This window comes from Tenacibaculum halocynthiae, assembly GCF_964512825.1.
Classification (GTDB): Bacteria; Bacteroidota; Bacteroidia; order Flavobacteriales; family Flavobacteriaceae; genus Polaribacter; species Polaribacter halocynthiae.
In genome coordinates this window covers 115,344-173,014 of the sequence record NZ_CAZELG010000033.1, presented here as the reverse complement: position 1 = coordinate 173,014, position 57,671 = coordinate 115,344, and the positions used below count along the sequence as shown (strand labels likewise).

Here is a 57,671-nt window from a genome sequence, read left to right as displayed (position 1 = left end):
AATTTTTACAGTTTTCATAAGTTCTCTAAAATTTGTTTTAAAACTATTTGAGTAGCATAGGTTCTATTATTAGCTTGTTTAATTACGAGTGAATTGTCACTGTCTAAAACTTCATCTTCAGCAACTACATTTCTTCTAATTGGTAAGCAATGCATAAATTTTGCATTTCCTAAGTTCTTCTTAGTAATCATCCAATTAGAAAACTTGTTTGTTGTTTTTCCATAATCTAAATAAGAACTCCAATTTTTAGTGTAAATAAAATCTGCATTTTCAAAAGCTTTATGTTGATCATGTTCAATTAAAGTATCCTTTGTAATTGAAGTGTCTAATTCGTACCCTTTTGGATGGGTAATTGTAAAGTCTACTTCCATTTTATGCATTAAATGCACAAAAGCATTAGCCACTGAATGTGGTAAGGCTTTAGGATGTGGTGCCCATGATAGTACTACTTTAGGTTTTTTAACAGTTTTGAATTCTGTAATTGTTATAGCGTCAGCCAATGCCTGAAGAGGATGGTCTGTAGCACTTTCCATATTAACAATTGGTACTTCAGCATATTTTATAAAATTATTAATTACAAACTCAGAAGCGTCTTTTTCTTTGTTTTTTAAAGAAGGAAAAGCTCTAATAGCGATTATTTCGGCGTATTGAGAAATAACTTTAGCAGCTTCTTTTATATGCTCAGATGAAGTTAAATTCATCACTGTACCATCTTCAAATTCTAAACTCCATGCATTTGAAATATTTAAAACACTAACATGCATCCCCAGGTTTTTTGCAGCTTTTTCCGTGCTCAGTCTTGTTCGAAGGCTAGCGTTAAAAAATAACATTACCAATGTTTTATTTTTACCAATAGAAGAAAATTTAAAAGGATCTTTTTTTAATAGAATAGCCTTGTTAATTGTTTCTTGTAAGTTGTTTATGTCATTTAAACTGGTGTATTTTTTCATGATGAAAAAGTTTTAAGTTCTTCTTTTAACGTTTTTATAAAAACATCTATGTGCTTTTTTTGTATTGTTAAAGGAGGTAGTATTCTTAATAAATTTGGATTTTTAGAACTTCCTGTAAATATGAAATGTTTATAAATAAGTGTTTTTCTCATTTCTGAGACAGGAAAATTAAACTCTAAACCTAACATTAAGCCTCTCCCTTTAATTGAAGTTAAGTGTGGTAATGATTTTGCTTCTTTAATAAAATAATTAGATACTTCTTTAACATTTGATAATAGATTTTCATTTTCTATTACTGATAAAACAGCTAAAGAAGCACTACAAGCTAAATGATTACCGCCAAAAGTTGTTCCTAGCATTCCATATTTTGCTTGTATATTGGGGTGGATTAATATGCCTCCAATAGGAAAACCATTGCCCATACCTTTTGCCATTGAAATAATATCTGGTAAAACACCGTGTTTTTGAAAAGCAAAGAAATCACCAGTTCTACCAAAGCCAGATTGAATTTCATCAGCAATAAGAAGTGTATCATATTGATTACACAGTTTTTGTAAGCCTTTGTAAAATTTAGTAGTAACTTCATTTAAGCCTCCAATCCCTTGGATAGTTTCAATGATAACTGCACACACGTCATTATTTTTGAGTGTTTTTTCAACACCTTTTAAATCTTCAAAATCATGGAAAATAACTTCTTGTTGAGAATTAATTGGGGCAACTATTTTAGTGTTATCTGTGGTGGCAACTGCAGCAGAAGTTCTACCATGAAAAGAGTTTTTAAAAGAAATTACTTTTTTCTTATTGGTATGGAAAGAAGCTAGTTTTAAAGCATTTTCATTTGCTTCAGCACCTGAATTACATAAGAATAACTGATAGTTTTTACAATTAGATTTGTTTCCTAATTGTTTTGCTAATTCAACCTGTAAAGGGTTTTTTATAGCATTGCTATAAAAACCTAGCTTAGAAACTTGTTGATTTATATTTTTAATATAAGTAGGATGTGAGTGTCCAATTGATATTACAGCATGTCCGCCATATAAATCTAAATATTTGTTGTCATTATTATCATAAACGTAAACGCCTTCTGCTTTTACAGGAGTGACATTAAACAATGGGTATACATCAAATAAACTCATATTTGTTCTTGTTTAATAGTGTTAATTTTATTGTAAGAGGCTACCATGCCTTGTATTAAAGCAGCACTTAGCCCTTTGTGTTCCATTTCGTTTAAACCTTCAATAGTACATCCTTTTGGAGTGGTAACTTTATCTATTTCTTCTTCTGGGTGATTTCCAGTGGTTATTAATAAATTAGCGGCTCCTTCGCTAGTAAACATGGCTAATTTTTGAGCATCTTTTGCATCAAATCCTAATTGAATAGCTGCTTGAGTTGATGCACGTATTAAGCGCATCCAAAATGCAATTCCACTAGCACAAATTACTGTTGCAGCCTGCATTTGATTTTCAGGGATAACAATAGAGCTTCCTAATTGATTAAAAATGGTTTCAGCTAATTCTATTTTATTTTTTCCGTTTGAGTTAGAACTGATGCAAGTCATTGATTTTCCAACTGCAATAGCTGTATTTGGCATTGCTCTTATAATAGGCTTATTATTGCCTATTATAGATGCTATTTTATGAATGCTAAAACCAGTTATGGTTGATAACAGTGTATGTTTATCGGTTAAAAGTGGTGTGATGTTTTTTAAAATATTTTCAAAGTGTCTTGGCTGAACAGCAAAAATTAAAATATCAGAATTTGTTACAGCTTCTTTATTATCAGAAGTTATATTAATATTGGTGTTTTTTTCAAACTCCTTTAATTCTTTGATGTTTCTTTTGGTAATATATAAGCTCGTAGTAAGATTATTACTAATTAATCCTTTAGCAATAGATTTTCCAAGATTTCCTGTTCCTATGATTGCGATTTTCATGATTCTTAGATTTAAAAATAGTTAGCTTTTAATTGAAGACCTTCATTTTCTTGAAGCCCAAGCATTAAATTCATGTTTTGAATAGCCTGTCCTGAAGCTCCTTTTAGTAAATTGTCTATTGTGCTTGTTATTAGTAGTTTATTTTGATGCTTATGTAAGTGAATTAAGCATTTGTTAGTGTTTACAACCTGCTTTAAGTGTATGTTTTCTTCTGAAATAAAAGTAAAAGCAGCCTTTTTATAAAATGTTGTAAAAAGGGCATTGACTTCTTCTATTGTTCCTTCAAACTTGGTATAGGCAGTAGCAAAAATTCCTCTTGAAAAGTCACCTCTATTTGGCATAAAAATCACTTCAGAATTAAATTGTTCTTGGCAAGAGTTTAATGTTTGATTTATTTCCCCTAAATGCTGATGAGTAAAAGGTTTGTAGTAAGAAAAATTATTGTCTCTCCATGTAAAATGAGTTGTTTTTGATAAAGAAGTTCCGGCACCAGTAGCTCCAGTTACAGCGTTAACATGTACATCATTTTTAAGTAAATTAGATTTAGCTAAAGGTAATATTGCTAATTGAATAGCTGTAGCAAAACATCCTGGATTAGCAATGTGTGTTGCTTTTTGAATAGCTTCTTTATGTAGTTCTGGTAACCCATAGATAAATTGTTTTTTATGAAAATGATTATCTTTTTTTAACCTAAAATCATTTCCCAAATCAATTATTTTTGTGTCTTCAGAAAAAGTATAAGTTTCTAAAAATTTTCTAGAATTTCCATGCCCTAAACATAAAAAAAGGACATCTACGTTTGGGTTAATAGTGTTTGTGAATTTTAAGTTAGTACTACCTATTAAATCTTGGTGAATGTGTGATATCTTATTACCTGCATTTGATGTGCTATAAACAAAGTTAATAGACACTTTAGGGTGTTGTAGTAATAACCTAACTAACTCACCTGCGGTATATCCAGCTCCACCAATTATTCCTATTTGTATCATGATTTATTGATTAACTTGTTGGTATATTTTATTTTGATTACCAAATATTTTTATAAAACCTTTAGCTTCTTCTGCTGTCCAACCATTATTTATTTCTCCATAACTACCAAACTTGGCATTCATTAAATCATGAGGGGAAGAGATTCCGTCAAGAGTAAAGTGGTAAGGTTTCAGTGTAATATGAACAACACCCGATACTTTGTCTTGACTACTCTGTAAAAAAGCTTCCATATTTCTCATCACAGGGTCTAAATATTGTCCTTCGTGTAAGTGCATTCCATAAAAATTGGCTAAATATTCTTTATGTTGCAATTGCCATTTTGTTAGCGTATGTTTTTCAAGTAAATGATGAGCCTTGATAATTAATAAAGCTGCAGCAGCTTCAAAACCAACTCTTCCTTTAATTCCAACAATTGTATCACCAACATGTACGTCTCTACCAATTCCAAATTTTGATGCAATGGTATTTAAATATTCTATGTTCTTTACAGAGTTATTTTCAATGTTATTAACAGCAATAAGTTCACCTTTTTCAAAAGAGAGGGTTACTTTTTCAGAACTAGTGTTTTTTAATTGTGAAGGATAGGCGGTTTCAGGTAATGGGTTAATTGAAGTTAGTGTTTCTTCTCCTCCAACACTAGTTCCCCATAATCCTTTATTTATAGAATATTTTGCTTTTTCCCAAGAAGTATTAATTCCATTATCTTTTAAGTATTTAATTTCTTCTTGTCTAGATAAATTTTGATCTCTAATAGGAGTTATAATTTTAATTTCGGGTGCTATAATTTGAAAAATCATATCAAATCTTACCTGATCATTTCCTGCACCAGTACTACCATGCGCAATAAATTTAGCATCAATGCTTTTAGCATAGTTCACAATTTCTATGGCTTGTATAATTCTTTCAGCACTAACAGAAAGAGGGTAGGTGTTGTTTTTTAGTACATTACCAAAAATTAAATATTTAATTACTTTATTATAAAAAGTATGAATAGCATTAATGTTTTGATAAGTACTTACCCCCATCTTATAAGCATTCTCTTCAATTTTTTTTATTTCCTCCGAAGAAAAACCACCTGTGTTTACACTAACAGCATGTACATCGTACCCTTGTTTAGATAAGCTAACTGCGCAATACGAAGTGTCTAATCCACCGCTATAAGCGATTACTAATTTTTTCATTTGTTGTTCTTTTTTAAATAAATATTTTCCTTGATTTTTTTTAACCTTTGAAATACTTTCTTCTTTACTTTATTTTTTGAAGTTTTAGTACTAGGATCGTATAGCATTCCAGTGCATAAACACATTTTTTGCTGTGTTCTTTGAAGAATGTCGTAGTTTATACAAGTTTTACAGCCTTTCCAAAAAGATTGATCATCAGTTAATTCAGAAAAGGTAACAGGCTTATATCCTAAATTACTGTTCATGTTTATAACTGCTAAACCTGTGGTTATACTGAAAACTTTAGCATTAGGGAATTTGGATCTAGATAAATTAAAAATGGTTTCTTTAATTTTTTTTGCAAGCCCAATCCCCCTGTAGTTTGGATGAACAATTAAACCAGAATTAGCAACAAATTCGCCATGTTCCCAAAGCTCTATGTAGCAAAAACCAGCAAATTTATGCCCATCTAAAGCTATAACTGCATTTCCGTTTTCTAGTTTTGTAACTATGTATTCAGGTTTACGTTTAGCGATACCTGTACCTCTTATTTTTGCTGCATTATCAATTGTTTCACAAATGATTTCAGCGTATTTACTATGAGTTTGATTAGCAATAACAACTTTCATTGAAATTGATTTTTAATGAATACTTTTATTGAATAATGTTTTTAGAATAGAACCGGACTCACCTAAGTTCTGTAAATAAGTAATCACCCTTACGGGCGAGGTCGAGTATAAAAAAAGCGCACTGAAAAATTACTGTTATATACAGTAATAATGCTTAGTAATAAGATGTAAGTGTAGATTATGGAAATCAAAATATAAAAATAAAATTATACAATACTCAGTTTTAAAAATGAAGATTTAGTGCTGGTAAGAATTACCGCACTAATAAACTGGGTGTATTATTGTATGTTTTATTTATTTGCATAACGTTGCAAATCTATCAAAATTTAATTTTAATATCCTAATAAAAAGAGAAAAAATAATAAAAATATTTAAATATCAGTCATTTAAACAAATGGTTGATATTTGTTTAAAAATAATATTTTTTAAAATAAATTTGGAAAAGCAATAAATAATTTACAATATTTGTAACCAATATGAGTAAACAAGTATTAAATATTATTTCTATTATTATTGTCGTTGTGATTATTTCACAAGGATAGGGGAAGAATATTTAAAAAAATAAATAAAATTTTAAAAGGCTTCCTAAATATTTAGGAAGCCTTTTTTGTTAGAATAAAATGAATCAATTTTTAAACATAGTAGTAATTATCATTATTGTCATTATTAGCTCACCACCGAGTTGATGCAGATAGCTATTGTGTAAAAAGAAGCCTGTATCAATTTAATTGATGCAGGCTTTTTTTTGTTTAATGACTGTCATTTGAATATTTAGTTAATTTAGTAGTTATTAAGCACTTATGTTAATTTTGTAAGAAATGAGAATCATTATGTTATTAAAAATAGAGGAAAAACAATAAACCGATAAAATAATTTTGAAAAACAAAACAACTAGAAGATGTATTACAATGATGAAACTGTAATTTTTTACAACGGAAAATTTGTTAAAGCTAAAGAGGCTTCAGGTAATTTGTATGGGCAAACTTTACATTATGGAAATGGAGTTTTTGAAGGGATAAGAGCCTATGAAACTTCTGAAGGAACTAAGATATTTAAAGCTTTAGAGCATTATAAGCGTTTGCTATATGGGGTAGAAGTTATGGATATAGATTTTAATTATACTGAAGAAGAATTAACAAAAATAACGTATGAGTTGTTAGAAAGGAATAATTTAAAAGATGCTTACATCCGTCCACTTGTTGTGACTGGAGAGAATATGGGTGTCTTTTCAGCTAAAGGTTCTGATTTAATAATACAGTGTTGGAAGTGGGATAAGTTAATGGGAGATGAACTATTGCGTGTGAAAACTTCTAGATTTCAGAGACCTAATCCTAAATCATGTTTTGTTGAAGCCAAAATAACGGGGCACTATATTAATTCAATATTAGCAAGTAATGAGGTTAAAAAGGAAGGGTATGATGAATCATTATTATTAGATATGAATAATAATGTGGCAGAATGTTCAGGGGCTAATATTTTTATGGAAAAAGAAGGGGTTTTATATACGCCACCAAGAGGGCATATTATGGCAGGAATAACTAGATCTACTGTTATAGATTTATGTAAAGAAGTAGGAATTTCAGTTGTAGAGAAACATTTTACACTAAAAGAATTAAAAGAATCTGATAGTGCTTTTTTTACAGGAACCGCAGCTGAGGTTGTAGGATTGAAATCACTAGATGAGTATCAATTTCCTTTAGAATGGAAAAACTCTCAAGGAAATAAATTAATGAAATTATATAAAAATGAAGTTTTAGGACTTCGTAAAAAATGTTTAACAAATTAAGAAATGGAGTTAAATAAATTTAGTAAGCAAGTAACTCAAGATGATACACAGCCAGCGGCACAAGCAATGCTTCATGCTATTGGTTTGTCAAATGAAGATTTACAAAAGCCTCTAGTAGGTATTGCAAGTACAGGATACGAAGGAAATCCGTGTAATATGCATTTAAATGATTTAGCTAAATTAGTTAAAAAAGGAACTGAAAATAAAGATTTAATTGGTTTGATATTTAACACTATAGGTGTTTCTGATGGGATATCAATGGGAACGCCAGGAATGCGTTTCTCTTTACCATCACGTGATGTTATTGCCGATTCTATGGAAACAGTGGTACAAGCCATGTCTTATGATGGGTTAGTAACAGTTGTTGGGTGTGATAAAAATATGCCAGGTGCGTTAATGGCTATGTTGCGCTTAAACCGACCTTCTGTTTTAGTATATGGAGGTACAATTGCATCTGGGTGTCATGAAGGTAAGAAGTTAGATGTAGTTTCTGCTTTTGAAGCTTGGGGAGAAAAAGTAGCTGGTACTATTGATAATGAAGAGTATCAAAGTGTTATTGAGAAAGCATGTCCTGGAGCAGGTGCTTGCGGTGGAATGTATACAGCAAATACTATGGCGTCAGCTATTGAAGCTTTAGGAATGAGTTTACCATACAATTCATCAAATCCAGCAATTAGCCAAAATAAAGAAGATGAATGTGTGAAAGCAGGAGAAGCTTTGCGTGTGTTGTTAGAGAAAGATATAAAGCCTTCAGATATTGTTACTAAAAAATCACTTGAAAATGCCATTCGATTGGTTACAATAATGGGAGGGTCAACTAATGCAGTATTGCATTTCTTAGCGATAGCAAAAGCTGCTGATGTGAAATTTACTTTAAAGGATTTTCAACGTATTTCTGATGAGACTCCGTTTTTGGCAGATTTAAAACCAAGTGGTAAGTATTTAATGGAAGATGTTCATGCTGTGGGTGGTGTGCCAGCGGTTTTAAAATACTTATTAAAAGAAGGACTTTTGCATGGAGAATGCTTAACGGTTACTGGTAAAACATTAGCAGAAAATTTAGCAGATGTTCCTGGTTTAGTAGAAAATCAAGATGTAATTAAGCCAATAGAAAATCCAATAAAAACTACTGGTCATTTAAGAATGCTATATGGAAATTTAGCAGAAGAAGGTTCAGTAGCAAAAATTACCGGTAAAGAAGGATTATCATTTAGAGGTAGAGCTAAAGTTTTTGAAGGTGAATATGCTACTAATGATGGAATAAGAGAAGGAAAAGTAGAAAAAGGAGATGTAGTTGTTATACGTTATGAAGGACCAAAAGGTGGTCCAGGTATGCCTGAAATGTTAAAACCTACAGCTGCAATAATGGGAGCTGGCTTAGGTAAGGATGTAGCCTTAATAACCGATGGGCGTTTTTCAGGAGGAACTCATGGTTTTGTAGTTGGTCATATTACCCCAGAAGCACAGGATGGAGGAGCTATTGCTTTGGTTGAAGATGGAGATATGATTTCTTTGAATGCTGAAACAAACACAATTACATTAGAAGTTTCTGATGAAGAACTTAAAGAACGTAAAAATAAATGGGTAGCTCCACCTTTAAAAGTAAATAGAGGGGTATTGTATAAATATGCAAAAACAGTTGCGTCTGCATCTAATGGATGTGTAACTGATGAGTTTTAAATATTAGTATAAAAAAATATAATAACAAGAAGCTTATAGCCAAAAGCTAGTAGCATAAAGCAAAATAAAATGGCAACAAAAACTAAAGAACAAACAGAACAAAAAACAAATCAAACAGAAAAAATATCAGGTGCTGAAGCTGTTATTAAATGTTTACTTGCTGAGGGAGTAGATACATTGTATGGCTACCCTGGTGGAGCAATTATGCCAGTGTATGATGAGCTGTATAAGTATCAAGATCAACTTCATCATGTGTTAACGCGCCATGAACAAGGAGCTACACATTCAGCACAAGGTTATGCTAGAGTATCTGGGAAAGTAGGAGTTGCTATTGCAACATCTGGTCCTGGAGCTACTAATTTGATAACAGGAATTGCTGATGCACAAATAGATTCTACACCTATGGTTTGTATTACTGGTCAAGTAGGGGCGCATCTTTTAGGAACTGATGCATTTCAAGAAACTGATATTGTTGGGATCTCGACTCCAGTTACTAAATGGAATTATCAAATAACAAAAGCAAGTGAGATTCCAGAAATAATGGCAAAAGCATTTTACTTAGCTCGATCTGGACGTCCTGGGCCTGTTTTAGTAGATATAACAAAGAATGCTCAATTTGAAGAGTTTGACTTTTCATATAAAAAATGTACTTCTGTAAGAAGTTACAGAGCTAAACCTGATGTGAATGAAGTTAAACTTCAAGAAGCTGCGACTTTAATAAATGAGGCAAAAAAACCAATGGTTGTTTTTGGTCAAGGGGTTATTTTAGGTCAAGCAGAAGAAGAGTTTAAAGCATTTATAGAAAAAGCGAATTTACCGTCAGCATGGACAATTTTAGGGTTGTCTGCTTTACCTACATCACATCCATTAAACGTTGGAATGGTTGGGATGCATGGTAATTATGGACCTAACAGGCTAACAAATGAATGTGATTTGTTAATCGCTATAGGTATGCGTTTTGATGATCGTGTTACTGGTGATTTAAGTAGGTATGCTACGCAGGCTAAAGTTATACATTTTGAAATAGATCCAGCTGAGGTAGATAAAAATGTAAAAACTGAAGTTGCTGTTTTGGGTGATGCAAAAGAAAGTTTGCAAAAAATATTGCCTTTAATTAATGAGAATTCTCACGAAGAATGGTTGGGAGAGTTTAAAAAGCATGATGCTGTTGAGTTTGATAAAGTAAAGAAAGATGTTTTATATCCTGAAAAAGAAGGATTAACAATGGGAGAAGTGATGAAAGAAATTAATAATGCTTCTGGAGGAGACGCTGTTATTGTTTCTGATGTAGGTCAACATCAAATGTTTGCCTGTCGTTATGCTGAGTTTAATCAAACTAAAAGTAATATAACATCAGGAGGCCTTGGAACTATGGGATTTGCTTTACCTGCGGCTATTGGAGCTAAAATGGGGGCGCCTGAACGAGAGGTTGTTGCGGTTATTGGAGATGGTGGATATCAAATGACTATTCAAGAACTAGGTACTATTTTACAAACAAAAGCAGCTGTTAAAATAGTAGTACTTAATAATGAGTTTTTAGGTATGGTACGTCAGTGGCAACAATTGTTTTTTGACAAAAGGTATGCCTCTACTGAAATGGTTAACCCTGATTTTATTGCCATAGCAAAAGGATATCATTTAAAAGCAAATAGAGTAACTAAAAGAGAAGATTTAGCAAGTTCAGTTCAAGAAATGATGCAGTCAGAAGAAGCATTTTTCTTGGAGGTTTGTGTAGAAAAGGAAGATAATGTATTTCCAATGATACCAACAGGGGCTTCAGTTTCAGATATAAGATTAGAGTAATTATGGATACTAAACAAACATATACCATATCAATATATACCGAAAATAATATTGGTTTATTGAATAGAATTTCAGCAATATTTCAAAGAAGACATTTAAATGTTGAGAGTGTAAATGTTTCAAAATCAGAAATAAAAAGCGTTTCTAGATTTACACTTTTAGTAAAACTGACTGAAGATGAAGTTAAAAAGATAATAGGGCAAATAGAAAAGCAAGTAGAAGTTATTAAAGCATTTTATCACACTGATGATGAAACTATTTATCAAGAATCTTGTTTATTTAAGTTGAGTACTGATTTGTTAACAGATAATGATGAAATTCAAAAAATAATAAATGGAAGTAAATCAAGAGTTATAAATATTAATAAAGACTTTTTTGTACTTGAGAAATCTGGTTCTAAAGAAGAGGTTGAAGAGCTTTATCATATTTTAGATAAGCATGGAATCATGCAATTTGTTCGTTCGGGTAGAATTGCAATTACAAAAAAGGAAATGCCAGTTTCTGAGATGTTAAAAGCATTAGAAAAATAAATACAATAAATAAAATTTTATATAATAAACAAACAATGGAAAATTATTTTAACCAACTACCTTTAAGGGAACAACTAGCTCAATTAGGTAAATGTAGATTTATGGAATCTTCAGAATTTGAAGATGGAATTGAAGCTTTAAAAGGAAAAAAAGTTGTAATAGTTGGATGTGGAGCACAAGGTTTAAATCAAGGTTTAAATATGCGTGATTCTGGTTTAGATATTTCTTATGCATTACGTGATGCAGCAATTAAAGAACAACGTCAGTCGTATAAAAATGCTACTGAAAATGGATTTTCTGTAGGATCATATAGTGAGTTAATATCAATTGCTGATTTAGTGTGTAATTTAACACCAGATAAACAACATACTAATGTTGTAAAAACTGTAATGCCATTAATGAAATCTGGTGCTACATTAACTTATTCACATGGGTTTAATATTGTTGAAGAAGGAATGCAGGTACGTAAGGATTTAACCGTAATTATGGTGGCTCCAAAGTGTCCAGGAACGGAAGTTCGTGAAGAGTATAAAAGAGGTTTTGGGGTACCAACTTTAATAGCAGTTCATCCTGAGAATGATCCTGAAAGTAAAGGGTTGTCTCAAGCTAAAGCATATGCATTTGCTACAGGGGGTCATAGAGCTGGTGTATTAGAGTCATCTTTCGTCGCTGAGGTGAAATCAGATTTAATGGGAGAACAAACAATTCTATGTGGAGTGTTGCAAACTGGAGCAATTTTATCGTTTGATAAAATGGTTGAAGAAGGTATTGAACCTGGGTATGCTGCTAAGTTGATTCAATTTGGATGGGAAACTATTACTGAGGCTTTAAAGCATGGAGGTATCACTAATATGATGGATAGGTTGTCAAACTCAGCAAAAATAAAAGCTTTTCAAGTGTCAGAAGAGTTAAAAACAATAATGCGTCCGTTGTTTTATAAGCACATGGATGATATAATGTCTGGGCATTTCTCAAAAACGATGATGGAAGATTGGAGTAATGATGATAAAAACCTATTAAGTTGGAGGTCAGCTACTGGTGAAACTGCTTTTGAAAAAACAAAAATTACTGATGAGGAAATTTCTGAGCAAGAGTACTTTGATCACGGTACATTATTAGTTGCTTTTGTAAGAGCAGGTGTTGAGTTGGCTTTTGAATCTATGACAGAGGCGGGAATTATTGAAGAGTCTGCTTATTATGAGTCATTACATGAAACTCCATTAATAGCAAATACTATAGCACGTAAGAAACTTTATGAAATGAATAGAGTAATTTCTGATACTGCTGAATATGGTTGTTACTTATTTGATCATGCATGTAAGCCTTTATTAACTGAATTCATGAAAACTGTTACAACTGATATTATAGGTAAGCCATATAAAGGAACAGGTAAAGTTGATAACCAAGAATTAATAGCTGTAAATAAAGCTTTAAGAAATCACCCGGTTGAGAAAATAGGTGAAACTTTAAGGGCTTCAATGACAGCTATGAAACAATTATAATATGGAGACAAAAAACATCTATTTTCCTAAATTAAAAGATGTGAATAAAGCTGCAGCTACTTTGAAAGAGGTAGTTGCAGTAACTCCTTTGATGTTGAATTATACTTTTTCAAAAAAACTGGAATCAAATATTTTTTTAAAAAGAGAAGATTTACAGCAAGTACGATCGTACAAAATAAGAGGAGCGTATAACAAAATAAGTTCATTAACTAATGAAGAGTTGATTAATGGAATTGTTTGTGCTAGTGCAGGAAATCATGCTCAAGGTGTTGCTTTGGCTTGTAAAAAGAAAGAAATTCAAGGAACAATATTCATGCCTGCTCCAACTCCTAAACAAAAGTTAGAGCAAGTAAAAATGTTTGGAGGCGAGTTTGTAGATATTCAGCTTACAGGAGATACTTTTGATGATGCTTATAAAACAGCAAAGTATATATCTGATAGTTTGGGTAAAACGTTTGTACATCCTTTTGATGATGAAAAAATTATAGAAGGACAAGCGACAGTTGGTTTAGAGATTTTAGAACAAGCAAATGAATCAGTAGATTATGTATTTGTTCCTGTAGGTGGTGGTGGTTTAGCCTCAGGGCTTTCAAGTATTTTTAAACTGTTGTCCCCGAAAACAAAAATAATAGGAGTTGAGCCAGCAGGAGCAGCATCAATGCAACAGGCTATTGCAAACAATGAGAATGTTAAGTTGTCTGAAATAGATAAGTTTGTTGATGGGGCTGCGGTACAACAAGTAGGTGGATTAACTTATAAAATATGTAAAGAGAATTTAGATGATATGATTACGGTTCCAGAAGGAAAAGTGTGTCAAACTATTCTAGATATGTATAATAAAGACGCTATTGTAGTTGAGCCCGCTGGAGCTTTAACTTTAGCAGCTTTAGATACTTTTAAAGAAGAAATTAAGGGTAAAAACGTTGTATGTGTTATTAGTGGAAGTAATAATGATATAACAAGAACGGCAGAGATTAAGGAGCGAGCTCTGTTATATGGCGGTTTAAAACATTATTTTATTATTCGGTTTCCTCAACGTGCAGGAGCTTTAAAAGAGTTTGTAATAGATGTTTTAGGTAAGAATGATGATATCACTTTTTTTGAGTATTCTAAAAAAACTAGTAGAGAAAATGGACCAGCAGTTGTTGGAGTGGAATTGGAAAAAAAGGAAGATTTATCTCCGTTAATAGCTCGAATGAAAGAGCGTAATTTTTATGGAGAGTACTTGAATAATAAACCAAATTTGTTTGAATTTTTAGTGTAAAAGTCGTTTTTAACGGCTTTTTTTTGGTTATATAAAACCAAAAAGCCCAAACTAAAAGTCTGGGCTTTGGTGGTGGTGCCTCCAGGAATCGAACCAGGGACACAAGGATTTTCAGTCCTTTGCTCTACCAACTGAGCTAAGGCACCATTGGTACTTAATTTTTGTAGCATTTAGTAAAATAAAAGTCATAAAATATGATTTTTATTTGTGGTGCCTCCAGGAATCGAACCAGGGACACAAGGATTTTCAGTCCTTTGCTCTACCAACTGAGCTAAGGCACCAATTGCTACTTTCGTTAAGCGGATGCAAATATACAATCGTTTTTCAATTTAACAAAATAAAAAAACTAAAAAAATGTATTGTAACTTTGTTTTTTTTAAAAAATAAGTATGTTTTTAATAATTGATGTAGGTAATACAAGAGTCAAAGTAGCTGTTTATGAGAATGATGTAGTCATTGATAGAATGGTGTTTCTTAAAGTGAAAATAATTGAAGAATTGGAAAAAATTATTTTAAAATATCCAATATTAAAGAGTATTGTGTCTTCTGTAGCGTCATTTTCCGAAAAAGAAGAAGAAAAAATAATTGAATTAATCAACCCTATTATTCTAAATCATAAAACCAAGGTACCTTTTGAAAATATGTATGATACTCCAAAGACGCTAGGAGTTGATAGAATAGCATTAGCAGCCGCAGCTGTAAAGAAATATCCAGATACAAACACCTTAGTTATTGATGCAGGAACCTGTATTACGTTTGATTTTATAACGAAAGATAAAAAATATTTAGGAGGTGCTATTTCCCCAGGCATAGCAATGAGATATAGAGCCTTAAATACATTTACATCAAAATTACCATTATTAAAACAAACACATATCTCTGACTTTATAGGAAGAAATACAGATACTTCTATACATTCTGGAGTTATAAATGGAGTATATAATGAAATTATAGGTCTTATTAATCAGTATAAAGCAGGGTATCAAGATTTAACAATTGTTTTAACAGGAGGAGATACAAAATTCTTGGCAGAACAATTAAAAAGTGTCATATTTGCCCATCCAAATTTTGTTTTGGAGGGATTACATACTATTTTGATATATAATTTAGAGGATGATTAAGAGGTTTATAATAGGACTATTAGTATTAAGTACAACAGCAATAGTAGCGCAAAGTAACAGTGCGTCACCATATTCTTATTTTGGTATAGGGGAAAATTTTGATCCATTAACTGTTGAACAGTCTTCAATGGGAGGTATTGGAGTTGCCTTAAAAGATACATACCATTTAAATTTTACAAATCCAGCTGCGAATGCAGATTTAAGATATGCTACTTATGCTATTGGAGGAAGTTTAACTTTTTTAAACTTAAAAGAATCTAATTCATCTCAATCTGGTAATTCAACTAGTTTAAGATATGTTTCGTTAGGATTTCCAATAGGTAAGAAAGCAGGTTTTTCTGTAGGATTACAACCGTTTTCATCTGTAGGGTACTCATTGTTAAATAGAGTATATGATGGTGATAACATTAAAGAGCTTACAAGGTTCACAGGAATAGGAGGTACAAATAGACTATATGCTAGTTTTGGTACCTATTTATTCGATGGGTTTTCTGTAGGTGTTGAAGTTGGTTTTATTTTTGGAAGTTTGCAAAATGATATTTTAAATCAAGTTCAAGGAACTATGTTAGGGACTAAGCACCAAGAAAAATTAAACCTTAGGGGAGGGCAATTTAAATTTGGAGCACAGTATAAAAAAGAATTAAAGAATAAATTACAATTATACACAGGAGCTGCTGTTACTTTTGATAGTGATTTATCAGCAAATGGAGCCGAAAGAATGTATTCTTTATCTATTGCTACTTCAGGAGCTGAACAGGTAAGAAAAATACTTTATGATAAATCAATATCAGGAAATTTAACAATGCCTTTCAAAACTGTATTTGGTGTAGGTTTAGGAAAAGTAAATAAGTGGTATGTAGGAATAAATCAAGAGTATAAAGATGCAGTTGTTAGTTCACAAGGAATTAATGTTATAGGAAATAGCCAAGCATTTAGATATGAAAGAGGAAGTAAATTTTCAATAGGAGGATATTATCTTCCTAAATTAAATTCAATATCAAGTTACTGGGATAGAGTTACTTATAGAGGTGGTGTTAGGTTTGAGAAAATGGGTGTTTTAGCAGATGGAACTGGAACAGGAAATAATTTAACATCAATAAACGACTTTGGCATAAATATTGGATTTGGTTTACCACTTCCAAAGCAATTATCTAGTGTTAATATAGGATTTGAGTATGGACAAAGGGGGACAATGATTAATAATCTAATTAAAGAAAACTATTTTAATGTAAAATTAAGTTTATCTTTAAATAGTATTAATTGGTTCAAAACAAGAAAAATAGATTAATTAAAAACTGATTAAATGATGAAAAAAATTACGTATTTACTAACAGGGATGTTTTTGTTTGTAGCCGTAAATGTTGTTAAAGCGCAGGCTAGTCAAGAATGTAACATAAAGTATAACTTATTTAAAGGTAATTATGTTACTAAAAAATATGCTGAGGCTAAGGTAGATTTAGAATATTTACTTACTAACTGCTCTAAATTATCAGTTAATATCTACAAATTAGGAGCGAAAATAGCTAACAGGACTAATGATCATACTTTAGCTAAGAAAATTTATGAAGGTAGACTTGTTAATTTTCCTAATAAAGGAGCTGCAAAAGCGCATAGTGAGTATGCAAAGTATTTGATTAAGCATAAGTTAGCGTCTAGTGATGAGGTGTTTTTAATTTTAGAAAAGGCCTATAAAATTTCACCTAAAGAGATGAGCGTTAAAAACATCTTTAGATATTTTACAGGTATCACTGAAAAATATAAAGATACTGATCCTCAAAAAGTATTTGATACTTATGATGATGTAATTGAATCTGTTCAAGAAAAATTAGATGATTATAACGTTAAAATAGCTAAATTACAAGCTAAAGAAGAAGCAGGTACAATAGATAGCAAAGAAAAAAAGAGATTAAAAGCTTATATAACTAATTCTACTTCTTTAGGTTTAGTAGAAAGTGGTCTTGATGCAAAAATATCTGGAATAGCTACTTGTGAAAGACTAATACCTATTTACAAAAGAGATTTTGATACAAATAAAACAAACGGAGTTTGGCTAAAAAGAGCAGTATCAAGAATGTATAATAAAGGATGTCAGACTGATCCATTATTTGAAACATTAGCAAAAGCTTATGCTGATGCAACACAATCTGCTGACGCATTTAACTTTATTGCTGGAGTATTAGATAACAATGGAGATAAAAAAGGAGCTGCTCAAATGAGAAAGAAAGCTTTTGATTTAGAAACTGATCCTTTGAAAAAAGCTAGATTAAAATTAAGAGAAGCACAAGGAGCTAGAGGCTCAAGAGCAAGAGCTTTGGCTTACGAAGCATTAAAGTATAATCCAAATATGGGTAAAGCATATTTATATATTGCTAGTTTATATCAAAAAAGTGCTAATTCTTGTGGAAGTGACGAGTTTGAAAAAAGAATGGTATATGTTGCAGCATTAAATAAGGCATTAAAAGCAAAAAGAGTTGATCCAGGATGTGGAGCTGGTAGATATATTTCTAGTTATAAAAAACTAGTACCATCTAAGAAGTTAATTTTTCAAAAAGGTGTATCTTCAGGGATGTCTCATAAAATAGGATGTTGGATAGGTGAAACTGTTCGTATACCATAATTAAATACATGAAAGTTATTAAATATAACATATATAAAAACATTGCTATCATTGGGTTGATAGCAATGTTTTTTTCTTGTACTAATAGTAAAAAAGAAGTGCAAGATTTTTTAGCAGATAAAAATTTACCTATTGCCATTGGTAAGGATATTTACCATGTATATAAAGATTCTGGTAGAATTACTTCAAAATTAATTACACCATTATTACAAGATTTCACAAATAGGAAAGAACACCCCTACAATAAATTCCCTAAGGGAATCAAAATTATAACTATTGAAAAAAATGGTGACTCAACAACTATCATAGGTGATTTTGCGTTAACTTATAATAAAACAAGAATTTCTGAAATAAGAGATAATGTTGTAATTATAAATCATGCAGATAACTCTAAATTAGAAACCAATCAGCTTTTTTGGGATCAAAATGAAAAGTATTTGTTTACAGAAGATGGTTTTCGTTTAACTACAGAAACCAGTATTATTAATGGTTTTGGGTTTGAATCTAGACAAGATTTATCAAAATGGGTAGCAAAAGATATTACAGGAGAAGTAGAAACTAAAGACGACGATTTATAATGAACACACTTTGGAAATATATACAATACGGATACTTAGTTGTAGGAATCATTTTTTTTATAGAGGGTTTTATTAAATGGAGCACAGATAAAGAACAAGCACTTATTATGTTTGGTTTTGGTGTTTTTATAACACTTATTTTCTTTTTTAAACGTTATTTTAGAAGAAAAGTTGAAAGTAGAAACAAACAAAATTAGGTGTAATTAGTAATAGAAAAAAACGAATTAAATGCAATTTGATATTATAATAATTTTAGTGTCAATTTTATTATCTGCTTTTTTTTCAGGTATGGAAATTGCATTTGTTTCCGCAAATAAATTACATATTGAATTAGAAAAAAAGAGAGAAGGAGTTTTACCTAAAATTCTGGCAAAAATAACTGAGAAATCTTCAAAGTTTATAACAACTATGTTGGTTGGTAATAATGTTGCTTTAGTTATTTATAGCTACTTTATGGGTAAGCTTTTAATGAATTGGTTTCAAACATTTTTACCTTCAGATAGTATTATACTAAGTTATATTTTAATAGACATTAGTTTGTTAACTCAAACAGTTATATCAACGATTATTATACTTGTTACCGCTGAGTTTTTACCAAAAGCTATTTTTAGAATCTATGCTAATGAAATGCTCAAAGTATTTGCTATACCGGCTTATTTTTTCTATTTAATTTTTTATATAATTACATGGGTAATTACTAAAATTTCTGATTTTTGTTTACAAGTTTTTTTTAAAACGACAGAAAATGAAAAGCAAACAGAATTTAGTAAAGAAGAGTTAGGTAATTATATATCTGAACAGTTAGATGGTGGGAGTAACCAAGAAAAAATTGATTCTGAAATCCAAATTTTTCAAAACGCTTTAGAGTTTCACAAAGTTAAAGCAAGAGAAATAATGGTGCCTCGAACTGAGATAATTGCTATAGATATACATGATTCGGTAGTGAATTTAAGAGAGTTGTTTATTGAAACAGGATTATCTAAGGTACTAGTATATAAAAATTCTTTAGATGATATTTTAGGGTATGTAAATGCTTTTGAATTGTTTAAAAAGCCTAGAACAATTAAATCAATACTATTACCTGTTGAGTTTGTACCTGAATCTATGATTATTAATGATGTTTTAAATTCATTAATAAAAAAAAGAAAAAGTATAGCTATTGTTGTTGATGAATATGGAGGTACCTCTGGAATAATAACAGTAGAAGATGTAGTCGAAGAATTATTTGGAGAGATTGAAGATGAACATGATAATCAAGAGCTTCTTGAAGAAAGAATAAGTGATAATGAATATAATTTTTCTGCAAGACTTGAAGTTGATTATTTAAATGAAGAGTATAATTTAGATATACCAAAAGAAGAGGCCTATGAAACTTTAGGTGGCTTTATAATTAATCATACCGAAAATATTCCTGAACAGGACGAGGTTTTACACATCGGTAAATTTCAAATTAAAATTTTAAAAGTTAGTACGTCAAAAATAGATGTGATTCATTTTAAAGTATTAGAGAAAGAAGAATAATTATTACATATAAGTAAACTTACTCTAAAACAGCTAAAAAAACATTGCATTATTAAATGTGAAATTGTATTTTCGCACACTGTTAATAAAATAAAATGACGTATGGCAATTTTATCGAAAATTAGAGAACGTTCAATGTTCTTAATTCTTGTTATTGGTTTAGCACTTTTTGCATTTGTATTAGACCCATCTACAATATCAGATTTTTTTAATGCAAGTAAAGTAAACGAAGTAGGAGATGTAAATGGAGAAAGTATTTCTCGTCAAGAATTTGCAGAAGCCTTAGATGCATATAAAAAGCAAACTGGTAATAGAGTTTCTGAAATGCAAGCAGCTAAAACTGTTTGGAATAATTTATTACGTCAAAAAATATACAAATCTCAATTAGAGGAAGCGGGTATAACAGTTGGAGAAGCTGATATTATGCAAGCTTTATTTGATTCACCTACAGTTCAAGGTGATCAAAGGTTTCAAACTTCTGGAATTTTTGATAAAAGTAAATTGAAAGAACATTTAGCAACTATAAAAGATGCAAATAATGATGAGTGGAGAGCTTGGCAAAACTACATGGTTTCTTTAAGAGATAATTTAGAGAAAACTACTTACGATAATTTAGTGTCTTCAGGTTTAGGAGCTTCTCTAAAAGAAGGAGAAGGACAATATTTAACTGAAAACACTAAAGTTTCTGGAAAGTATGTATATGTTCCTTATACTTCAATTGCTGATAGTACAGTAACTGTAAAAAAGAGCGATGTTAAAGCATATATTGAGAGTCATAAAAATCAATATCAAGTTGAAGCATCAAGAGATGTTAAATTTGTGAAGTTTGATATTGTTCCAACATTAGAAGATGAAGAAGCATTAAGAGCTGAAGTGGCTAAGTTAATCGAAGATTCTGAAGATCCTAATAATAGAAACATATTAAAAGGCCTAAAGAACACTACAGATTATGTTGCTTTTTTAGAAGATGCTAAATCTGATATTTCACTTGATGATAATTATAAATTTAAAGCTCAAGTTCCTCAAGGAATAGCTGATAAGCTTTTTGAAGGTAAAGAAGGTGAAGTTTTTGGACCTTATAAAGATAATGATTACTTCAAATTATCTAAAATTACTAAAATTACACAATTGCCTGATTCAGTTCAATCAAGACATATTTTAATCCCTTTTATAGGTGCAAACCCAAGTGGATATGAGCCAACTAAAAATGAAGCGGATGCTAAGATAATGGCTGATAGTTTATTAACTGTTTTAAAGGCAGACTCTTCTAAATTTGAAGATTTAGCTAAAGAACTTTCTTCTGATAAAGGATCTGCTGATAAAGGAGGTTTTTATGATTGGTTTGGATATAACAGAATGGTCCCTGAATTTAGAGATTTTGCTTTTGAAGGGAAAAAAGGAGATATGGGAGTAGTAAAAACTGTTTTTGGTTTCCATATTATAAAAATTGAAGATCAGAAAAATTTTCAACCAGCAATGAAATTAGCAACTTTTGGAAAAAAGATTGAAGCTTCTGAAGCAACTGAAAATACAATCTTCCAAAATGCTGAAACATTTGCATTAAATTTAACTAATGGTAAAAAATATATTGATTTAGTTAAAGAAAAGAGTTTAACTTCTTTACCAGCTGTTGGATTAAAAGTTTTAGATGAAAATGTACCTGGAATAGGTAATGAAAGAGCAATTATAACTTGGGCATTTGGAAAAGATGTTGAAGTAGGTAACTTTAAGAGATTTGATGTAGATGGAGGATATGTTGTAGTTATGTTAACTGATAAAACATCTAAAGGATTAATGTCAGTTGATAAAGCTGTACAAAGTGTACGCCCTATAATTCTAAATGAAAAGAAAGCAGAAATGATTTCGAGCAAAATGAGTGGTGCTACTTTAGAAGATATTGCAAAATCATCAGGTCAAACAATTAGAGGCGCAGTAGATGTAAATTTACAATCTCCTAGTCTTTCAGGTGTAGGTTATGAACCTAAAATTATAGGTGCAATGATCAATGCAAAAGAAAATAAAGTATATACTAAAGTAGTTGGAGATAGAGGTGTTTATGCTTTCGTTACTGAAAAGAAAGAATTACCTACTGCGTTACCTAACTATGACACTTATAGAAAGAGAATAGCAAATAATAGAAAAAATAAAACATTTCAAATGTATGAAGCTGTTAAAAAAGCTGCAGATATAAATGATAGTGTTGGAAGCTTCTATGGTATTCAACAATAATATATAATCCTATTTATAGTAAGAAACCGAGTTATAAAACTCGGTTTTTTTTATTGTTTAAACTATTGAATAGTTTTTAATTATTTTAACATAAAAACTATCAATTTTTATTATAGTGTGTTTTTTTATATGTTTACAAAAACAAAACACAGATAATAATGAGTAAAAAAAGAAAATTAACAACAGAGTCAGGAGCACCTTTATATCATTATGAGGATACTCAAAGTATTGGAAAAAGAGGTCCGTTATTATTACAAGATTATTTTTTACATGAGAAATTAGCTCATTTTAATAGAGAGAGAATTCCTGAGAGAATAGTTCATGCTAAAGGCTCAGGAGCGTATGGTACTTTTACGGTAACAAATGACATTACCAAATATACAAGAGCTAAGTTATTTAATGAAGTAGGTAAGCAAACGAAGCTATTTGTACGTTTTTCTACTGTTGGAGGAGAAAAAGGATCAGCAGATACAGAAAGAGATCCTAGGGGATTTGCTATAAAGTTTTATACTGAAGATGGTAATTGGGACTTAGTAGGAAATAATACTCCGGTTTTCTTTATTAAGGATCCTAAAAAGTTTCCAGACTTTATACACACCCAAAAGCGCGATCCTTATACTAACTGCAAGTCAGCCACTATGATGTGGGATTATTGGTCTTTAAATCCAGAAAGTCTACACCAAGTACTTATTTTAATGAGTAACAGAGGAACTCCAGATGGTTATCGATTTATGAATGGGTATGGTAGTCATACCTTCTCTTTAGTAAATGATAATAATGAAAGATTTTATGTGAAATTTCATTATAAAACAATGCAGGGTATCAAAAACTTAAGCGATGATAAAGCAACTGAATTAAAAGGAAAAGATCCAGATTATGCGCAAAGAGATTTAGTAGAAGCTATTGATAATGGAGAGTATCCAAAGTATGCTTTGAAAATTCAAATTATGACAAATGATGAAGCAGTGAAATTTAAATGGAACCCTTTTGATGTTACTAAAGTATGGCCTCATGCTTCTTTTCCTTTAATAGATGTTGGTGTAATAGAGTTAAATGAAAATCCAAATAATTATTTTGCTCATGTAGAACAATCGGCTTTTGCTCCTTCAAACTTAGTTGATGGTATTGGTTTTTCGCCAGATAAAATGCTTCAAGGGCGTATTTTGGCCTATCCTGATGCTCACCGTTATCGCATAGGTGTAAACTATGATGCTTTACCAGTAAATAAGTGCCCATATATGGTAAATAATTACCATAGAGATGGTTCAATGCGTTTTGATGATAATGGCGGGAATTCGCCAAATTATTTTCCAAACAGCTTTGATGATATTGAATTAGAGACAACAAGAAAAGGAATAAACTATGAATTGGATTCAAAGAAAGTAGGTTATTATGATCGTAATGAAAATGATGATGATCATTATACACAACCTGGTAATTTATTCAGATTGATGTCTAAAAAAGAACAAAAAGATACAGTTACAAATATTGTAAATGCAATGAGTGGAATTTCAGGAGAGAAAAAACTTGAAATAATAAATAAACAGCTGTGCCATTGGTTTAGAGCAGATAGAAATTTAGGGATGGAAATAGCTAAGGGGCTAGGAATTCATATTGAAGGATATTAATTAAGTAAGAGAAAAATTAAAACCGAGTATTTATACTCGGTTTTAATTTTAATAATTATTGCTTTATGATTTTAAAACTTTTAGAATGGCTTTTGTATTTTATTGTAGTTATATATAACCCTGAAGGAAGATTGCTAGTATCAGTATTATATGCTCCATTACTTCCCATCATAGTACTATCTGTCATTAATTTACCATTTATTGTGTAAATTTTAATTGATAGCCCATGAGTAGGTGTAATCCCTTTAGTTTTGATATTTATAGAATTAGTAATCATACTATTGTTTAAATTTATGTCAAAAAGAAATTCTTTAGGAGTGTTTAATTCTTTAATTTTATTATTTGTAATGGTACCAATTGTAAATCCAGAAACTATATTTCTAGTAAAATCTGGATGCTCGCTATTAATATATATACTATAAACACCTTCTTTAAAAATTGATGTATCAAGTATAAATTGTTTTGTCTTTTGATGGTAGCTAAACGATTGTAAATAAATTTCTTCTTCAGTATTATTTCCTAATAAATCAGAAGTTTTAGAAATAGTAGCAGTTACTTCAATTTCATCAAAGTTGGTATTTGAATTTAGAAAAGATACTTTTAATATGTTTTTGTTTTTTTCAACTTCAAAAACCATTTTTGGACCATTGATTTGATGTGCATAAGCGACAAATTTTGAATTACCCTTTATAATAGTTGAGCTTGATGTATTAAGCTTATAACTACTCATGTAATTAACTATAGAATTCGTTTTGCTTTGTTCTCTTAATTTTGGAAATAATCTACCTTTCGTTGACTTTAAATTGAAGTTTGAATATGAGTTTTTATGAAATACTTGTAAATTAATATTTGTATTGCCTCTATCTGCTATAATTTTGTCATAATCATTTTCGGAATTAATAATTTGATAATCACTTGATGTTTTTGTGTAATTGACTAATTCAGAAGTGTTTTTGGGTGTTGTGTTTTTTAAAACGTTTTCGTTTAAGTATGGTTTTATATGTTTCCATACATATTGCCCTAAAGCAATATCGACATGATCTAAATAAGCTTCGTTCTTTTTAAATGTATAAATTCCATTGGGCCTAAGTGTACTTTTGTATGGTGATACACCATCATTTACACCCTGATGTAAATATAAAACGCTACCGCTAGCAAACATTAAAGGAGCTAAAAGTGTATGTCCTCTAGCAAATCCAGACCCACCAAGAATAATAAATTTTGAAGGCTCATTATTTATATGATTGTCAAAATATGGACGAACAACATCTCTGCAGTAGTATGTAGTTGAAGTAGCACCTCCTTCGTTTAATCCCGTTTTTTTCCATAACCAATTTAGCCACCATTGTTGTGATATATCTGCTAAATATGTACCCCAATATGGTGTTCCTAAAGCAAAAACCTTTTTTACTTTATTATATTTTTTATGAGTATACATTGCAACTTCAGAGGCTTTTCCTCCATTACTATGTGCAATAATGTATACATCATTTACATGATATTTATTAGTTATAATATCAATAGATTCGGCTAATAACTTTCCGTTAGCCCACATACCTTCACCTCTTGTGGTAGCAACAAATACAACTTGATAACCTTCGTTATATGCTTCTTTATAAAAAGTGTTATTTGTGAAAAAAAGCTGGTTAAGATCAATGTATCCATGGTTAAACAAAATAACTTTGCCATTAAAGTTATTAGGCCTGGCTCCATAATGAATAGTTGATTTTAGTAGTGGTCCAATGAATAAGGAACTTAGATTATCTGGAGTAGGAAGTTGTTTTTCAACAAAGCTTTGGGAAAAAAGAGTTAAAGATGTAAAAAGAATACATAAAGTTTTGAATAATTTCATTTTTAGAAGGGGTTTAGTTAATGAAATTAAATATATGTAAAAAATTAACAAAAAAAAGGTATTCTATTTAAAGAATACCTTTTTTGTTTATGTTTTTTTTGATTTTAAGCGTTTAAAGGCTTACCATCCCAAGCAGCTTTAGCAGCTTCTTTAACTGCTTCAGAGTATGTAGGGTGACCATGACAAATACGAGCTAAATCTTCAGCAGACGCTCTATATTCCATAGCAACAGCAGCTTCCATAATTAAGTCAGCAACACGAGCACCAACCATATGAACACCTAAAATTTCATCTGTATTTTTATCAGCTAAAACTTTTACAAAACCATCAGTATCTCCACTAGCACGAGATCTACCTAATGCACGCATAGAAAATTTACCAGCTTTGTATTCAACTCCGCTATCTTTTAATTCTTGTTCAGTTTTACCTACAGCAGCAACTTCAGGCCACGTATAAACAATACCAGGAATTAAATTATAATCAATATGAGGTTTTTGACCTGCTAAGTATTCAGCAACTACTACACCTTCTTCTTCTGCTTTATGAGCTAACATCGCTCCACGAACAACATCACCAATAGCATATATATTAGAAACATTAGTTTGTAAAAGGTCATTAACCTCTACCATTCCTCTTTCAGTAACCTTAACACCAGCTTTTTCTAAAGCTAATCCATCGGTATATGGACGACGACCAACAGATACTAAACAATAATCACCTGTAAAAGTAACTTCTTCACCTTTTTTATTAGTTGCTTTAACAATTACTTCTTCACCATTTCTTTCAACAGAAGTAACACCATGATTCGCATTAAATTTCATTCCTTGTTTCTTTAAAACTTTAGTAAGTTCTTTAGAAACATCTTTATCCATAGTTGGAGTAATTGTTGGGGCATATTCAATAACTGTTACATTAGCACCTAAACGCTTATAAACAGAACCTAATTCTAACCCAATTACACCACCACCTATAACCAATAAATGTTTAGGTACTTCTTTTAATTTTAAAGCTTCAGTAGATGTTATTACACGTTCTTTATCAATAGAAATAAAAGGTAATGTTGACGGTTTTGAACCTGTAGCAATAATAATATTAGTTCCTTCAATTACTTCAGAACTACCATCATTTTTTGAAACTTTAACATGTGTAGCATCTTCAAAAGAACCTAATCCTTCAAAAACCTCAATGTTATTCTTATCCATTAAATACTTAATTCCACCTGTTGTAGTTTCAACTACATTTGCTTTACGAGCAACCATTTTTCCAAAATCGAAAGATGGTTTTTCAACAGAGATTCCATGCTCTTCAAAATGATGTACAGCATCATAGTAATGATGAGAAGAATCTAATAAAGCTTTTGAAGGTATACAACCTACATTTAAACAAGTACCACCTAGAGTAGAATATTTTTCTATAATAGCAACTTTTTTTCCTAATTGAGCAGCTCTGATAGCAGAAATATATCCTCCAGGACCAGAACCAATAACGATTACATCGTATTTCATGAGTCGTGTTTTTATTGTTTTGTATTTGCTAGTTAGTATTTTATGTTTCTACCTAGCTATCTGTTTTGTTTTTCAGAATAATAACCGCAAAATTACATATAATTGTTGATTTGTTGAAGAATGTTTAAGATTAGTTTTTAGACGAGTAGTATTAAAACAGAAGATAAAGAATGTCAATATAAAACCACTATTTTTGCAAAATGAACCATCTTCTTATTATAGGGTATGTTTGGGTAGAGCCAAATTCATCTGCTGCAGGTACTAGAATGTTACAACTAATAGAGTTGTTTTTACAACAGAATTATAAAATAACATTTGCTTCACCATCACTTAAAGGAGAAAAAGCTTTTGACTTATCTTCTATAGGAGTTAATGAAGAAACTATTGAGTTGAATAACTCATCATTTGATGATTTTATACAAAAGTTAAATCCTACTACTGTACTATTTGATCGTTTTATGATGGAAGAGCAATTTGGTTGGCGTGTAGCAGAAAATTGTCCTAAAGCGCTACGTGTATTAGATACTGAAGATTTACATTTTTTACGTAAAACACGTCATAATAAACTAAAAAGAAATGAAATATTTACTAATGAATCATTATTGACTTCAGATGATGCTAAACGAGAAATAGCCTCTATTTTAAGATGTGATTTAAGTATAATAATTTCATTATATGAAATGAAATTATTAATAGACGTGTTTAAAATTGATAAAGAGTTGTTATATCACCTTCCTTTTTTACTTCCTAAAATAGATCGATATGTTATTGAAAATTGGAAGCCTTATGAAAAGCGAAAAGATTTTGTTTTTATAGGGAATTTCTTTCATGCTCCAAATGTAGATGCTGTTTTACAACTAAAATCAATTTGGAAGGATATACGAAAGAAATTACCTGAAGTAGAAGTTCACATTTATGGTGCTTATGCTACCCAACAAATAAATCAATTACATAAACCAAAAGAAGGTTTTATAGTAAAAGGATTTGCAAAAAATGCACTAGAAGTAGTAAATAAAGCAAGAGTAATATTAGTACCATTACGATTTGGTGCTGGCATTAAAGGAAAGTTAACAGAAGCAATGATATGTGGAACTCCTAGTGTAACAACAAAAATTGGAGCCGAAGGGATGCATGGAAACTTACCTTGGAATGGCTTTATAGAAGATGATCTTGATCAGTTTTTAAAAAAAGCTATTGAATTATATACTAATGAAAAACTTTGGAAAAGTTTCCAGACTAATGGAATTGATATTATTAACTCAATATATGATAAAGATAAAATTAGTCAACCTTTTATATATCAAATAAAAATACTTCAAAAAAATATTGTAGACCACCGTAATAAAAATTTTCTAGGAAATCTATTACAGCATCAAACTTTACAAGCTACAAAATACATGAGTAAGTGGATTGAAGAAAAGAATAAATGAAAAATGTCTATCACAAAAAAGTGATAGACATTTTTTTTAATTACTAATTAGTGTTCCTTTTTTTAATTTATTTTTAAAATTAATCCATGCTATACTTATGAAGAATAGAGAAAATAGACATAATGAAATTAGCTTTATTAATATAGAAAAAGATTTTGGAGCTTTGTATTCAAAGCTTGGAAGCTTAGAGTATAGGTTTGTGCTAAATTTTTCATTTTTATATAATAAAGGAACAAAGAAGTTACGCCATTCTTTAGTAAAAGAACTGGTTTGTTTTCTGTAATTTTGATAGTGTAAGGTTGATGTTCCTGCTAAGTTATTAAAAGCTTCTTGTAAAATTATAGCAGGGGAACTGTATTGCCACCTTTGTATCCATCTCTGTTGCTGTTCTAATTGAACATCGTAAGAGGTTATTAAAGGTTTTAATTCATCTTCAACTAAATCTTGAGAAGCCATGTATTTATGCCAAAAAGAGTAGTTTTTTGAAGAGTCATTGCTTGCATATTCCGGATGGTCTCTTAAATAATTATCTAAAATTTTATCTTGTTTTTTAGAAACTTTATCTTTTAGCTCTCTTACCTCACTTATTAATTTTGATCTTGAAGGAATGGGATAAAAAACATTACTAAGTTGACCAATTATAGCTGGAATTATCAAAATTATAAATACCCAAACTGCTAATAAACTTACAGCGTTTTTTGCTGAGTTATTGATAAATATGTTTATAAATAAGACTACAACAAACCAAAAAAGGATATAAGCTATAACCAGTAAAAGAGTATTAATATAAGCTATAAAGTTTGTTGAAAAATTAAATTCATTAATTACAAAAGTGATGGTTAAAATAACGAGTGTAATTAAGGTTAACCAAAGAAATTTTAAACCAATTTTTTGTAAAATCCAAGTAAACATTGAAACTGGTTGGGAGGCTAATAATTTTAATGACCCAGATTCTTTTTCTGAGGAGAATATATTATAACTAAAAGCAATAACAATGAGTGGGAGTATATATATAATAACAAAAGATAAATCGAAACTTCCAAAAAGTAATTGAATTGGGTTGGATAGTTCAGCATAATTAAATAAAAAACTGTCACCATAGGCTTTTGGTTGTACATAATGCGTAAACAAATCACTTTGCCCAGTCGATATAAAAGTTAAGGCTTGAGGAGGCATTGCTGCTACTCTTGGAAAAGAATATCCAATATGCATTGGCCTAGTTGGTTTTGCCCATGACCTTACACTAGTTTCAAATCCTTTTTCTAGTGAATCTAAGACCTTTAACATTTTTGAATCTTTCTTTTTTACTGCACTATACGCTTTTTCAATGTCTGAAAATCGTTTGTCTACTTTTTGTTTCCCATTATAACCAGCAAAAAGAATGATAGTAAGCATAGTAAAAAAAAGTAACAAGAGCCATTTACTACGGAGCAATATCTTTAATTCGTATTTAAAATTATGTTTAAACATTTTAATAGGTTTTATTAGTGAATATTAATACTATAGCAGTAAACGAAAGCCATAATGCAAGTATTAAAAACAAGAATGTGTTTTTTTTAAGCACAGTAGAAAATGTTGTAGCTTGATATTTAAATTTTGGTAGTTTACTCCAAGTATTTGCAGGAGCAACGTATCGTTCTCCATATTTTGAATTTTTCTCAGTAGTTCCATTTAAAAAACGTTGTGTTTCAACTCTATATTTTTCTGCAGATTCTGCAAAATCCCAATGATTTTGATAATCAGTTTTTGCTACAGCCATTGATAAAAAACGTGTGGGAAGAAACGGAGAAATAATCGTTAATGATTTATAAATTCCATCTTGATTTTTAGCTTGTTCATTTAAATAATCATAATGCTTTTCATATATTTTCGCTTGATATTCTTCTCCTTTTTGCATTCTATAGGCACTATAATTAAATGGAAGTTTATGTACGCTGTCAACATTATATTTTTTAAGAACTTCTTTTTCAAGCTTTTTTGCTTCTTTATTCCAAGGATTATGGCCATCTAAGCCTTTTTTGTTTTCTTCTGAAATTCTCTTTGAAAATTCTTGATGTGTAGGGTATGGATATTTTGTATCTGCTAAATTGCTTGCAACTTTTGGGGCTATAAAACAAGCTAATACCCAAAAAGATAAATTAATAACTAAAGAGATTCCTGATTTTTTTGCTAATGAGGAAATTAGTAATGTAATATTGGTGAAAATTAAATAATAGGTGATATATATAAGATATAAAGTGCCAAAAGCTGACCAGTTAAAAATACCATAATTTTCAATGCTTGATAAAATAATACCACCTAGTAAAAATAAAAATGTAGTGATTGTTACAGAAGGTATTAAGGTAGCAAACCATTTTCCTAACAATAATTTCCATCCAACAATTCCTTGACTTTTTAATATGTAAACTGTATTACCTTCAATTTCTTTTGTAAAACTGTTGTAACCAATTAAAATAGTAATTAAAGGAAGTATGTATAATAAAATAAAGTCTACAGTTAATTCTCCAAAGCGAGATAAAGCTGTTTGATCAGAAGCATTACTAAATTGTGCTTGGTTTCTACTATGTGCTTCTAAAAAAATAGATATACCTGTGTATTTGTCTACTCCTTGATCGATAAGAGATAGTGGAGATTTTGGTTTGAAAACATAATTACCATAATGAGCAGCCGAATGTGGATTTTTTTCCCCTTGAGAATCCCAAGCATTACGTTCACTGTTTTTAGCTTCATTATATTGAATATTTGTAGTTTCATATTGTTTAGCAGTAATTAATAGAGCTATAACCAACAATACTAAAACAATACTTAAAGAAATTTTAAAACGACCATCTCTTAAAATTTCTTTAAGTTCTTTTTTTATTATGTGATAAATCATACTGTCTCTTCTTTTAAAGTCATTGTTTCTAAATATAATTTCTCCAAATCTTGAAGTGAAATGTCTTCACTTGAGAAATAATGTTTTAGTTTTCCCTGTTTCATTATACCAATATGGGTACCTATTTCTTTAGCTCTAAATATATCGTGTGTAGCCATTAATGTAGCTACATTGTCTGATTTCATTTTTTTTAGAAGTACACCAAATTCGTTACTAGATTTAGGGTCTAAACCAGAAGTGGGTTCATCTAATAATAAAACTTTAGCGTCTTTAGCAATAGCTAAAGCAATACCTATTTTTTGTCTCATCCCTTTAGAGAAATACTGAGTGCGTTTATGATAGGCTTCTTGTTGTAATCCTGCTTCATCTAAAAAGAACTCTAATTCTATTTTAGAAAACTTATAGCCACCTATACCTAAAAAATAATCTAAGTTTTCTACTGCTGTTAAAGTAGGGTATAGCATTAAGTTTTCAGGAATATAGGTTAAAAAAGATTTTGTTTTTTTAGTATTCTTATTAACATCTAGGCTATTAATAAAAGCTTTTCCCGACGATGGAGTAATAAAGTTTAATAGTAAGTTTATAGTTGTTGATTTACCTGCGCCATTGGCTCCAAGAAGGCAGAATATTTCTCCTTTTTTTATTTCTATATTTAAATTGTCCAGAGCGGTAAAGTCGCCATATTTTTTAGTTAAGTTGTTTGTTTTTATCATATCGTACTTTTTGTGATATTTATTCGTTTTTTGATTTATTATTATTGAGTTTTCTTAATTTATAACTACTAAAATATCAAAGTTTTGTAAGGCAAAACACCCTCTGTTTTATTTATAGAGAGCATTTTTTTTGATAATTAGATGTGCAGTAATAATTAGTTATTAATATCCAGAAAAATAAGAGAATCAAAAAATGAAATAAATAAGTAGTTAATCATTTATCACAAAATGAAAGATGTCTTACTAATTATAGAAATTAATTTATGCGTTACTTTATAATTATAAAAAGAAGAGATATTATATAAAGTATGGGGGAGCTCTTAGTTTTTTAAGCGATTCAACACTAGTTAATTTAATAAAGTAATAATTATCAATTTTTACAGTATTGTAAAAAGTAGAGATAAAATATTGAATATTTAAATTAAGCGAGTAAAAACTTGAAAATGAAAAATAACAAATATCACAGTCATTAATGATTTCTTGATGTAAATGAGTTGACTCAGTTTTACAATCAATATGAGTATCATTTTCATGATGATGATGATGAATTGTTTTTATAACAATAGGGGCAATAAGAAAAAGCATCAAAAAAAGAGATGCTATTTTTTTTATTGTATTATTTTTTATTGTTAAAATCATCTTAAAGTAACAAAACTAATTACTTAAACTTTTTATTTATGATATATACTGTTAATTTTTTCAAAAAAGTAACTTTTTAAGTTAAAACCCTTGTAGTTATTTGTTTAAAGGGCGGTAATCTAAAGGAAGCATATTAGCAAAAGCTTCATATCCCCAATATCCTTCATGTAAAACAGTAAAAGGTTCAATTAAAACACCTTTTTTACTTATCGGTGTTTCTTTAGTATTAATAAGAGATATGAAAGATTGTTGATAGTCTAGCTTTGCTTTACCAAATCTATAGTTGTCTTCTTCTGGTTCATTAAGGTAATTAATTTCAAGTAAGTAAGGAAAACTTAAATAAAAAGCAGTACCCTTTTTAATAATAAAATCATCTAAAACTAAGTTTTTCTTTACAGGCTTATTAATATATTTTTTTAAATGCTCTTTCCTAGCTATGAAGCTTAATGAGTCAGTCTCTTTATCATATAATTTTGTTTTTGGTGTGGCATAATAAAGTCCTTTACTATCTTTTCTTACATGAAAAGGACCATTTATAATTTTATTTATTTCTTCTTTAGAGAATTTAATTTTAAACTTTTTTGTAAAGTGAGTTTCTTTTGTAAGCATTCTTCTAACTAATGAACTTCTTATTTTTTTATTAAAAAGATTCAATTTATTAGAGTGAAAAGTTGGGAGTTTTTTAAAATTATTGAAATTAGGTTTAGAAGCTAATTTTAATTTCGCTTCATTTATAATACTATCATGAGGCCTTTCTGGGTTAAGTACTTTTTGTAATTGATTTATTTTAAAACCAGCAATATCTAATTCATCTTTAATGATTGATCTGTAAAAATGCATACGAGAACCATTATATGCTTTTAACCTATTGGTTTTCCATTTACTTTTAATAGTAATATTTAAATTTTGATATTTAGTATATCCACTGAAAAGAATACGGTTATTGATTAATGAAAACTCTACTAAATCATAATATATTAAGTAACCTAAACCTTTATGTTTTATCTGAAGAGGTTTACTAGCATAAGCAGACAGTTTATTTGTTTTTTTGTCAAAGTCAAAATGCAAAACTTTAGGATTTAAAATCAAACATTGTGATGCTAATTCGGTTTTTCCTAAGAAAGCTTTTTTAAAACGAGATAAATTATATTTCCAATCATCGTCGTATTTTGTTTTCTGAATAACAACTTCATTTAAAATATTAGTATCAGGTTTTAATTTACACAATAATGGCTTAGTTTTAGTATTGGTATTTATGTTAAGTTGTATGGTTTTAAATCCAATGAATGAAACAATTAATTCATAATTACCTTTATGATTTTTTAATTGAAATTCACCTTTTTCGTTAGTAGTGGTTCCAATAGTTGTGTTGTTTAAATAAACTGAAGCACCTTCTAAAGGTTCGTTTTTGTGAGTTGTAACTTTTCCTTTTATAATAGATTGAGAAAAACTATTAGCAGTAAAAAACAGTACAATAAATACAAAAATTCCTATTCTCATAAAAAATATTTTTTATAAAAATAGGAACTTATTTTTGTTATAAAAAAATAAAAAAGTTAAATGCTAACTTATTAAACCTGCACGTTTTAATAAGGCATCTGAGTTAGGCTTTTTACCTCTAAAACGTTTGTATAAATCCATAGGTTTTTCTGTTCCTCCCTTAGAAAGAATATTATCTTTAAATTTATAGGCTATTTTTTTATTGAAGATTCCTTCTTCTTTAAAATACTCAAAAGCATCTGCATCTAAAACTTCTGCCCATTTATAAGAATAATAACCAGCAGAATACCCACCTTGAAATATATGAGAAAAAGCTGTACTCATACAATTTTCAGAAACATCAGGATATAATTGAGTATCTGAAAAAGCGGCTACTTCAAAATCTTTTACATTTTTAATGTTGGTAGGATTTGTTCCATGCCATTGCATATCTAACAAGCCAAAACTTAATTGACGTAATGTTTGCATACCTTCATGGAAACTAGCAGATTCTTTTATCTTTTCTACATACTCCATAGGAATAGTTTCTCCAGTTTCATAATGCTTTGCAAAAAGCTCTAAAGCTTCTTTTTCATAACACCAGTTCTCTAAAACTTGACTAGGTAATTCAACAAAATCCCAAGAAACAGATGTACCTGATAAACTATTATACGTTGTGTTTGCTAACATTCCATGTAAAGCATGACCAAATTCATGAAATAAAGTAGTAACTTCATTAAATGTAAGTAAAGAAGGTTTGGTATCTGTAGGCTTTGTAAAGTTACAAACTATAGATACCTGTGGGCGCTCATTTATTTCATTTTTTATTTGTTGAGATTTATAAGAAGTCATCCATGCACCATTTCTTTTTCCTGGTCTAGGATGAAAATCTGCATAAAAATGAGAGATAAAGTTATCTTTAGAGTCAGAAACAGTATATGTTTTAACATCTTCGTGATACTTATCAATAGTGTCAATTTCTTCAAATTTTAAATCGAACAATTTACCAGCAATAGCAAATACTCCTTCAATTACATTTTCAAGTTTAAAATAAGGTTTTAAGAGCTCTTGGTCTAAGTTAAATAATTCTTTTTTTAACTTTTCAGAGTAGTAAGAACCGTCCCATTTTTCTAACTTTTCAATTGAATCTAATTTTTTAGCATAATTTTCTAAGTTATTAAACTCACGAATTGCTGCTGGTTTTGCTTTTTCTAATAATTCATTTAAAAAAGTTAAAACATTCTCTGGAGATTCTGCCATTCGTTCTTCTAAAACAAAATTAGCATGTGTTTTATACCCCAACAAATTTGAACGTTTATGACGAAGGTTTACAATATCTAAAACAATTTTCTCATTGTTATATTCATTTTTTTGAAATCCTTTTTTCCCCATTGCAATAGCTAGTTTTTTTCGTAACTCTCTATTATCAGCATATGTCATAAATGGGATATAGCTAGGATAATCTAAGGTAATTAACCAGCCTTCTTTGTTGCGTTGAGTGGCCATCATTTTAGCAGCTTCTTTTGCACTTTCTGGTAATCCAGAAACATCTCCTTCGTTGGTAAGAAGCATTTCAAAAGAGTTTGTTTCTGCTAAAATATGTTCTCCAAATTGTAATGATAGTTTTGAAAGAGCTGCATCTATTTTTCTCAATTCAACTTTCTCATCATTATCTAAATTAGCACCATTACGTGCAAATCCTTTATATTGCTTTTCTAGCAACATTTCTTGCTCAGGCGTTAAGCTTAAATTTGTGATTTGATTATAAACTGCTTTTACACGTTTGAATAATGCTTCATTTAAAATCATATCATTTTTAAATTCGCTTAACCTAGGAGAAATTTCTTTGGCAATTTCTTGAATCTCTTCGTTTGTTTCAGCAGAATTGAGGTTAAAAAAAATGGAAGTTATTTTATCTAGTTTTTCACCTGTGTTGTCTAAAGCTACTGTAGTATTTTCAAAAGAAGGAGCTTCTGTATTATTAATTATGTCATTAATTTCTTTTTTAGCTATTTCAATAGCTTCTTTAATGGCAGGTTTATAGTTTTCTTCCTTTATTTTAGAAAAAGGAGGAGTATTAAAATCTTGTAATAATGGATTCATTTTTTACTTTCTTAAATAATTAATGAAACCTCATAAATTTAAAATCTATGAGGTTAATAACTATATTTTTTTACTAAAATACTTATTTTTTTACTCTTTCAGAAGCTTTTTCAACTTTGAGTTTTAAGCCTTCTTTATAAGCTATAATTTTATCTAAAACACATGTATCAGAAGCCCCAATAATTTGAGCTGCTAAAATACCTGCATTTTTAGCACCATCAAGAGCTACGGTAGCTACAGGAACTCCTCCAGGCATTTGAAGAATAGATAAAACAGAATCCCATCCATCAATTGAATTTCTACTTTTTACAGGTACTCCAATTATTGGTAATGGACTCATACTAGCAACCATTCCTGGTAAATGAGCAGCGCCACCAGCACCAGCCACAATAACTTTCACACCTCTTTTGTGAGCATTAGTAGCATAGTCAACTAATTTTTCTGGAGTTCTGTGAGCAGATACAATATCAACTTCAACTTGAATATCAAAGCTCTCTAATACGTCTATCGCTTCTTGCATGATTGGAAGATCTGAGTCACTTCCCATTATAATACCTACCATAATTTTGTTGTTTTTAGTTTGTTTAAGTAGCTCTTTACTCCAAATTCTGGACTAGAAAAAACTTCTTTATTTAAATTTATAAGATACTTCTTAGCATCTTCCATAGATGCTTGAGCAAGAAAAATAACATCTACTTGTGATGCTAATGTATTTATTTTATTAGCAATTGTAAGTTCATAATTGTCAAATTCATCGTTTTCAAAATATTTCCAAGAGCTTGAACAATTAATACTTACAATTTCAATTGTTTTGTTAATTAACTTAGCTTCATTAATTAACATGTCTTCACTTATTTTTTTAGTAGTGTTAACAGTAAAAGCAATACCAATTTTCTTATAGTTTTTAACTAAAAAATTAGCAATAGGTAAATCAATCCGTTCTACATCATCTCTTTTGTCACATTCTTCACCATAAGTAGAACAAGTACAAATGATAAGTTGAGGAGCATCGCTTTTTATAGTTAGTAGCTCTTTTTCAAAACCATCTTTGTGTAAAGAGTTATTTTTAAGAGCATACACTAATAAATCATTATTTACATAATGTTTCACATTAATTTTTTTGTCAAATTTTCTAACTAAATTTTCAAAACGATTAATGTGAATTTTTGATGTATGTAAAAAAGCAATCATTTATTTAAACATTACTTAGCTATAACCTGTATGGTTTCTTTTACTTGCTGAGCAACTTTTCTTGCTTCATTTATATCAGTGTTAACAATAGTAACATGTCCCATTTTACGGAAAGGTTTTGTTGTTTTTTTACCATATAGATGAGGTGTAACGCCATCTATTTTTAAAATTTCTTCGATATTTTTATAAACAACTTCACCAGTATGCCCTTCAGCTCCTACTAAGTTTACCATGATGCCAGCTAATTTACTATCCGTATTACCTAAAGGAAGGTTTAATATACTACGAAGGTGTTGCTCAAACTGATTTGTATAACTAGCTTCTATTGAGTAATGACCAGAGTTATGAGTTCTTGGAGCTACTTCGTTTACTAAAATGTCATCATTTTCAGTTTGAAACATTTCAACAGCTAATAATCCAACAAAATCAAAAATATCAGCTACTTTTAAAGCTATTTCACGCGCTTTTTTAGCTACGCTTTCTTCTATTCTTGCAGGGCAAATTACATATTCTACTTGGTTTGCTTCTGGATGAAATTCCATTTCAACAACTGGATAAGTTTTAACTTCTCCATTTGTATTCCTAGCTACAATAACAGCTAATTCATTTTTAAAAGGAATTAATTTTTCAGCGATACATTCGTCAGTAGGTAAATTATTTAAATCTGTAATAGATTTAACAATTTTCACACCATTTCCATCATAACCAAACCTTGCAGATTTCCATACAAAAGGAAAATTTACCGCTCCATTATCGATAGAGTGTTTTAATTCTTCTAAAGAAGCGAATCTAGAAAAATCTGCTGTGGGGATATTATGATCATGATAAAACACTTTTTGACGTGCCTTATTTTGTATTGTTCTTAAATTTTCTGGTTTAGGATAAATGGTATGCCCTTCAGCTTCCAGTTTATCTAAAGCATCAATGTTTACATTTTCAATTTCAATAGTTAAAACATCAACTTTTTTTCCAAAATTGTAAACAGTATCAAAGTCTAATAAATCTCCTTGATGAAATTCATTACAAATTTGTGCGCATGGAGCTTCATTATTTGAATCTAAGATAACCGTATAAATATCTAGCTTTTGTGTTTCTGTAAGTAACATTCTCCCTAATTGTCCGCCACCAAGAACGCCCAATTTAAAGTTTGAAGAAAAATAATTTTTCACGATAAATTTGTTAGTAAGTGTTGTTGTTACTGCAAAAATAAGAATCTATTTCATAGTATGTTTAAATTAATTACTTATTTGCAAACTACTTCCGTTTTGAGTAACTGTATAAATTCTAGCACCACCTTCACAATTATTAGTACCTTTTATAAGGCTACCATTTAACATACTGTATTTACTGCCATCACAAGAACATTCCAATACAGGAGAATTTATTGTCATTGGAGTAGTACAATCTTTATTAGGACATTGTCTATCTATTGCTATATAAGGAGAAAAAGATCCACCAGTTCCTTTATTAAATAGTACAATACCATTAATACCTCCGCTTATAGCAGCAGTTCCATTTGGAGTTAATAAACCATTTAATTGAGGATTGTTTAGAAATACTGTAATAGGGGCTATTGTATTTCTAAAACAGCTATTTATAGAGGGAGTACTACTGCAGTTTGATAAGATTGTAAGAAGTAGCAATAAAGATAATTTTTTCATGTTTTTTTGTGTATCTATAAATATAACGTCACGAATTTACGAAAATTTTGTACATTTGTAATACTATCTCATTCCGTTAGGGATGAGATTTTTAAATTTATTGAAGTTATGAGTAACGTATCATATTACACAGAAGAAGGGCTAAAAAAATTAAAAGAAGAATTAGCTCAATTAGAGCAAGTTGAAAGACCACGTGTTACACAAGAAATAGCCGATGCTAGAGATAAAGGGGATTTAAGTGAGAATGCGGAGTATCATGCAGCAAAAGAAGAACAATCATTATTAGAGTTTAAAATAGCAAAATTAAAAAATGTTGTAGCTAGCGCACGTATTATAGATGAAAGTCAGTTAGATACATCTAAAGCTTTAATTCATTCGGTTGTTAAAATAAAAAACTCAGCAAACGGAATGGAGTTTACGTATACTTTAGTAGCCGATTCTGAAACTGATGTTAGAAATGGAAAGTTATCTGTAAATTCTCCTATAGGAAAAGGATTGTTAGGAAAAAGTGTTGGAGAGATAGCTGAAATTAAAGTGCCAAACGGTATTATGAAATTCGAGGTGTTAGAAATTTCAAGATAATTAAAAAAATATACTAGTTAAAAGCGTTACAGAAGTAACGCTTTTTTTATTTTTACTAAAAATTATATTAATGGCAAGTATTTTTACAAAAATAATAACAGGAGAAATTCCTTCATATAAAATTGCTGAGAATGAGGATTTCATTGCTTTTCTAGATATTAATCCTAATGCAAAGGGACATGCTTTAGTTGTACCGAAGAAAGAAGAAAATAAAATTTTTGATTTATCTAAAGATGAATATTCTAATTTAATGTCTTTTTCTTATAGAGTGGCAAAAGCATTAGAAAAAACAATTTCTTGTGAACGAATAGGAATGAGTGTTATTGGGTTAGAAGTACCTCATGTTCATGTACATTTAATACCAATTAATACAATGGTAGATATGCAATTTACTCAAAAGGTAAAATTAACAAATGATGAATTTATTTCTTTAGCTCAACAAATAGGAAAAAACTTTGAATAATGAAAAAATGGACTAAGGTTGGCTTGTTATGGGGAGCAATAATGTTTGTAATTATGAGTATTATTTACCCGTTAATTATAGGAGAGAAAATAACAACAATAAGTATTTTAATTGGTGTTGTAATATGGACTATTGGCGGAATATTGTTTGGGTATTTACAGAGAAAAAGAATAGAAAAAGTGAATTAAAATTTATCTAATAAAATTTGAAATGTAGTTCCTTTTCCTATTTCTGATTTTTGAACAAAAATTTTACCCTTATGATAATCTTCAATTATTCTTTTAGAAAGAGATAAGCCTAATCCCCATCCACGTTTCTTAGTTGTAAATCCAGGTTTAAATACTTGTTTAAACTGTGATTTGTGCATTCCTTTTCCAGAGTCTGAAATTGTAATTTTAACTTTTTTAGAAGTGTTTTTTATAGATAAGTCTAAGGTGCCCTTACCTTGCATTGCATCAATTGCATTTTTGATAAGGTTTTCTATTACCCACCCAAATAATTCAGTGTTAATTTGAGTGTTAATTTCTTCTTGAGATGCGTTAAAAGAAAATGAAATTTGCTTAGAACTACGAGATTCTAAGTAACTAAATACTGTTTTGGTGATAGAAACAATATTGTGTTGTTTTAATTCTGGTAGAGAACCAATTTTAGAAAAACGATTCGCAATAATATTCAAACGATCTACATCTTTTTCTATCTCATCAACGTACATTTGGTCAATATTTTCTGTACGAAAAATAGCAATCCACCCTAACAAGGACGATAAAGGTGTACCAATTTGATGAGCAGTTTCTTTTGCCATTCCTGTCCAAAGCTTATTTTGTTCAGCAACTTTACTAGATTTAAAAACCATATATATTATAGTTATAAATAAACCTAGAATTAATAATAAAGCTAGTGGATAATATTTTAGTTTATATAATAAATCAGAATTTCTATAGTATACGTATTGCTTCTGAGTGTTTTTATAACTTATTTCAATAGGATCATTCTGATCCTTCATGATTTGAAGTTGTTTTTCTAAATATTTAGGGTTTAATACTTTTAAACTATCTAAATTTTGGCTTTCAATAATTTCACCCTTACTATTTAATAAAATTGAAGGTATGTTTTGGTTATTCTCTAAAATTTTTAGAGGTAGAGTTACATCTGCATTTAAATCAGTATTGTCGTTTAATTCTTTCATAGCTGCAGCAAATACTTTCATTTTACCACGCTCTTCTTCTTTAAACTTTTGAAAGAAAATATAGGTATTCCATAAAATTAAGGAAACAATAACAATAGAAATTAATACCACTACACGTTTTAGCCAAAATGTATTTTGAAAAAGACTCATATTTCAAATATAAACTATTCTTTACTATAACATGATATATAAATCTGTAGTATATTTACACTAAAAATAAATTAAACAATGTTATCCATAAATCCTAAAGATATACCAACAGCTAAACTTCATGGTTATTTATTAGGAGCCATAGCTCCTAGACCTATAGCCTTTGCAAGTACTATAGATGAAGAAGGAAACCCAAATTTATCACCATTTAGTTTTTTTAATGTTTTTGGAGCAAACCCTCCAATAATGATTTTTTCACCAGCTAGAAGTGTAAGAGCAAATAAAACAAAGCATACATTAGATAATGCTGAGGCAACCAAAGAGGTAGTAATTAATATTGTAAATTATGATATTGTTCAACAAATGTCTTTGAGTAGTACAATGTACCCTAAAGGTGTTAATGAGTTTGAAAAATCTGGATTAACAATGTTGCCTTCAGATGAGGTTAAGCCTTTCAGAGTAGCAGAATCTCCTGTACAATTTGAGTGTAAAGTAACAGACATAATTTACACAGGAAACGAAGGAGGAGCAGGTAATTTAATAGTATGTGAGGTTGTTAAGTTACATATAAATGAAAGTGTTTTAGATGAAAATGGAGGTATAGATCAACATAAAATTGACCTAGTAGCCAGAGCAGGAGGTAATTACTACACAAGAGCTAAAGATGGTTTCTTTGAAATACCAAAACCCATAGCAACTTTAGGTATAGGTGTAGATAAAATACCATTTGAAATTAGAAATAGTACTGTATTAACTGGGAATAATTTAGGTATGTTAGGTAATGTAGAACAGTTGCCAACAGCTGAAGATGTTAATAACTTTGCTAAAGAACATCCACAATTAGTTGGGGTATCTGAAGAAAAAAAACATATTTTTGCACAAGAGTATTTAGATAACAATGAAGTAGAGAGTGCTTGGAAAGTACTTTTAATTAAATAAACAGTAATGGAAGTAATTGGTAAAATTAAATTAATTAACGAAACGCAAACCTTTGGAAGTAATGGTTTTAGAAAGCGTGACATAGTAGTGACTACTGATGAGCAGTATCCACAAATGATTTTGATTGAATTTATTCAAGATAAATGTGATTTGTTAAATAGCTACCAAGTTGGACAAGATGTTAAAGTATCTATTAATTTAAGAGGTAGAGAGTGGATTAATCCACAAGGTGAGGCAAAGTATTTCAACTCTGTACAAGGATGGAGAATTGAAAATTTAGCACAAGCTGCACCTCAAAATGTACCACCAGCAGATCAGTTTGCACCAGCACCAGATTTGTCTGATAACGAACCAGATGATTTACCTTTTTAAGTAAAAAAGTTATATCTATAAAAAAAGACCTATGAGTAGTATGTATTCATAGGTCTTTTTTTTGTTATAAATTTTCATGATTTTTTTCTAATAAAATTATTGATCTAGTTTTACGAATTATTTTTTTATTTAATTCTAAAGCTTTTAATCCTCTAGAAATTGCTTCTCTTGAAAAATTTAAATCTTCTGATATTTCTAATAAAGGAGTTTTAATTTCATTTTTATTGTATAGTTTTGATTTAGTTTTGATGTAATTAAATAAATTGTTTTCTAATGATTGATTACTGATTTCTTGCATTTTATTAACAATTGACATGTAATGATATTGAAAGGAACTAATCATGAAATCACGTAATTCAATATACGTATTTGTCCATTCTAAAAATAAATTATTAGGAATTCTTAAAATAGAAATATCCTCAACAACGATACTACATATTTCATCTGTAGGTATGTTAGGAGAGTTTGTATAATTCATAATTTTTGAATTACTACTTTCTATATAATAGAGAAGCGTTCTTTTATTATGATGATTTATAGATATCTTAACGATACCTGTTAATAAAATACAAACTCCGTTATTGAATTCATCACAGTTTTGTAATAAATCTCCTTTTTTATAATGTAATATTTTTCCATAAGTTTCAAATAGTTTAATTACCTCTTTAGAGAACGGTAAATCTTTTAGCATATATTTAGTTTGGTTAAATTAGATTGCTTTTAAAATTCAATTAAGTAAAAAAGGTAGTAGGCTTTTTTAGACACCGGCATAGTGTCTTTTTAATAGGTAGTATGTGATATTGTGTTATTATACAACTAATTGTATGGACCTGGGTTTACCAATAACTCTATGTTGGTCTTCTAAACGTTTAATGGCTCTAGAAATAGATGAAAGTGGCACCTTTAAGTCTAATGATATCTCTGATCTTGAAATGCGAATATCTTTTTCCTTGTAAATTTCAGATTTGTTTTCGAGATAATAAAACAAACGATTTTCTAATGAATGAGTTAGTAAGTTTTTTATTCTAGAAAACATAGTACTAATATTATATTCACTAGAGTTAATTATAGATTTTTTAAATGATAAACATTCTGTTTGCCATTGAGCTATTAGTTCGTTTGGAATCCATAGTAGTGTACTGTCTTCAATAGCAGTAATTGAAATTGGAGCAGCAAAGGTTTTCGTCATATTCATTAAAGCAATGAAAGGGTTTTTTTGAGGATAAATATGATATAGAAGTAAGGAGTTGTTTTCTTGATCTAAATGAGCTTTTAGCACTCCTTTTATAACAATAGCTGTGCTGTCAATTGGCACATCTTTTAATAAAATAGGATCGCCAGAAACATATTTTTTTTGGATAGCTTGAGATTCAATTAATCTAGCTATTGATTTTTTACAATTAATGAGGGACTCTAAAATCATTATAAATTATTTTAAAATTAATTATTACATAAATCTTTAAGCTGTTACTGAGTAGTAAAATATAAAGTGTACTTACATTTTTTTAAACAATTCAAAAAAAGAAAACCCTATTTGTTTCTGATATAAAAAATTTATAAAGTATAAGAATTTTTTATCATAAGTCTTGCTTTGTAGTATTTACAGTAGGTACGACTAATTTATTGAAAATGAATAATATGTTTTCTTATTGTTAGTTTTTTTTAAATAAAATAAGTAAGTCAAGGTACAAATTTATTAAAAAGTGTTAAATAAATGTTAAAGAAAAAAGTTAAAAAAGTTTTTTTTACTCCATTTAACGTTTAAATAATAATGAAAAAGACTTGAATTAAACTATAAGAAACATAGTATTCCTAATACTTCAAGAGAATAAATCAATTAAAAATTAAATAATGAAATGTGATGTATGTCAAATATTGATGTATGTGAAATAGTGACTCTTGTAAAATAGAATGATTCTTCTTACTTCAATTTTGTGGACTTATAAATAGTTAAAAAACAATCATAACCATAAAAGAAGTATACATGAAAAAAACAATTTTAATAGTAATTGCATTAATATTTACTACCTATAATTTAAAAGCACAAGTAAGTGTAACTGCAGGTTATAGTATTAGAGTAGATAATAACAATAATGATCCTGGTGTAGATTATTTTAGGATTTTTCAAGGAAAAGGAAATGATCCTTTCTTTAGAGGTTCAAATCAGTATGTGAAATTTAAGGCTGATGAAATACTCCATTATGCTAATGATAGATTCTATTTGATGTCTGCAAAAGACGTAGAAATGCGAATTGGAGATCATAGAAATACAAACGCGGTTTTTAAAGTTCAGATTGGGCATGATCAAAAAAATCAGGTTTTTAAAACTTCACTTAGCGAATCAGTTTTTCATACCAATTCATTTAAGTTATTTGGTTATAAGAAAACGAATAGTTTTTTTAATGTTAATGAAGGAGCCTTTAATTCAAACCAAAGTGCATCGTTTAATATTCATATTGATACCAATAGTAATGATCCTAATGTAGATACTTTTAAAATATTTCAAGGAACACAAAAAAGTAAAATACTTGATGTAGGAATAAGTTATACTAAATTATTCTCAAGAAACTTTATTTCTGAAAATGATGGAGGGTTTGTAGTAAACATTGATAAAAATAACAATTCACAAGTAGATAAATTCAAAGTACTATACGGTAGAGAAAAGAGTGAAGTTTTAGTAGCAGGAAAAGATGATGTTACTGTTCACAAAAAACTTATAACTCAAAAAAACATTGAAACAAAAAATATAAAGGCACAAGATATTATAGCAAAAAATGTGGTATTAAATGTGGGCTCATTTCCTGATTATGTTTTTTCAGAAGACTATGAGTTAATGCCTTTAAAAGAAATAGCTATTTATATAAAAAAAAATAAACACTTACCTAACATGCCATCCGAAGCTGAAGTTATAGCGAATGGGATGAATGTAAAACAAATAAATACTGTTTTAGTAGAAAAAGTAGAAGAACTTACACTACACACTATTTTACAAGAGCAGAAGATAAATACACTTGTTGATGAATTAAAAGAAATGAAAGAGCATTCTGAAAAAATAATGAAAGTTCTTTCAAAAAAACTGTTGAGTATAGAACAACAGAAAAATTAACCAAAATAATATAAAATGATAAAAAAAATTACAATAGCTGGCTTACTATTATTAGGCGTAAGTACAGTAAAAGCACAACATGTTATACAAACAGTTAGAGGTATACATATAAAAGCAGATACAGATGCAAAAGGAGGTAACGAAGGAGTTTCTTTGTTTGCTGCAAATAAAGAACTAGCTTATTTTACTCCAGCTAATAATGTTCATTTAGTTAGAACCTTTTTTAAAAAAGAAACTATTTTTCAAGATTTAACTCGTTTTTATGGAATTGCTCATTTTCATAGAGATGCTAATGTTTATGGTAATTTTAGTGTGTCAGGCAATAGTACGTTTTCTAAAATAGGAATAGGAATTACACCTCAAGAAGGAATACACCTTAGTGGTAGAAATATTAGAGTAGATGGAGGTGAGTTTCAAAGTCATGGACCAATAGTATTACATCCAGATGTAGATAATAATGGAGATGATATTATTTCTTTTAGAAATAGCACAAACGTAGAAATGGCCAAAATACACGATGGTGTTTTAACTACAAACGCAGGTGTATTTAATACTAATATATCAACAGAAAATGCTCAAATACAACAAGGTACTTTTGGAAGTGTTTCTTACACAAAAAGTACTGGTAGACTTAATTTAGGCCATGGGAAAAATGATAAAATATCTTTTGTAAATGGAGATAATAATGAAATGGCTAGTTTACAAAATGGAATTATGACTTTAGATAAAGTAGTGTTAAATATAGGATCATTTCCTGATTATGTTTTTTCAGAAGACTATGATTTAATGCCTTTAAAAGATGTAGCTACTTATATTAAAGAAAATAAGCATTTGCCAAATATGCCTTCTGAAAAAGAGGTAGTATCAAAAGGTATGGATGTGAAACAAATTAATACTATTTTGGTTGAAAAAGTTGAAGAGTTAACATTACATACCATCGCACAAGAAGAAAAAATAAATATTCTTTTAAGAGAACTAAAAGCGATTAAAAACCAACTTAAATTGAATCAAAAATAGTTTATAGATATGGGAAACAAACTTATTTTGTTCTTGTGTCTATATGTTTTAGGTACAAGAATAACAATGGCTCAAGATATAGAGCTATTCAGGTTTACTAATGCAAGTATAGTTAGTGGAAATGAAATGATACTACATCATAATTATTCTGATAACTCAGCAAGTTTAATTAAGAAATCGAGCTCAAAGCTTAATGAAAAAGATGGCTTTTTACAATCATTTATATTAAAGCGCTTAGAAAGTGGAAAAGTATTAATAGCGTCAGCTAAAGAAAAAAAATACTTTTTACACTATAATCCTACGTCTAATAAAGTTAGTTTTTTAACGATTCAAGACTCTAAAAAGTTAAATAACTATACTTGGCAAGTTCAATTTGCAGGAAAAGGAAAAGTATTGATTTCACCTTTAAATAACTTAGATAAAGGATTGGTAAAAAGAAATAATAATGCAATTGAAGTAGATGTTTTTAAGTCTTCTGAAAATGAATTATTAACCAATGGTAAAAAAGTAGGAGATCAATACAGATTTATGATAGAGAAAATAGCTAACGTACTTTAAAATATTAATAATGAGAAAAAATAAAATTATAGGCTATTTATTAATAGCCCTATTAAGCTCTTTTTCTTTTGTTCATGCACAACAATCGTATGATTTAGCAGTGTTACAAATACAAAGTAAAGGAAAATATAGTAGAGTTTTTAATCCACAAACTAATTTAAACAGTTTATTAAGCAAAGGAATAACTAATAGGGCAACTGTTGAATTTTGGGCAATGCATAATACAGCAAGTTCAGGTAATTCAGAAGCTGTAAATTGGGAATTTTCAAATTTGAAAACAGGAAGCGAAGAATTCAAATTAAGTATCCAAGAAAATAAAGTTTCTTTAAAAATAGGAGTAAGTGAGCAAGTTAAAAACTTGCTGTTAGATAACAAATTATTTAAAAATATATGGCATCATTATGCTTTTTCAATAGATAAAAGTGCTAATGAATTACGAGTGTATATTGATGGAATTGAGCACTTTTTTAAAAATATTTCCAATTTTAATGTAGAGGAAATATATTTTTCAAGTGATAAAAAAACGGACTTGTTTTTAGCTGAATACAGAGGTTGGTCAACTGCAAAGAGGAAAAAACAAATCAAAGAGCAGCAATATCGTACTTTTTATAAAGAAGCAAAAAATTCATTATTAGAACAAAAAAATAATGGGCTAGAAATTGTATATACTAATACAAATTATAAAAATGAAGACTTCTTTGGTGGTGATGTATTAACATCTATTTCTTGGCAAAATTTATTATATGAATATTTTCCTGATGAAAATTTAATAAAAGAAGCTGAGTTTTCTTCAAAATTAAAATCTAATAATATTAGTAATATTAGTTCAGAAATTCAACATCCAGTATTAAACTTGAATAAAATTATTGTAAGAGCGAGTGATGGAGATGGTATTGATAACCCTTTGCTATCAGGGAGTGATGGCATATTTGTAGAATGGCAACATGTTAGAAATGTTGATGAATATATTATAAAAAGAAGAAACTTAAGAGCTGGTACTATAAGTTCGGTAGTACATACAATGAAAGATACAAAAACAAAGAATCCTTCAGAATCATTGTTTTATGTTGATAAAGGAATTTTGCCAAACGAGTTGTATGAATACACTATTGAAGCAAAGCATAATGGAGTAACTACCTTAACGGGGAAAGACGTTGGCTTTGTATTGCCAAATGGTAAAGTTAAAGGACTTATAGAAACCTCTTCTAGTGTTGCTACTAAATTTGCAAAAGTAGAAGCTATTGCTTCAGGAAACATTAATCCAGGAGGTGCTTTAAAGTTTATTCAAGGTAAAAAACCTTTATTTATAAAAAATATTGATGCCTTTAGAAAAGCAAAAGGTGGAGCAACTTTTGAGTTTTGGTATAAAACTCCTACTATAACTGAAGGAGAGAATACAGTGCTTTCAATTGGAAATAGCGAGCTGATTTTACAAAAAAACAAAATACTTGTGAAGTTAAACGGCTCTACTTATGTTGCAGGTAGAAGAAAGTCAGATACTAATTGGCATCATTATGCATTTACATTTAATGTATCTGGAGGAACTTTATTTGAAGATGGGACTCCTATTTCTAATGGAAGTAGTGCTACTTTATTTGCGTTGAGTTTAAATAATGTAAATACATTTTCTTTAAACACAAGAACGAATGTTACGTACTATATAGATGAGGTTCGATTTTGGAACGCTCCTCGTACACCATTACAAATTAGCGAATATGCAAAGCATATAATTGGAGGTAATGTTGAAAATTTATTTGCTTATTATCGTTTTGATTTTAATGATGCACACAAAGCATACAATTTTTCAACAAAAAAAAGAGGTGAGTATTTAATTGAAAGTGAAAGTGTATTAGAGCACTTGTCAGCAAACGAACAACCAAAAATAACGTATGCTACTTATACAAATGAAACAGGTAACTATGAATTTACTTCATTAAATTCAGGAATACAGGGTGTTACTAATAATGACAATAAGTTTGAGTATACAATAAAACCATCTAAACCTAGGTTTGAATTTTTGCCTAAAACGAAACAGGCAAGTGTACCTAGAAGATTAAATGGTGACTTAGCAACTAATGTGAACTTTACAGATGTATCGAGTTTACCAGTAACAGGTGTAATTTCTTATAGAGTAGGAGATGAATTATATCCTGTACTTAGGGGTACAGCTTTAAAAGTTGATGGTTCAATCGTACAAAGTAATGAAGATAGTAAGGTAACTACTGATAATACTGGTACTTATGCAATTAAAACAGCTCCAGGTAACCATGTAATAACACCTAATCCTATGCCATCACTAGCTAATGAAGAGCGTTTAAACGAAGGAAGTTTACGATTTGATGGAAAAACAGGATATGCTCGTTCTATAAATTCTATTACTAATAATGGAAATAGTTTTACCTGGTCTGGTTTTGTAAAACCATATCTTAAAACTAGTAATGAAGATAAAGTACCAGCTATACAAACTGTTTTGCAATGGGGGAATTTATCTTTAAAGCTAATTAACAATACAACATTAAAAGTATATACAGGAACTCAAGAAAGATTGTCAGAAAACATACCAGCTAATAGCTTAGGACAGTTTTCTTTTTTTAGTATAAGTTTCGATAAAGAAAAGGGAACGATTTCACTTTATGTGAATGATAGAAGAAAAAATACTTCAATAAATTCCTTAGAAATAGCGAGTAATTTAATAGTAGGTAGTGAAGAGGAATCTAATACATTTAAAAACTTTTCAAAATCACATATTGATTTATTAGAATATAGAGCAGTGTCACTTCTAGAAGATGACATAGCTAAATTAAAACAAGGAAAGTATTTAGCTATTGAACAATCAAAGTTACAATTATCATATAGTTTTGATCAAAAATATGGAACTAAAGCAATTAATACAGTTGTTGATGGGGTAAATAATAATTATTTACAATTTGAAGGAGGGTGTAATTTTGATAATACATCGCATAAACAATATGTCAGAGAAATTCAGTACACCTATAAAGCAACTAATCCTAAATTTAATCCAACAGGAAATCATTATGAAGTAGTATTAGAAGAGCCATTGCAAAATGTAAATTTTGAAAATATAACTAGACGTAGTTTTATAGGTAATATTGTAGTGCCTTGTAATAATAGTGTTGGGGCATGGACTGGAAAAATAATTCGAACAGATATTGAATTTCCAAAGTTTGAAAAAATAATTAGTTCTGCTGATTTTAATAATGATACAACTGTTTTTACAATAAATGATTTGCTACCTGGTCAATACCGAGTTGAAATTACAAATACAAATGCAAATAGAGTTTTGAAAAGTCCTATAATAGATTTACGACGTAAAAATATTGTATACGATTTTGAATTTAGAAATCCTATTGAATTAGAAATTGAGTTGTTTGAATTTGATATGGCTGGTGTTAGAGATGTAAAAAACATGAGAGATTATGTTGGAGATAAAATTAGCAGTACTTGTGAAGGAAGTTTTACTTTTAAGTCTCATGATGGGTTTAAAATGAATGTGAATGTTTTTGAAAGGTATGGAGTAAATAAATGCCCAGTTGAAGGAGCTGATGTAACACTTGGTGGTGACGCTATTTTAGCAGATAGTAATTTAACTGATAGAACTTTAAGTAAAGGAGTGTTAGAGTTTTTTACACAAGTTTCATCTCCTAATTTTTTAGGAGATCATTCAAGAAACTTCTTAATATCAGCAAGTCATAACGGTAGAACTGCATCTATAACTAAAAAAGCAATTATACTAGGTGCTCGCCAAGGAAATTCAGATTTTACATTGATAGAACCTCAAGTTGGTTTTGTATTACATGATCCTCCAGGAGATAATAGTTCTGCAACTTTAGCAAAAGGAGCTACATATTCGTACTCATTTTCTGCTGAAAATGGAATAGGTTTAGAAATAGATAATTCAATTGGAGCTAAACTAAAAGTAAAAAAACAAATTTTAACAGGAATTGTTGCAGCTCCATTAGGAGTAGGAACTGTAGCAGGATTTGTGAACCCTGTTTTACAAACTAGTAGTGATACTCAAGGTTTAATTGGAGGAAAGTTTGATTATTTAAGGCATAGCGGTAATTCAGAAACAGTTACTTTAGAAAAGTCAATTTCTACACCTTCAGATCCTACGTATGTAGGAGAAGATGCCGATGTATTTATAGGTACATCTAAGGTAATAACTTTTGGAACTGGTCAGGTACTTAAATTGAATGGATGTTCACCAGTTGTGCAAAATTCAAATAAAGTAGCTAAACCTTCGTCTGTAACCCCTTTTGCATATACAAAACAAAGTTTAAATGATATTGTAATACCTAACTTATACCAATTAGCAATTGCTAAATATGATAAGAATAATGGTATTGTATCACCTCCTAAAGATAGAAATCATCTAGATTTAAAAGGTACTTTGGAAAAATTATTAGCGAAAACTCCGAAGGATAAAGAAGATAAAGATATTATTAATTATTTACATCAAATTAGTAGATGGACTTCTATCATTGATAAGAATCATAACAAAAGAACGAAGGCATATTTTGATAGTGCACCTAATTTTAGTAGCACTACAAAAAAACTAACAAATGATAATGATGTAGGACAAAGTGGAGCTGGGTTAAACGCTTCTGCTTTAGATAAACGAATTACATTTGATGCGTTAACTGAAATCAGTTACACATTATCAAGAGAGAAAACGAAGAGTTCTGGAAACTCATTTAGTGGTGGTCCATATGTAGGTGTTAGTTTCTCAACTGATTTTACAATTTTTGGAGCGGGTCTTACATTTAATAATCAAACGAAGGTTCATAATTTTAATAGTAGAACTGATTCAGATGAAAATGGAAATAACAGAGTAGATAGTTTTACATTAAACGATGATGATGCAGGAGATCATTTTGATGTATTAATTAGAAGAGATCCTGAATATGATACCCCAATGTTTTTAACCAATGCAGGTAGAAGTTCTTGTCCGTTTGAATCAGGAACTGTACCTAGAGAAGGTGTTGAGTTGATTGTTGATAAAGTAGTAGGATATGGTACTGGAGATGAATCGATATTATATAACTTAACGTTACGTAATACACAAGTAGCGAAAGATGCTACTAGAAAAACGTATATAGTAGGAATGGCAGGTGCTTCAAACTCATTAGGGGCAGTTGTAAATTTGAATGAGTCACCTATTTTTGAGCCAACAACTTCTTCAAAGTTTGTTTTTGATTTAGATCCAAGTTCACCAACTGGTGTAAAACAAGAAATTAAAGCTCAATTGCGTATTGCAAGAGGAACCGATGCACCTTCGGTTATTTCTTATAAGGATATAAAAATTCAAATGTATTCTGAATGTGAACAAGCTGGTGATCGATACCGTTCGTATGGAGTAGATGAATATAATGAAGTAGGAGTGAAGCCGTATGCAGAAATTTTAGTAACAGCTCATTTTACAGGAGCTTGTATTGAAACGATTACTTCAGATTCACCTCAAAATGATTGGATTGTAAATGGTTCTGATAAAAAGAAGTTAGATTTTAATTTTAGAATACCTGAATTAAAAGGAATGTCAGAGAGTACTGATTTTTCAGTGGATTTAGAATATACAATTAAAGGCAACAATGATCCTAAAATATTAAAGAAGTTAGATTTAAAAACATTAAAAAAGTATTTAAATTCTGAAACTGATCAAGTAGAGTACAGTGCAGATGTATCAGCTTTAACAAACGGAGAGTATAATTTTAGAATTGTACCAGTGTGTGGAGATGGTGGTTCTGATAATCCTAATAATCGTAAGAACCCAACTCCTTTTGTAAAAGGGAAAATAGCAAGAAATGCTCCACAGTTGGTGCTAACAACTCCAGATAATGGAGGGATATTTACTTCAGGAACGATTTCTGCAAAATTCTCAGCACCAATAAATCCAGCTACTGTAAATTTAAATTCGTTAGCAATGAGAGGTGTTTTAGGTGGAGTTCCAAAACCATTAACATCTGTTAAAATGGATAATGTTACTGATGTTATCAATATTCCTCATAATAATAAATTTAATTTTGAAGATAAATTAACTATTGAAATGTGGGTAAATCCATTAAAATACCCATCAGGAGTTAATGTTCCTATCATTCAAAAAGGAGGAAACTATCATGTTTCTTTGATGCCAGATGGTAAAATAATAACGAATGACGGCGTTAAATCTTCTAAAGGAATTCAACCATTTACATGGACACATGTATCTGTAGTTTATGATAAAACTAATGGAAATGCTGTTATTTATTTTAATGGAGAAAATGTAGGTTCTGGTAATATTTCTACTATTGAAAATAAAGTAAATTCAGAAAACATTGTAATATCTCCAATGGTAACTACTGATTCTTTTGTAGGTTCTTTAGATGAAGTACGAGTTTGGCAATCAGCAAGGTCACCATTACAAATAGCTAGTAATATGAAAAATCAATTATTAGGTAATGAAGATACTTTAGAAGCGTATTTCGTTTTTAATGATAACACATTAGCAAAGCAAGGTATAAATGGTGCTCCTAATGAGGCAATTCAAGATTTTACAGGAAATGCTCAAGGAACAACAGCTACTGGAATTAATTTTGTTACTAATGAAGAAGCGGCTCCTTTAGATAAAACGAAAACCGTAGAAGATATTCAGTTTACAACAACTATGTCTGAAAATAATACGATTATTAATTTTAATATGAAGATATCAGATTTAGAATTTGTTGAAGGTGCTAGATTAACAGTTTTTGTAAAAGATAAAAAACTACAAGATCCTTTAGGAAATAAAATAGATAAAACCTCATGGAGTTTTATTATTAATAGAAGTAAGTTAAAATGGAGTCATAATAATTTATCAATAAGTCAAAATCAAGGAGAAACGACTATCATTGATAATATAGATTTAATAAATTCTGATGGAGGGATTGATGTAGCGTATACTTTTGAAAACCTACCGGTTTGGTTTAATGTGAAAAAAGGAGCTAACCCAGCTAAAGACGCATTAAATATTATTAGGGCTACGGAAACGAATAGAGATTTAGAGTTTGAAATAAAAAACTATTTAAATCCAGGAGTACATACTGCTATTATTTATATAAAAACAAGTAATAAAAATACGGGACAAAAATTAGGTGTTGAAAGTTTTAGATTGGAAGTTACAGTTAATTGCCCAGAGCCAGCAATAGCATCAGGGTTTGAAAACAATTATCCACTTTCAATGAATTTTAAAGGAAATTTAATTATTAATTCTCAAAATTCAGTAGATATAAATGATGTTGTAAAAGTATATGTTGGTAATCAAATACGAGGTTATGCTAAAGTAGGAACTTCTGGTTTGGTTGATTTAACAGTGTTTGGGAATATTGGAGAAACATCAGTGCTAAATTTTAAAGTATGGGATGCTTCAAAATGTACCGAGTATGAAGGAATTATTGAAAATTATAGCTTTAATTCAAATCAAACTATAGGTTCTAATTCAGTGCCTGTTAAATTTACGGTTGGTGAAAAAGTTACTAGAAGAATACCTGTTGTACAGGGATATCAAGAATTAAGTTTCAATTTAAAGGACAATCAAGCGTCTAATAAATTGTCTTTAACAGCTATTAAAGGATTACCAGTGAATTCTCAAATTCTTGATTTGTTAAATAATAAAGTAGCGGTTTTAGGAAGTAATAATATTTTTACAGGTGGATTAACTGAAATTGACGTAACTAAAGCTTATTTAGTAAGTATAGCTCCTACTCATGAGGTTGTAAAATATATAGAAATAAGTGGGGTACCAGTTGATTTAGATAATAACTTATCAATCAATGGAGGAAATATTAAAAATGCAATTCCTTTTTACCCTAATGATTTACAACGAACAGGATATGCATTGCGATCATTTACATCAACAAAAGTAAGTGAAGGTGATAGAATTGAGCGAAGAGGTTTATTTGCAGAATATACAACTTCTAGTGGTTGGCGTGGTAGTTTAACGCATTTAACACCAGGATTAGGATATATCTTTAAATCTCAAAATTCAGGAGCAATTAATTATTCCGGAATTATTAAGAATTCAGCTGCACGATTTGTAGCTAAGAATATTAAAGTTAATAATGCTTTATCTAATTCATCAAGTGAGTTAGAAGAAACACCTTCATATAAGGAGTTAGATTTAACAATTGATCTTAATCAGTTTGCTGACTTTATGTATATCAATGGAGTACTTGAAACTGCTGATTTAGATACAAATAAAGCGTATACTATTTTAGCATTAGTTGATAATGAATTAAGAGGGGGGTCTAAAGCTGAATTTATTAATGGTCAATACCATTATTATATCGGTATTGGAAGTAATAGTGATGAAAATGTTCAGTTTAAGTTATACGATGGAAGTACTGTTGTGGATTTAGAGAATACAGAAGTTTTCTCTTCAAATAAAACAACAGGTACTATGAGTAGTCCTTATATATTTACTTTAAAATCAAAAGAAGTTGAATTAGGTAAAAACTATTCTTTGACATTATCTCAAAACAGACCAAACCCAATGAAAGAGTATACACAAATTAGTTTTAGTACACCAAAGGATGTTTATGTAAATCTTAGTTTATATAATATGTTAGGTCAAAAACTTCATAATTTTGTGGCAAGAAAAGTAGCAGGAAATACCATGCATACTTTAAATTGGAATGGTGTTGCAGAAGGTCATAAACTGCAAAGTGGAGTTTATGTGTATGAGTTAAGAGTTGAAGGAAAAAGATTACAACGTAAGTTAATTATTGAATAAAAAATGTAAGAACCTTAAAGAAAAAGAGACTGATAAATTATCGGCCTCTTTTTTTTATTTAGTTCTAATTTTAAATAGCTTAAAATTAGAGTAAAATATATTCCATTTATTTTCAATCTACTTTTTTATTTTTTATGTTAGAATTAAACTCACCAGTTTTTTTTGAATTATTTTTCTTATTCTTTTTATTAATTATTTGTGCTATTATTTTTAATAATAGAATATCTCACACTTCTGTAAAAAGTGAATATTTATTGAAATTTCTTTTAATAAATTTAATATTTGAATCTATTGAAAGATTATATGAAATTAAATATAACACTTATATTATTCCAACAAAGTATTATTATTTTTCAATATCAGAGACTATTGTATATTCATTTTTAATTGAAACTTTAAGAGTTAAATCTAAATATATTTATCCTATAATAATTACATATATATTGGGGGTTAATATCTTATATAATCCACAATACCCTCCTTACTTTTTAGCGTTAGATAATGTATATAACTTTGTAATGTTGCTTTATTTTTATTTTAAACTAAAAACTTTTATAAAAGGTAAGTCTAAACGATTTTTTATTCAAAATAAATTTTTTATTTATTTTGTTTTTATACTACTGTTTTTAGGCTTCACTTATTATGCTTTTAATTCTTTTCATGTAATAGTTTTTTATTTTTGTCCTAGTTTCATTAAGCAACTATCTTATTTAGATGGTATAGTAAATATTATTTATTTAGTTTGTTTTGGGTTTCTAATAAAGCAAAAAATTTCATTTAAGTTTAAAAAAGTTAGAAGGAGAGTAGCAGTTTTTAATTATAATAAAAAAAAGAAGGAAACGTGCAGTATTAATGAAAAAAAGGATTTTGATGAATTAATTAAAACGATAAGATTAAATAGTATATATAAAAACTCTAAAGTAACGATATTAAATATTTCTAATAGTACTCAAATGCATCCGAAGTATATCTCTAAACTGATCAATACTTTTTCAGATGGGAATTTTAACGATTTTATAAATAGGTTAAGAATAGAGGAGTTTAAAAGAAATTTAGAAAAAGAAATTTATAAAAATTATTCCATATTAGGAGTAGCAAAAGAATCAGGCTTTAGCTCAAAGTCTACTTTTTATAAAGCTTTTAAAAAACATGAAAACATGAGCCC

General features: G+C 29.5%; 47 protein-coding genes and 2 tRNA genes (2 of these 49 cut by a window edge). 25 read left to right on the top strand and 24 right to left on the bottom strand.

Going from position 1 to position 57,671, the window contains the following annotated elements:
- The 7 genes in view from argB to ACKTTQ_RS13220 are tightly spaced (at most 11 nt apart) and all read right to left on the bottom strand, a layout consistent with a single transcriptional unit that may run on beyond the window.
- Positions 1-18, bottom strand: partial view of an acetylglutamate kinase gene (gene argB / locus ACKTTQ_RS13250; RefSeq protein WP_408049460.1) — the start only. Its footprint begins 759 nt before the window's first position; the window shows 18 of its 777 coding nt (coding positions 1-18); it begins with the start codon at positions 16-18; its stop codon lies beyond the left edge, outside the window.
- Complete coding sequence (locus ACKTTQ_RS13245) at positions 15-950, bottom strand: Rossmann-fold NAD(P)-binding domain-containing protein (RefSeq protein WP_408049459.1); 936 nt, start codon at positions 948-950, stop codon at positions 15-17. Before ACKTTQ_RS13245 ends, argB begins: the two co-directional genes overlap by 4 nt.
- The gene (locus ACKTTQ_RS13240) at positions 947-2,086 is read right to left on the bottom strand and encodes an aspartate aminotransferase family protein (protein ID WP_408049458.1); all 1,140 of its coding nucleotides are present in this window, start codon (positions 2,084-2,086) and stop codon (positions 947-949) included. Before ACKTTQ_RS13240 ends, ACKTTQ_RS13245 begins: the two co-directional genes overlap by 4 nt.
- On the bottom strand, positions 2,083-2,883 hold the full coding sequence (proC, locus tag ACKTTQ_RS13235; RefSeq protein WP_093870440.1) for a pyrroline-5-carboxylate reductase: 801 nt from the start codon (positions 2,881-2,883) through the stop codon (positions 2,083-2,085). Before proC ends, ACKTTQ_RS13240 begins: the two co-directional genes overlap by 4 nt.
- A gap of 11 nt (positions 2,884-2,894) precedes the next feature.
- Positions 2,895-3,872 (bottom strand): N-acetyl-gamma-glutamyl-phosphate reductase, encoded by a 978-nt coding sequence (gene argC, locus ACKTTQ_RS13230; RefSeq protein ID WP_408049457.1) that lies wholly within the window; start codon positions 3,870-3,872, stop codon positions 2,895-2,897.
- A gap of 3 nt (positions 3,873-3,875) precedes the next feature.
- A complete protein-coding gene (locus ACKTTQ_RS13225) occupies positions 3,876-5,054 on the bottom strand; it encodes an argininosuccinate synthase (RefSeq protein WP_299135655.1) in 1,179 nt (392 codons plus the stop codon).
- Entirely contained in the window at positions 5,051-5,662 is a 612-nt protein-coding gene (locus ACKTTQ_RS13220; protein WP_408049456.1) for a GNAT family N-acetyltransferase, read from the bottom strand. The genes ACKTTQ_RS13225 and ACKTTQ_RS13220 overlap by 4 nt, the downstream gene beginning before the upstream one ends.
- Positions 5,663-6,560: 898 nt before the next feature.
- Here ACKTTQ_RS13220 and ACKTTQ_RS13215 point away from each other — a divergent pair.
- From ACKTTQ_RS13215 to ilvA, 6 genes are all read left to right on the top strand, one after another.
- A complete protein-coding gene (locus tag ACKTTQ_RS13215) occupies positions 6,561-7,448 on the top strand; it encodes a branched-chain amino acid transaminase (RefSeq protein WP_093870444.1) in 888 nt (295 codons plus the stop codon).
- Positions 7,449-7,451: 3 nt separating this feature from the next.
- On the top strand, positions 7,452-9,128 hold the full coding sequence (gene ilvD, locus ACKTTQ_RS13210) for a dihydroxy-acid dehydratase (RefSeq protein WP_408049455.1): 1,677 nt from the start codon (positions 7,452-7,454) through the stop codon (positions 9,126-9,128).
- Between the two features lie 69 nt (positions 9,129-9,197).
- Entirely contained in the window at positions 9,198-10,931 is a 1,734-nt protein-coding gene (gene ilvB, locus ACKTTQ_RS13205) for a biosynthetic-type acetolactate synthase large subunit (RefSeq protein WP_093870446.1), read from the top strand.
- A 2-nt stretch (positions 10,932-10,933) separates the two neighbouring features.
- Complete coding sequence (ilvN, locus tag ACKTTQ_RS13200) at positions 10,934-11,461, top strand: acetolactate synthase small subunit (RefSeq protein WP_093870447.1); 528 nt, start codon at positions 10,934-10,936, stop codon at positions 11,459-11,461.
- A gap of 35 nt (positions 11,462-11,496) precedes the next feature.
- Entirely contained in the window at positions 11,497-12,963 is a 1,467-nt protein-coding gene (gene ilvC / locus ACKTTQ_RS13195) for a ketol-acid reductoisomerase (protein WP_408049454.1), read from the top strand.
- A 1-nt stretch (position 12,964) separates the two neighbouring features.
- Positions 12,965-14,227, top strand: a complete 1,263-nt coding sequence (gene ilvA, locus ACKTTQ_RS13190; RefSeq protein WP_093870449.1) for a threonine ammonia-lyase IlvA — start codon at positions 12,965-12,967, stop codon at positions 14,225-14,227.
- 70 nt (positions 14,228-14,297) lie between these two features.
- Here the strand turns inward: ilvA and ACKTTQ_RS13185 are convergent.
- Positions 14,298-14,373 (bottom strand) — tRNA-Phe (locus tag ACKTTQ_RS13185).
- 62 nt (positions 14,374-14,435) lie between these two features.
- A tRNA-Phe gene (locus ACKTTQ_RS13180) sits at positions 14,436-14,508 on the bottom strand.
- A 108-nt stretch (positions 14,509-14,616) separates the two neighbouring features.
- Between ACKTTQ_RS13180 and ACKTTQ_RS13175 the strand changes: the two genes are divergently transcribed.
- The 8 genes from ACKTTQ_RS13175 (at position 14,617) to ACKTTQ_RS13140 (ending at position 23,921) form a co-directional block, all read left to right on the top strand.
- The gene (locus tag ACKTTQ_RS13175; protein WP_408049453.1) at positions 14,617-15,348 is read left to right on the top strand and encodes a type III pantothenate kinase; all 732 of its coding nucleotides are present in this window, start codon (positions 14,617-14,619) and stop codon (positions 15,346-15,348) included.
- Entirely contained in the window at positions 15,341-16,636 is a 1,296-nt protein-coding gene (locus ACKTTQ_RS13170; protein WP_408049452.1) for a hypothetical protein, read from the top strand. Before ACKTTQ_RS13175 ends, ACKTTQ_RS13170 begins: the two co-directional genes overlap by 8 nt.
- A gap of 15 nt (positions 16,637-16,651) precedes the next feature.
- Positions 16,652-17,965: a tetratricopeptide repeat protein gene (locus ACKTTQ_RS13165; protein WP_408049451.1), complete on the top strand. Its 1,314-nt coding sequence runs from the start codon at positions 16,652-16,654 to the stop codon at positions 17,963-17,965.
- 8 nt (positions 17,966-17,973) lie between these two features.
- Positions 17,974-18,543, top strand: coding sequence for an LPS export ABC transporter periplasmic protein LptC (lptC, locus tag ACKTTQ_RS13160; protein ID WP_299135649.1), 570 nt, complete (start codon positions 17,974-17,976; stop codon positions 18,541-18,543).
- Positions 18,543-18,740 carry a hypothetical protein gene (locus ACKTTQ_RS13155; RefSeq protein ID WP_093870454.1) on the top strand — a complete coding sequence of 66 codons (198 nt, stop codon included), beginning with the start codon at positions 18,543-18,545 and terminating at the stop codon, positions 18,738-18,740. Before lptC ends, ACKTTQ_RS13155 begins: the two co-directional genes overlap by 1 nt.
- 31 nt (positions 18,741-18,771) lie before the next feature.
- Positions 18,772-20,064, top strand: a complete 1,293-nt coding sequence (locus ACKTTQ_RS13150; protein ID WP_408049450.1) for a hemolysin family protein — start codon at positions 18,772-18,774, stop codon at positions 20,062-20,064.
- 102 nt (positions 20,065-20,166) lie between these two features.
- On the top strand, positions 20,167-22,293 hold the full coding sequence (locus ACKTTQ_RS13145; RefSeq protein ID WP_408049449.1) for a peptidylprolyl isomerase: 2,127 nt from the start codon (positions 20,167-20,169) through the stop codon (positions 22,291-22,293).
- Positions 22,294-22,451: 158 nt separating this feature from the next.
- Positions 22,452-23,921 (top strand): catalase, encoded by a 1,470-nt coding sequence (locus ACKTTQ_RS13140; RefSeq protein WP_093870457.1) that lies wholly within the window; start codon positions 22,452-22,454, stop codon positions 23,919-23,921.
- A gap of 55 nt (positions 23,922-23,976) precedes the next feature.
- Here ACKTTQ_RS13140 and ACKTTQ_RS13135 read toward each other — a convergent pair whose 3' ends face one another.
- Together ACKTTQ_RS13135 and lpdA are read right to left on the bottom strand one after the other, a co-directional pair.
- Positions 23,977-25,773 carry a T9SS type A sorting domain-containing protein gene (locus tag ACKTTQ_RS13135; protein ID WP_093870458.1) on the bottom strand — a complete coding sequence of 599 codons (1,797 nt, stop codon included), beginning with the start codon at positions 25,771-25,773 and terminating at the stop codon, positions 23,977-23,979.
- A gap of 104 nt (positions 25,774-25,877) precedes the next feature.
- Positions 25,878-27,278, bottom strand: a complete 1,401-nt coding sequence (gene lpdA / locus ACKTTQ_RS13130) for a dihydrolipoyl dehydrogenase (RefSeq protein ID WP_093870459.1) — start codon at positions 27,276-27,278, stop codon at positions 25,878-25,880.
- Between the two features lie 200 nt (positions 27,279-27,478).
- Between lpdA and ACKTTQ_RS13125 the strand changes: the two genes are divergently transcribed.
- Positions 27,479-28,708 carry a glycosyltransferase gene (locus tag ACKTTQ_RS13125; protein ID WP_255405154.1) on the top strand — a complete coding sequence of 410 codons (1,230 nt, stop codon included), beginning with the start codon at positions 27,479-27,481 and terminating at the stop codon, positions 28,706-28,708.
- Between the two features lie 36 nt (positions 28,709-28,744).
- On the opposite strand, the gene ACKTTQ_RS13120 is transcribed toward ACKTTQ_RS13125, so the two are convergent.
- The 10 genes from ACKTTQ_RS13120 to ACKTTQ_RS13075 form a co-directional block, all read right to left on the bottom strand.
- Entirely contained in the window at positions 28,745-30,178 is a 1,434-nt protein-coding gene (locus ACKTTQ_RS13120) for a DUF3526 domain-containing protein (RefSeq protein ID WP_408049448.1), read from the bottom strand.
- Position 30,179: 1 nt separating this feature from the next.
- Positions 30,180-31,583: a DUF3526 domain-containing protein gene (locus ACKTTQ_RS13115; RefSeq protein WP_408049447.1), complete on the bottom strand. Its 1,404-nt coding sequence runs from the start codon at positions 31,581-31,583 to the stop codon at positions 30,180-30,182.
- Positions 31,580-32,296 carry an ABC transporter ATP-binding protein gene (locus ACKTTQ_RS13110; RefSeq protein ID WP_408049446.1) on the bottom strand — a complete coding sequence of 239 codons (717 nt, stop codon included), beginning with the start codon at positions 32,294-32,296 and terminating at the stop codon, positions 31,580-31,582. Before ACKTTQ_RS13110 ends, ACKTTQ_RS13115 begins: the two co-directional genes overlap by 4 nt.
- 297 nt (positions 32,297-32,593) lie before the next feature.
- A complete protein-coding gene (locus ACKTTQ_RS13105) occupies positions 32,594-32,935 on the bottom strand; it encodes a hypothetical protein (protein ID WP_408049445.1) in 342 nt (113 codons plus the stop codon).
- A gap of 96 nt (positions 32,936-33,031) precedes the next feature.
- On the bottom strand, positions 33,032-34,435 hold the full coding sequence (locus ACKTTQ_RS13100) for a carboxypeptidase-like regulatory domain-containing protein (protein WP_408049444.1): 1,404 nt from the start codon (positions 34,433-34,435) through the stop codon (positions 33,032-33,034).
- A gap of 63 nt (positions 34,436-34,498) precedes the next feature.
- Positions 34,499-36,517, bottom strand: coding sequence for a M3 family metallopeptidase (locus tag ACKTTQ_RS13095; protein WP_408049443.1), 2,019 nt, complete (start codon positions 36,515-36,517; stop codon positions 34,499-34,501).
- A gap of 82 nt (positions 36,518-36,599) precedes the next feature.
- Positions 36,600-37,079, bottom strand: a complete 480-nt coding sequence (gene purE, locus ACKTTQ_RS13090; protein WP_408049442.1) for a 5-(carboxyamino)imidazole ribonucleotide mutase — start codon at positions 37,077-37,079, stop codon at positions 36,600-36,602.
- The gene (locus tag ACKTTQ_RS13085; protein WP_408049441.1) at positions 37,073-37,708 is read right to left on the bottom strand and encodes a hypothetical protein; all 636 of its coding nucleotides are present in this window, start codon (positions 37,706-37,708) and stop codon (positions 37,073-37,075) included. Before ACKTTQ_RS13085 ends, purE begins: the two co-directional genes overlap by 7 nt.
- 11 nt (positions 37,709-37,719) lie before the next feature.
- A complete protein-coding gene (locus tag ACKTTQ_RS13080) occupies positions 37,720-38,877 on the bottom strand; it encodes a 5-(carboxyamino)imidazole ribonucleotide synthase (RefSeq protein WP_093870468.1) in 1,158 nt (385 codons plus the stop codon).
- Between the two features lie 66 nt (positions 38,878-38,943).
- A complete protein-coding gene (locus ACKTTQ_RS13075) occupies positions 38,944-39,369 on the bottom strand; it encodes a Rieske (2Fe-2S) protein (RefSeq protein ID WP_113785565.1) in 426 nt (141 codons plus the stop codon).
- Positions 39,370-39,477: 108 nt separating this feature from the next.
- Between ACKTTQ_RS13075 and greA the strand changes: the two genes are divergently transcribed.
- From greA to ACKTTQ_RS13060, 3 genes are all read left to right on the top strand, one after another.
- Positions 39,478-39,951: a transcription elongation factor GreA gene (greA, locus tag ACKTTQ_RS13070; RefSeq protein ID WP_093870470.1), complete on the top strand. Its 474-nt coding sequence runs from the start codon at positions 39,478-39,480 to the stop codon at positions 39,949-39,951.
- A 70-nt stretch (positions 39,952-40,021) separates the two neighbouring features.
- Positions 40,022-40,414 (top strand): HIT family protein, encoded by a 393-nt coding sequence (locus ACKTTQ_RS13065; protein ID WP_093870471.1) that lies wholly within the window; start codon positions 40,022-40,024, stop codon positions 40,412-40,414.
- Positions 40,414-40,602 carry a hypothetical protein gene (locus tag ACKTTQ_RS13060; RefSeq protein ID WP_093870472.1) on the top strand — a complete coding sequence of 63 codons (189 nt, stop codon included), beginning with the start codon at positions 40,414-40,416 and terminating at the stop codon, positions 40,600-40,602. Before ACKTTQ_RS13065 ends, ACKTTQ_RS13060 begins: the two co-directional genes overlap by 1 nt.
- Here the strand turns inward: ACKTTQ_RS13060 and ACKTTQ_RS13055 are convergent.
- Entirely contained in the window at positions 40,599-41,750 is a 1,152-nt protein-coding gene (locus ACKTTQ_RS13055) for a sensor histidine kinase (protein ID WP_093870473.1), read from the bottom strand. The genes ACKTTQ_RS13060 and ACKTTQ_RS13055 overlap by 4 nt on opposite strands.
- Positions 41,751-41,828: 78 nt before the next feature.
- Between ACKTTQ_RS13055 and ACKTTQ_RS13050 the strand changes: the two genes are divergently transcribed.
- Together ACKTTQ_RS13050 and ACKTTQ_RS13045 are read left to right on the top strand one after the other, a co-directional pair.
- Positions 41,829-42,689, top strand: coding sequence for a flavin reductase family protein (locus tag ACKTTQ_RS13050; protein WP_093870474.1), 861 nt, complete (start codon positions 41,829-41,831; stop codon positions 42,687-42,689).
- 6 nt (positions 42,690-42,695) lie between these two features.
- Positions 42,696-43,061: a DUF3127 domain-containing protein gene (locus ACKTTQ_RS13045; protein WP_093870475.1), complete on the top strand. Its 366-nt coding sequence runs from the start codon at positions 42,696-42,698 to the stop codon at positions 43,059-43,061.
- A 64-nt stretch (positions 43,062-43,125) separates the two neighbouring features.
- Here ACKTTQ_RS13045 and ACKTTQ_RS13040 read toward each other — a convergent pair whose 3' ends face one another.
- Both ACKTTQ_RS13040 and ACKTTQ_RS13035 read right to left on the bottom strand, forming a co-directional pair.
- A complete protein-coding gene (locus ACKTTQ_RS13040; protein WP_093870476.1) occupies positions 43,126-43,752 on the bottom strand; it encodes a Crp/Fnr family transcriptional regulator in 627 nt (208 codons plus the stop codon).
- A gap of 117 nt (positions 43,753-43,869) precedes the next feature.
- The gene (locus ACKTTQ_RS13035) at positions 43,870-44,484 is read right to left on the bottom strand and encodes a Crp/Fnr family transcriptional regulator (RefSeq protein ID WP_093870477.1); all 615 of its coding nucleotides are present in this window, start codon (positions 44,482-44,484) and stop codon (positions 43,870-43,872) included.
- Positions 44,485-45,045: 561 nt separating this feature from the next.
- Between ACKTTQ_RS13035 and ACKTTQ_RS13030 the strand changes: the two genes are divergently transcribed.
- From ACKTTQ_RS13030 to ACKTTQ_RS13010, 5 genes are all read left to right on the top strand, one after another.
- A complete protein-coding gene (locus ACKTTQ_RS13030; RefSeq protein ID WP_408049440.1) occupies positions 45,046-46,167 on the top strand; it encodes a hypothetical protein in 1,122 nt (373 codons plus the stop codon).
- A gap of 15 nt (positions 46,168-46,182) precedes the next feature.
- Positions 46,183-47,184 carry a hypothetical protein gene (locus tag ACKTTQ_RS13025; protein ID WP_408049439.1) on the top strand — a complete coding sequence of 334 codons (1,002 nt, stop codon included), beginning with the start codon at positions 46,183-46,185 and terminating at the stop codon, positions 47,182-47,184.
- Positions 47,185-47,193: 9 nt separating this feature from the next.
- Positions 47,194-47,742 (top strand): hypothetical protein, encoded by a 549-nt coding sequence (locus ACKTTQ_RS13020; protein ID WP_408049438.1) that lies wholly within the window; start codon positions 47,194-47,196, stop codon positions 47,740-47,742.
- Positions 47,743-47,752: 10 nt separating this feature from the next.
- Positions 47,753-56,506 (top strand): LamG-like jellyroll fold domain-containing protein, encoded by an 8,754-nt coding sequence (locus tag ACKTTQ_RS13015; protein WP_408049437.1) that lies wholly within the window; start codon positions 47,753-47,755, stop codon positions 56,504-56,506.
- Between the two features lie 134 nt (positions 56,507-56,640).
- Positions 56,641-57,671 carry the 5' portion of a helix-turn-helix domain-containing protein gene (locus ACKTTQ_RS13010; protein ID WP_408049436.1) on the top strand. Its footprint extends 22 nt past the window's final position, so the window shows 1,031 of its 1,053 coding nt (coding positions 1-1,031); it begins with the start codon at positions 56,641-56,643; the stop codon falls past the right edge of the window.

What these genes read in the sequence shown, in the direction of transcription:
- ACKTTQ_RS13110 (WP_408049446.1), bottom strand. Translation starts at nt 32,296, where the DNA reads ATGATAAAAACAAACAACTTAACTAAAAAATATGGCGACTTTACCGCT.
- ACKTTQ_RS13215 (WP_093870444.1), top strand. Translation starts at nt 6,561, where the DNA reads ATGTATTACAATGATGAAACTGTAATTTTTTACAACGGAAAATTTGTT.
- ACKTTQ_RS13120 (WP_408049448.1), bottom strand. Translation starts at nt 30,178, where the DNA reads ATGTTTAAACATAATTTTAAATACGAATTAAAGATATTGCTCCGTAGT.
- ACKTTQ_RS13225 (WP_299135655.1), bottom strand. Translation starts at nt 5,054, where the DNA reads ATGAAAAAATTAGTAATCGCTTATAGCGGTGGATTAGACACTTCGTAT.
- lpdA (WP_093870459.1), bottom strand. Translation starts at nt 27,278, where the DNA reads ATGAAATACGATGTAATCGTTATTGGTTCTGGTCCTGGAGGATATATT.
- ACKTTQ_RS13045 (WP_093870475.1), top strand. Translation starts at nt 42,696, where the DNA reads ATGGAAGTAATTGGTAAAATTAAATTAATTAACGAAACGCAAACCTTT.
- ACKTTQ_RS13065 (WP_093870471.1), top strand. Translation starts at nt 40,022, where the DNA reads ATGGCAAGTATTTTTACAAAAATAATAACAGGAGAAATTCCTTCATAT.
- ACKTTQ_RS13020 (WP_408049438.1), top strand. Translation starts at nt 47,194, where the DNA reads ATGGGAAACAAACTTATTTTGTTCTTGTGTCTATATGTTTTAGGTACA.
- ACKTTQ_RS13165 (WP_408049451.1), top strand. Translation starts at nt 16,652, where the DNA reads ATGATGAAAAAAATTACGTATTTACTAACAGGGATGTTTTTGTTTGTA.
- ACKTTQ_RS13220 (WP_408049456.1), bottom strand. Translation starts at nt 5,662, where the DNA reads ATGAAAGTTGTTATTGCTAATCAAACTCATAGTAAATACGCTGAAATC.
- ACKTTQ_RS13115 (WP_408049447.1), bottom strand. Translation starts at nt 31,583, where the DNA reads ATGATTTATCACATAATAAAAAAAGAACTTAAAGAAATTTTAAGAGAT.
- ilvA (WP_093870449.1), top strand. Translation starts at nt 12,965, where the DNA reads ATGGAGACAAAAAACATCTATTTTCCTAAATTAAAAGATGTGAATAAA.
- ACKTTQ_RS13170 (WP_408049452.1), top strand. Translation starts at nt 15,341, where the DNA reads ATGATTAAGAGGTTTATAATAGGACTATTAGTATTAAGTACAACAGCA.
- ilvN (WP_093870447.1), top strand. Translation starts at nt 10,934, where the DNA reads ATGGATACTAAACAAACATATACCATATCAATATATACCGAAAATAAT.
- ACKTTQ_RS13095 (WP_408049443.1), bottom strand. Translation starts at nt 36,517, where the DNA reads ATGAATCCATTATTACAAGATTTTAATACTCCTCCTTTTTCTAAAATA.
- ACKTTQ_RS13015 (WP_408049437.1), top strand. Translation starts at nt 47,753, where the DNA reads ATGAGAAAAAATAAAATTATAGGCTATTTATTAATAGCCCTATTAAGC.
- ilvB (WP_093870446.1), top strand. Translation starts at nt 9,198, where the DNA reads ATGGCAACAAAAACTAAAGAACAAACAGAACAAAAAACAAATCAAACA.
- ACKTTQ_RS13030 (WP_408049440.1), top strand. Translation starts at nt 45,046, where the DNA reads ATGAAAAAAACAATTTTAATAGTAATTGCATTAATATTTACTACCTAT.
- argC (WP_408049457.1), bottom strand. Translation starts at nt 3,872, where the DNA reads ATGATACAAATAGGAATAATTGGTGGAGCTGGATATACCGCAGGTGAG.
- ACKTTQ_RS13140 (WP_093870457.1), top strand. Translation starts at nt 22,452, where the DNA reads ATGAGTAAAAAAAGAAAATTAACAACAGAGTCAGGAGCACCTTTATAT.
- ilvC (WP_408049454.1), top strand. Translation starts at nt 11,497, where the DNA reads ATGGAAAATTATTTTAACCAACTACCTTTAAGGGAACAACTAGCTCAA.
- purE (WP_408049442.1), bottom strand. Translation starts at nt 37,079, where the DNA reads ATGGTAGGTATTATAATGGGAAGTGACTCAGATCTTCCAATCATGCAA.
- ACKTTQ_RS13145 (WP_408049449.1), top strand. Translation starts at nt 20,167, where the DNA reads ATGGCAATTTTATCGAAAATTAGAGAACGTTCAATGTTCTTAATTCTT.
- ACKTTQ_RS13150 (WP_408049450.1), top strand. Translation starts at nt 18,772, where the DNA reads ATGCAATTTGATATTATAATAATTTTAGTGTCAATTTTATTATCTGCT.
- ACKTTQ_RS13035 (WP_093870477.1), bottom strand. Translation starts at nt 44,484, where the DNA reads ATGATTTTAGAGTCCCTCATTAATTGTAAAAAATCAATAGCTAGATTA.
- ilvD (WP_408049455.1), top strand. Translation starts at nt 7,452, where the DNA reads ATGGAGTTAAATAAATTTAGTAAGCAAGTAACTCAAGATGATACACAG.
- ACKTTQ_RS13055 (WP_093870473.1), bottom strand. Translation starts at nt 41,750, where the DNA reads ATGAGTCTTTTTCAAAATACATTTTGGCTAAAACGTGTAGTGGTATTA.
- ACKTTQ_RS13085 (WP_408049441.1), bottom strand. Translation starts at nt 37,708, where the DNA reads ATGATTGCTTTTTTACATACATCAAAAATTCACATTAATCGTTTTGAA.
- ACKTTQ_RS13025 (WP_408049439.1), top strand. Translation starts at nt 46,183, where the DNA reads ATGATAAAAAAAATTACAATAGCTGGCTTACTATTATTAGGCGTAAGT.
- ACKTTQ_RS13100 (WP_408049444.1), bottom strand. Translation starts at nt 34,435, where the DNA reads ATGAGAATAGGAATTTTTGTATTTATTGTACTGTTTTTTACTGCTAAT.
- ACKTTQ_RS13050 (WP_093870474.1), top strand. Translation starts at nt 41,829, where the DNA reads ATGTTATCCATAAATCCTAAAGATATACCAACAGCTAAACTTCATGGT.
- ACKTTQ_RS13135 (WP_093870458.1), bottom strand. Translation starts at nt 25,773, where the DNA reads ATGAAATTATTCAAAACTTTATGTATTCTTTTTACATCTTTAACTCTT.
- ACKTTQ_RS13040 (WP_093870476.1), bottom strand. Translation starts at nt 43,752, where the DNA reads ATGCTAAAAGATTTACCGTTCTCTAAAGAGGTAATTAAACTATTTGAA.
- ACKTTQ_RS13075 (WP_113785565.1), bottom strand. Translation starts at nt 39,369, where the DNA reads ATGAAAAAATTATCTTTATTGCTACTTCTTACAATCTTATCAAACTGC.
- proC (WP_093870440.1), bottom strand. Translation starts at nt 2,883, where the DNA reads ATGAAAATCGCAATCATAGGAACAGGAAATCTTGGAAAATCTATTGCT.
- ACKTTQ_RS13245 (WP_408049459.1), bottom strand. Translation starts at nt 950, where the DNA reads ATGAAAAAATACACCAGTTTAAATGACATAAACAACTTACAAGAAACA.
- ACKTTQ_RS13125 (WP_255405154.1), top strand. Translation starts at nt 27,479, where the DNA reads ATGAACCATCTTCTTATTATAGGGTATGTTTGGGTAGAGCCAAATTCA.
- lptC (WP_299135649.1), top strand. Translation starts at nt 17,974, where the DNA reads ATGAAAGTTATTAAATATAACATATATAAAAACATTGCTATCATTGGG.
- greA (WP_093870470.1), top strand. Translation starts at nt 39,478, where the DNA reads ATGAGTAACGTATCATATTACACAGAAGAAGGGCTAAAAAAATTAAAA.
- ACKTTQ_RS13105 (WP_408049445.1), bottom strand. Translation starts at nt 32,935, where the DNA reads ATGATTTTAACAATAAAAAATAATACAATAAAAAAAATAGCATCTCTT.
- ACKTTQ_RS13060 (WP_093870472.1), top strand. Translation starts at nt 40,414, where the DNA reads ATGAAAAAATGGACTAAGGTTGGCTTGTTATGGGGAGCAATAATGTTT.
- ACKTTQ_RS13155 (WP_093870454.1), top strand. Translation starts at nt 18,543, where the DNA reads ATGAACACACTTTGGAAATATATACAATACGGATACTTAGTTGTAGGA.
- ACKTTQ_RS13240 (WP_408049458.1), bottom strand. Translation starts at nt 2,086, where the DNA reads ATGAGTTTATTTGATGTATACCCATTGTTTAATGTCACTCCTGTAAAA.
- ACKTTQ_RS13175 (WP_408049453.1), top strand. Translation starts at nt 14,617, where the DNA reads ATGTTTTTAATAATTGATGTAGGTAATACAAGAGTCAAAGTAGCTGTT.